Annotated in this window: 48 protein-coding genes, 4 tRNA genes and 2 pseudogenes (2 of these 54 cut by a window edge); 28 read left to right on the plus strand and 26 right to left on the minus strand. The window is 60.0% G+C overall.

Annotated features, from left to right (window positions below):
- The 8 genes from MasN3_RS02625 to MasN3_RS02660 form a co-directional block, all read right to left on the minus strand.
- On the minus strand, positions 1-471 hold the 5' end (the start) of the coding sequence (locus MasN3_RS02625) for a glycosyltransferase (protein WP_281912055.1). Its footprint begins 510 nt before the window's first position; 471 of the gene's 981 nt are visible here — the first part of the coding sequence; its start codon is at positions 469-471; the stop codon falls past the left edge of the window.
- Positions 472-477: 6 nt separating this feature from the next.
- Positions 478-1,506 carry a WavE lipopolysaccharide synthesis family protein gene (locus tag MasN3_RS02630; protein ID WP_281912058.1) on the minus strand — a complete coding sequence of 343 codons (1,029 nt, stop codon included), beginning with the start codon at positions 1,504-1,506 and terminating at the stop codon, positions 478-480.
- Positions 1,503-2,516 carry a hypothetical protein gene (locus MasN3_RS02635; RefSeq protein WP_281912060.1) on the minus strand — a complete coding sequence of 338 codons (1,014 nt, stop codon included), beginning with the start codon at positions 2,514-2,516 and terminating at the stop codon, positions 1,503-1,505. Before MasN3_RS02635 ends, MasN3_RS02630 begins: the two co-directional genes overlap by 4 nt.
- A complete protein-coding gene (locus MasN3_RS02640) occupies positions 2,513-3,256 on the minus strand; it encodes a capsular biosynthesis protein (protein WP_281912061.1) in 744 nt (247 codons plus the stop codon). The genes MasN3_RS02635 and MasN3_RS02640 overlap by 4 nt, the downstream gene beginning before the upstream one ends.
- Complete coding sequence (locus MasN3_RS02645) at positions 3,213-5,018, minus strand: phosphotransferase (protein WP_281912062.1); 1,806 nt, start codon at positions 5,016-5,018, stop codon at positions 3,213-3,215. The genes MasN3_RS02640 and MasN3_RS02645 overlap by 44 nt, the downstream gene beginning before the upstream one ends.
- Entirely contained in the window at positions 5,019-5,399 is a 381-nt protein-coding gene (locus MasN3_RS02650; RefSeq protein WP_281912064.1) for a capsular biosynthesis protein, read from the minus strand.
- Between the two features lie 62 nt (positions 5,400-5,461).
- The gene (locus MasN3_RS02655) at positions 5,462-6,181 is read right to left on the minus strand and encodes an ABC transporter ATP-binding protein (RefSeq protein WP_281912065.1); all 720 of its coding nucleotides are present in this window, start codon (positions 6,179-6,181) and stop codon (positions 5,462-5,464) included.
- 2 nt (positions 6,182-6,183) lie between these two features.
- Positions 6,184-7,014: an ABC transporter permease gene (locus MasN3_RS02660; RefSeq protein WP_281912069.1), complete on the minus strand. Its 831-nt coding sequence runs from the start codon at positions 7,012-7,014 to the stop codon at positions 6,184-6,186.
- Between the two features lie 162 nt (positions 7,015-7,176).
- Here MasN3_RS02660 and MasN3_RS02665 point away from each other — a divergent pair, with 162 nt between their 5' ends.
- Both MasN3_RS02665 and MasN3_RS02670 read left to right on the plus strand, forming a co-directional pair.
- Positions 7,177-7,992 (plus strand): class I SAM-dependent methyltransferase, encoded by an 816-nt coding sequence (locus MasN3_RS02665; RefSeq protein ID WP_281912070.1) that lies wholly within the window; start codon positions 7,177-7,179, stop codon positions 7,990-7,992.
- Entirely contained in the window at positions 7,989-8,861 is an 873-nt protein-coding gene (locus MasN3_RS02670) for a glycosyltransferase (protein ID WP_281912071.1), read from the plus strand. The genes MasN3_RS02665 and MasN3_RS02670 overlap by 4 nt, the downstream gene beginning before the upstream one ends.
- On the opposite strand, the gene MasN3_RS02675 is transcribed toward MasN3_RS02670, so the two are convergent.
- From MasN3_RS02675 to ttcA (MasN3_RS02690), 4 genes are all read right to left on the minus strand, one after another.
- A complete protein-coding gene (locus tag MasN3_RS02675; protein WP_281912074.1) occupies positions 8,858-9,820 on the minus strand; it encodes a GlcNAc-transferase family protein in 963 nt (320 codons plus the stop codon). The two genes, MasN3_RS02670 and MasN3_RS02675, sit on opposite strands and share 4 nt — an antisense overlap.
- Before the next feature lie 5 nt (positions 9,821-9,825).
- Positions 9,826-11,025, minus strand: a complete 1,200-nt coding sequence (locus tag MasN3_RS02680) for a helix-turn-helix transcriptional regulator (protein ID WP_281912077.1) — start codon at positions 11,023-11,025, stop codon at positions 9,826-9,828.
- Between the two features lie 120 nt (positions 11,026-11,145).
- Positions 11,146-11,655, minus strand: coding sequence for a SixA phosphatase family protein (locus MasN3_RS02685; RefSeq protein WP_281912079.1), 510 nt, complete (start codon positions 11,653-11,655; stop codon positions 11,146-11,148).
- A 76-nt stretch (positions 11,656-11,731) separates the two neighbouring features.
- On the minus strand, positions 11,732-12,490 hold the full coding sequence (gene ttcA / locus MasN3_RS02690) for a tRNA 2-thiocytidine(32) synthetase TtcA (protein WP_281912081.1): 759 nt from the start codon (positions 12,488-12,490) through the stop codon (positions 11,732-11,734).
- Between the two features lie 721 nt (positions 12,491-13,211).
- Here ttcA (MasN3_RS02690) and MasN3_RS02695 point away from each other — a divergent pair.
- The 3 genes from MasN3_RS02695 (at position 13,212) to MasN3_RS02705 (ending at position 19,991) form a co-directional block, all read left to right on the plus strand.
- Positions 13,212-15,731, plus strand: a complete 2,520-nt coding sequence (locus tag MasN3_RS02695; protein ID WP_281912084.1) for a DEAD/DEAH box helicase family protein — start codon at positions 13,212-13,214, stop codon at positions 15,729-15,731.
- Positions 15,732-16,074: 343 nt separating this feature from the next.
- Positions 16,075-19,227 carry an N-6 DNA methylase gene (locus MasN3_RS02700; RefSeq protein WP_281912087.1) on the plus strand — a complete coding sequence of 1,051 codons (3,153 nt, stop codon included), beginning with the start codon at positions 16,075-16,077 and terminating at the stop codon, positions 19,225-19,227.
- A complete protein-coding gene (locus tag MasN3_RS02705; protein WP_281912089.1) occupies positions 19,227-19,991 on the plus strand; it encodes a Fis family transcriptional regulator in 765 nt (254 codons plus the stop codon). The genes MasN3_RS02700 and MasN3_RS02705 overlap by 1 nt, the downstream gene beginning before the upstream one ends.
- Positions 19,992-20,083: 92 nt before the next feature.
- Here the strand turns inward: MasN3_RS02705 and MasN3_RS02710 are convergent, their stop codons facing one another.
- The 3 genes from MasN3_RS02710 to MasN3_RS02720 form a co-directional block, all read right to left on the minus strand.
- Entirely contained in the window at positions 20,084-20,887 is an 804-nt protein-coding gene (locus MasN3_RS02710; RefSeq protein ID WP_281912091.1) for an IS5 family transposase, read from the minus strand.
- A gap of 560 nt (positions 20,888-21,447) precedes the next feature.
- Positions 21,448-22,008: a hypothetical protein gene (locus MasN3_RS02715; protein ID WP_281912094.1), complete on the minus strand. Its 561-nt coding sequence runs from the start codon at positions 22,006-22,008 to the stop codon at positions 21,448-21,450.
- 384 nt (positions 22,009-22,392) lie between these two features.
- A complete protein-coding gene (locus MasN3_RS02720; protein WP_281912097.1) occupies positions 22,393-23,328 on the minus strand; it encodes a hypothetical protein in 936 nt (311 codons plus the stop codon).
- A 463-nt stretch (positions 23,329-23,791) separates the two neighbouring features.
- On the opposite strand from MasN3_RS02720, the gene MasN3_RS02725 reads away from it, so the two are divergent.
- The 3 genes from MasN3_RS02725 (at position 23,792) to MasN3_RS02735 (ending at position 26,701) form a co-directional block, all read left to right on the plus strand.
- Complete coding sequence (locus MasN3_RS02725; protein ID WP_281912100.1) at positions 23,792-24,022, plus strand: helix-turn-helix domain-containing protein; 231 nt, start codon at positions 23,792-23,794, stop codon at positions 24,020-24,022.
- A 351-nt stretch (positions 24,023-24,373) separates the two neighbouring features.
- Complete coding sequence (gene ttcA, locus MasN3_RS02730; RefSeq protein WP_281914616.1) at positions 24,374-25,240, plus strand: tRNA 2-thiocytidine(32) synthetase TtcA; 867 nt, start codon at positions 24,374-24,376, stop codon at positions 25,238-25,240.
- Positions 25,241-25,711: 471 nt separating this feature from the next.
- Entirely contained in the window at positions 25,712-26,701 is a 990-nt protein-coding gene (locus tag MasN3_RS02735; protein WP_281912103.1) for a zinc-dependent alcohol dehydrogenase family protein, read from the plus strand.
- Positions 26,702-26,792: 91 nt separating this feature from the next.
- On the opposite strand, the gene MasN3_RS02740 is transcribed toward MasN3_RS02735, so the two are convergent.
- Entirely contained in the window at positions 26,793-27,704 is a 912-nt protein-coding gene (locus MasN3_RS02740; protein ID WP_281912106.1) for a LysR family transcriptional regulator, read from the minus strand.
- Between the two features lie 62 nt (positions 27,705-27,766).
- The gene (locus tag MasN3_RS02745; RefSeq protein ID WP_281912108.1) at positions 27,767-28,177 is read right to left on the minus strand and encodes a winged helix-turn-helix transcriptional regulator; all 411 of its coding nucleotides are present in this window, start codon (positions 28,175-28,177) and stop codon (positions 27,767-27,769) included.
- Between the two features lie 121 nt (positions 28,178-28,298).
- Here MasN3_RS02745 and MasN3_RS02750 point away from each other — a divergent pair, with 121 nt between their 5' ends.
- Both MasN3_RS02750 and MasN3_RS02755 read left to right on the plus strand, forming a co-directional pair.
- Positions 28,299-29,300 (plus strand): zinc-dependent alcohol dehydrogenase family protein, encoded by a 1,002-nt coding sequence (locus MasN3_RS02750; protein WP_281912110.1) that lies wholly within the window; start codon positions 28,299-28,301, stop codon positions 29,298-29,300.
- A 3-nt stretch (positions 29,301-29,303) separates the two neighbouring features.
- Positions 29,304-30,299, plus strand: coding sequence for a zinc-dependent alcohol dehydrogenase family protein (locus MasN3_RS02755; RefSeq protein ID WP_281912113.1), 996 nt, complete (start codon positions 29,304-29,306; stop codon positions 30,297-30,299).
- 92 nt (positions 30,300-30,391) lie between these two features.
- On the opposite strand, the gene MasN3_RS02760 is transcribed toward MasN3_RS02755, so the two are convergent.
- Both MasN3_RS02760 and MasN3_RS25255 read right to left on the minus strand, forming a co-directional pair.
- A complete protein-coding gene (locus MasN3_RS02760; protein WP_281912115.1) occupies positions 30,392-31,399 on the minus strand; it encodes an LLM class oxidoreductase in 1,008 nt (335 codons plus the stop codon).
- Between the two features lie 97 nt (positions 31,400-31,496).
- A pseudogene (locus MasN3_RS25255) lies at positions 31,497-32,731 on the minus strand (zinc-dependent alcohol dehydrogenase family protein).
- Here MasN3_RS25255 and MasN3_RS02775 point away from each other — a divergent pair.
- Together MasN3_RS02775 and MasN3_RS02780 are read left to right on the plus strand one after the other, a co-directional pair.
- Positions 32,619-33,548: a LysR family transcriptional regulator gene (locus MasN3_RS02775; RefSeq protein WP_281912119.1), complete on the plus strand. Its 930-nt coding sequence runs from the start codon at positions 32,619-32,621 to the stop codon at positions 33,546-33,548. The pseudogene MasN3_RS25255 and the gene MasN3_RS02775 overlap by 113 nt on opposite strands.
- A gap of 123 nt (positions 33,549-33,671) precedes the next feature.
- A complete protein-coding gene (locus MasN3_RS02780; RefSeq protein ID WP_281912122.1) occupies positions 33,672-34,667 on the plus strand; it encodes an MBL fold metallo-hydrolase in 996 nt (331 codons plus the stop codon).
- Between the two features lie 248 nt (positions 34,668-34,915).
- On the opposite strand, the gene MasN3_RS02785 is transcribed toward MasN3_RS02780, so the two are convergent.
- From MasN3_RS02785 to MasN3_RS02815, 7 genes and pseudogenes are all read right to left on the minus strand, one after another.
- Entirely contained in the window at positions 34,916-35,335 is a 420-nt protein-coding gene (locus MasN3_RS02785; protein WP_281912125.1) for a hypothetical protein, read from the minus strand.
- 7 nt (positions 35,336-35,342) lie between these two features.
- Positions 35,343-37,805 carry a hypothetical protein gene (locus MasN3_RS02790; RefSeq protein ID WP_281912127.1) on the minus strand — a complete coding sequence of 821 codons (2,463 nt, stop codon included), beginning with the start codon at positions 37,803-37,805 and terminating at the stop codon, positions 35,343-35,345.
- Positions 37,789-39,297, minus strand: a complete 1,509-nt coding sequence (locus MasN3_RS02795) for a hypothetical protein (RefSeq protein ID WP_281912129.1) — start codon at positions 39,295-39,297, stop codon at positions 37,789-37,791. Before MasN3_RS02795 ends, MasN3_RS02790 begins: the two co-directional genes overlap by 17 nt.
- Entirely contained in the window at positions 39,294-40,646 is a 1,353-nt protein-coding gene (locus MasN3_RS02800; protein WP_281912130.1) for a site-specific integrase, read from the minus strand. The genes MasN3_RS02795 and MasN3_RS02800 overlap by 4 nt, the downstream gene beginning before the upstream one ends.
- Positions 40,647-40,751: 105 nt before the next feature.
- Positions 40,752-40,952 (minus strand): annotated as a pseudogene (locus MasN3_RS02805) (tRNA 2-thiocytidine(32) synthetase TtcA); the annotation flags it as partial.
- Complete coding sequence (locus tag MasN3_RS02810) at positions 40,949-41,347, minus strand: dihydroneopterin aldolase (protein ID WP_281912132.1); 399 nt, start codon at positions 41,345-41,347, stop codon at positions 40,949-40,951. The gene MasN3_RS02810 and the pseudogene MasN3_RS02805, both read right to left, overlap by 4 nt.
- A gap of 12 nt (positions 41,348-41,359) precedes the next feature.
- On the minus strand, positions 41,360-42,151 hold the full coding sequence (locus MasN3_RS02815; protein WP_281912134.1) for an SDR family oxidoreductase: 792 nt from the start codon (positions 42,149-42,151) through the stop codon (positions 41,360-41,362).
- 61 nt (positions 42,152-42,212) lie between these two features.
- On the opposite strand from MasN3_RS02815, the gene MasN3_RS02820 reads away from it, so the two are divergent.
- From MasN3_RS02820 to rpoB, 16 genes are all read left to right on the plus strand, one after another.
- The gene (locus tag MasN3_RS02820) at positions 42,213-43,361 is read left to right on the plus strand and encodes a class I SAM-dependent methyltransferase (RefSeq protein ID WP_281912136.1); all 1,149 of its coding nucleotides are present in this window, start codon (positions 42,213-42,215) and stop codon (positions 43,359-43,361) included.
- 110 nt (positions 43,362-43,471) lie between these two features.
- A complete protein-coding gene (locus MasN3_RS02825; RefSeq protein ID WP_281912138.1) occupies positions 43,472-44,473 on the plus strand; it encodes a DnaJ domain-containing protein in 1,002 nt (333 codons plus the stop codon).
- A 143-nt stretch (positions 44,474-44,616) separates the two neighbouring features.
- On the plus strand, positions 44,617-46,296 hold the full coding sequence (locus MasN3_RS02830; protein WP_281912139.1) for a tetratricopeptide repeat protein: 1,680 nt from the start codon (positions 44,617-44,619) through the stop codon (positions 46,294-46,296).
- A gap of 16 nt (positions 46,297-46,312) precedes the next feature.
- Entirely contained in the window at positions 46,313-47,851 is a 1,539-nt protein-coding gene (locus tag MasN3_RS02835; RefSeq protein WP_281912141.1) for an HDOD domain-containing protein, read from the plus strand.
- 276 nt (positions 47,852-48,127) lie between these two features.
- Positions 48,128-48,212 (plus strand) — tRNA-Tyr (locus MasN3_RS02840).
- A 34-nt stretch (positions 48,213-48,246) separates the two neighbouring features.
- A tRNA-Gly gene (locus tag MasN3_RS02845) sits at positions 48,247-48,320 on the plus strand.
- Positions 48,321-48,352: 32 nt separating this feature from the next.
- Positions 48,353-48,427, plus strand: a tRNA-Thr gene (locus MasN3_RS02850).
- An 86-nt stretch (positions 48,428-48,513) separates the two neighbouring features.
- A complete protein-coding gene (gene tuf, locus MasN3_RS02855; protein WP_281912143.1) occupies positions 48,514-49,704 on the plus strand; it encodes an elongation factor Tu in 1,191 nt (396 codons plus the stop codon).
- A 100-nt stretch (positions 49,705-49,804) separates the two neighbouring features.
- Positions 49,805-49,880 (plus strand) — tRNA-Trp (locus MasN3_RS02860).
- Positions 49,881-49,917: 37 nt separating this feature from the next.
- Positions 49,918-50,304 carry a preprotein translocase subunit SecE gene (secE, locus tag MasN3_RS02865; RefSeq protein ID WP_281912145.1) on the plus strand — a complete coding sequence of 129 codons (387 nt, stop codon included), beginning with the start codon at positions 49,918-49,920 and terminating at the stop codon, positions 50,302-50,304.
- A 3-nt stretch (positions 50,305-50,307) separates the two neighbouring features.
- A complete protein-coding gene (nusG, locus tag MasN3_RS02870; protein WP_036209128.1) occupies positions 50,308-50,922 on the plus strand; it encodes a transcription termination/antitermination protein NusG in 615 nt (204 codons plus the stop codon).
- Positions 50,923-51,030: 108 nt separating this feature from the next.
- Positions 51,031-51,462: a 50S ribosomal protein L11 gene (rplK, locus tag MasN3_RS02875; protein WP_281912150.1), complete on the plus strand. Its 432-nt coding sequence runs from the start codon at positions 51,031-51,033 to the stop codon at positions 51,460-51,462.
- Positions 51,462-52,160, plus strand: coding sequence for a 50S ribosomal protein L1 (gene rplA, locus MasN3_RS02880; protein WP_281912152.1), 699 nt, complete (start codon positions 51,462-51,464; stop codon positions 52,158-52,160). The genes rplK and rplA overlap by 1 nt, the downstream gene beginning before the upstream one ends.
- A 306-nt stretch (positions 52,161-52,466) precedes the next feature.
- Positions 52,467-52,991: a 50S ribosomal protein L10 gene (rplJ, locus tag MasN3_RS02885; protein WP_281912155.1), complete on the plus strand. Its 525-nt coding sequence runs from the start codon at positions 52,467-52,469 to the stop codon at positions 52,989-52,991.
- 69 nt (positions 52,992-53,060) lie between these two features.
- Complete coding sequence (gene rplL, locus MasN3_RS02890) at positions 53,061-53,438, plus strand: 50S ribosomal protein L7/L12 (protein WP_027868024.1); 378 nt, start codon at positions 53,061-53,063, stop codon at positions 53,436-53,438.
- Positions 53,439-53,728: 290 nt separating this feature from the next.
- Positions 53,729-57,671, plus strand: the 5' portion of a protein-coding gene (gene rpoB / locus MasN3_RS02895) for a DNA-directed RNA polymerase subunit beta (protein WP_281912159.1). Its footprint extends 167 nt past the window's final position; only the first 3,943 of its 4,110 coding nucleotides appear in the window; its start codon is at positions 53,729-53,731; the stop codon falls past the right edge of the window.

The raw sequence follows: 57,671 nt of genomic DNA on the forward strand, positions 1-57,671 counted from the left end.
GACCGGCACCAGGGCGCGGCAGTAGTCGGCAGGGGCGATCGTGCGTTCGATGCCGCACGACAGCCCGTAACGGCGCCGGTGGGCCAGCGCCAGGCTACCGAACTCGAAGACGGCCGGCGCCACCGCCCCCGGCGCCGCCGTGCCCTCTGCCTGTGCGATTGCCCCGGCCAGCCGTTCCAGCGTGTCGGGGCGCGGCACCGCGTCGTCGTCCAGCAGCCAGATCCAGTCGCAGCCGCCGGCCAGGGCGTGGCGCATGCCGAGGGCGAAGCCGCCGGCGCCGCCCAGGTTGCCGCCGGGGCGCAGCACGTCCAGGCCCTGGCAGCGCGCCAGCACGGCGCCCGTCTCGGGCCCGCCGCCGTTGTCGACCACGACCACGTGGTCGGGCGGGCGCTGCTGCGACTGCAGCGCCGCCAGCACCTGCTGCAGCAGTGGCGGGCGGTCGCGGGTGACGACGACGGTGACGATGCGCATGGCCGGCTACAAGTGGCGCGCGAGCCGGCTCACCATGCGGCGCACCGGTTCGCTGCTGTGCTGCGGATCGAACAGCAGCCCATGCAGCAGGCGGCTGTGGCGGAAGGCGAGGGCGGTCAGGCGCTTGCTGCGCGCCCGCGCGCGGATCAGGCGGCGCAGGCCGGCGGCATCCTGGAATCCGGCCAGCTCGGGGCCCTGCAGCGCGACCCAGTCCAGATGCATCAGGTTGTTCATGCACTGGAAGCGCGAGGCGCCCACCCAGGCATACTTGGGAAAGACCAGGCCGATCTGCCAGGGGTCGAGCAGAATCACTTCGTGGGCCATGAAGCGCGCGTGGTCGCGCAGCACCGCTTCCGACGTGTCGTTCAGCGCCCGTGGACAGGCATAGCCGCGGGCGCCGGCGAACTGCGTGCACAGGTGCTGCTCGACCGCGAAGCGGGCACGGAAGCGGCGCTCGAAGATCGACGCGCCGGGCGGATGCGGACGCTGTTCGTAATGGCGCGCGTCGCGCGCGTCCATCGGCGCGGCCGACCAGTAGGCCCGCAGCAGTTCGGTCGGACCGAAATGGAACCAGTCGCTCAGGTGGTAGGGCAGGCGCTCGAACATGAGCGGGTCGAGGGTGAAGAAGGAGCAGGCCAGCAGCCGTTCGCGTCCGCCGTCGCGGCGGCGCTGCTCGGCGGCGAAGTCGAGGAAACCCGCATGTTCAAGAAAGCAGTCGGTGCGCAGCTTGACGGCATAGGGCGTGCGCACGGCCGTCAGGCCGGCGCGCGTGCTGGCCAGCTGCCGGTTGGCGTTGTTGGCCTTGTCGTCGTCGAGCTTGAGCGGCGCCAGCGGACCCGGGTCCGGGCTGAGCACCACGGTGTCGACCCCCGCGTTGTGCGGCACGTCCGTGCCTTCCCAGGTGGAGAGGACGATGCGCGCGCCCGGCAGCACCTGGCGCGTCATGCGGATATTGCGCACGAAGGCGTCGCGCTCGCGCGTGACGTAAGGCTTGAACGCGCCCTGGAACACGAGGGTGATGTCGGAAGTCTTCATGGCGCGACAGGCGGCTGGTGGGAACCGGGCGCCGGCCGCGGCGCCGGCGCCGGCGCCGGGGCGGTAGCCAGTGCGTCGATGTAGCGGCGCAGCGGGTGGTCCGGACGGCGCGCTACCCGCTTCACGCCGAACAGGCCGTGGCGGTCGAATACGCGCCAGGTGTTGTTGCTGTCGGACATCCATTCGTAGCGCGCCAGCCAGGCGGCATCGCCGGCGCCGATGCGGTCGACCAGGCGCCGCCGGGTCCGGTGGAAGCCGCTGCGGATCATCAGGTACTCGATGAGGCGGCGCGGGAAATGGCGCGGTTCGCCCGGCCGGCCGATCAGCGGATCGGCATAGCGCAGCACGCGCCAGAAGGCCTGGTCGAAACGGTGCACCTCGGACAGCACGTAGGGGCGGCCCCCGATGGGCGCGCGCAGCGCATGGGCCGCGGTGGCCAGCCAGACTTCCTCGCGCGGATAGGCGGCGCTGCCGTCGAGGTGGCGCTCGAGCAGGGGCGCCAGCTCGAACAGCAGCGCCGCCTCGAAGCTGGCGCCCTCGACCTGGGAGCCCACCAGGCTGGTGCTGCCGAGCCGCCGGCACAGGTTGACCAGCTGCCGGTCGGCCAGCGCCGGCGCGGCGAAGCGCCAGCGGCTGCCGGCGCGGATGGGGCGCGTGTGCAGGAAGTTGCCGCCACGTCCCAGCCAGCCGGCCAGGCCGGGACGCACCAGCATGTCGTTCGAGGCATGCAGGCAGATGCGGCTGGCGTCGCCGGCGCGGCGGATCCAGCCGATGTTGGCCAGGTGGGCCTGCAGGATGCCGCCCCAGCGTGTCGCATGGCGTGCGGGATTGAGCACGACGTTGGCGCAGCCGGCGGCGTCCAGCGCCGTTTCCAGTTCGGGCAGGCTGAAGCGGGCGTTGGCCGAGACGTGCAGCACGATGCGCGCCTCGGGGAAGAAGGCGGCGATGTTCCTGGCCTGGCTCGCCACGACCCGTGCCTGGGTGTGCACGGGAAGCGATATGTAGATCAAAACAGGCTCCGTGCGCCGTCGTGCAAGGCGCTGTATTCCTGGGGCGTGCCGGCGAAGTGCACCTCGTGCGCGCTGATCTGGTGGTACATGATGCGCTTGCCGGCCGCGATCAGGTGGTTGTACAGCGGCGCGACGTAGAGTTCGCCCCACTGGCGCAGGTAGCGGCCGCCATCGCCGAGCGCATGTTCGCAGCTGGCGCCGAAATCGGCGGCCCGCGCGAAGTAGTACAGCCCGGTGCTGCACAGCGGCGAGACGCGGCGCTTTTCGGTGGCCTCGGCAACCAGCGGGCACAGCGACGTGGCGGGGCGCACGAAGGACCAGTGCGCGCCTTCGCCGGCGAACACTTCCAGGTAGCCGTCGCTTGCACCCATGGCTTCGGGAAAGCGGTAATGCGGTCGGATGGTGTCGATGTTGAAGATGAGCAGGGCCTCGTTGGCGCCGGCGCTGGCAGCGTCCAGGCCGCGCAGCACGGTTTCGGCCTGGCCGCGCGTGCTCTCGCCCAGGCCCGCCGCCAGGTAGTTGTCCAGGCCCAGCCGGTCGCATTCGCGCGCGATGAAGTCGTCGGCACCGAAGGCGTGGCGGTGGACGAACACGAAGCGCTCGCTGCCGAAGTAGTGTTCGAACGAGCGCAGGCAGCTGGCGAACAGCGTCTGTCCGTCGAGCGGCAGTTCGTACTTGGGCCGGGAGTAGCCGGCGTCAAAGAAGCGGCGGCTCATTTCCGCCATCGGGATCACGATCATGCGCTCTCCATTCGAGGTAAACGCGGATGGCATTGGCCAGCAGGGCGCGTTGGCGTAGCGGGGCGTCCGCGTGCAGCGGCAGCATCGACAGGAACAGCAGCACCATGACGGGATAGCAATCCCATGCGGTGGGCAGGCGGCCGGCGAAGGGCGTGGCCAGGAACAGCGCGCGGATCGGAGCGCTGCGCTGGGCCAGGACCCGGAAGCGTAGCGCGTGGCCGGGAGGCAGTCCAGGCAGCGGATCGTCGCGCAGGCCGTGCAGGGATGAGCCTGCCGGGGAGCGCGGCGGGACGGCCGGCGGCATGCCGCCCTGACGACGCGGGCCCCCCTTGCCATGCCCGTCCAGGTCGCCGCTCAGCTGCAGGTTCCGCTGTTCGCCGAACTGTGCGCTGCCCGCGCTGCTCTTCTGCAGGCCGGGGCGCTCGCCCTGTTCCTCGCCGTGCCGGTCGTCGTCTTCGAGCACGAAGTGGCCGGCCACGATGTGGTCGTACAGCCCGAGCACCGAATGGGCGAGCTTGCCGATGTCGTAGCGCAGGTCGCCGAAGCGCGAAGGGCGGCCGCTGGCATCGGTCCCGCGCGGGTCGATGGTCTTGACGCGGCCGGCGCGGAAGTCGAACAGGATGTTGCTGAAGCAGAAGTCGCCGTGCAGGAAGCTCGGTTCCGCCATGCCGGCATCGACTGCGGCGCTGGCCTGTTCGGCGATGACGCGCAGCGAGGGCGTGCGTACGCCGTTGAGCGCCCAGCCGGCGTCGAGGTCGCACCCGGCCGCGGCGGCATAGGCTGCGAGCCGGGACAGGGTTTTTTCGCGGTAGGCCTGGCGGATGGCATCGAGCGCGGGCGGCTGCTCCAGCGGCACCGCCTGCGCGGTGCGCAGGAAAGCATCGGCGGCGCGGAAGATGCGCGCCCAGACCTGCTCGGGCAGGCGCCCGAAGACGTAGAGCTCGTTCAGGGTGGCCAGGTGCAGGTATTCGAGCTGGTACCCGCAGCCGCAGCCCTCGTCGGTGCGCCCGATGTACGGGGCCAGGAAGGGCTTGACGGAGCGCGGCGCCCGTTCGAACCATTCGGCCTCGGCCACGATCTTGCCGCTGTCGTCCCCCGTCTTGGTGACCACGCCGTCGGACACGCGCAACTGGTTGAAGTGGCGCTGGGTGGTGACGGTGCGCTTGGAATCGAAATAGGTGTGCACGTGGCCAAAATCCAGCCAGCGCGCGACCGGCCAGTGGGCCAGGCCGACCTGGCGCTCGTAGGCGACCACCGAGGCGATGAAATCGCCCTCTTCGGCCAGCAGTTCGCGCAGCCGCGCCGGATCGGAAAAGGCGAACATGCCGGTCCAGATGCCGCCCGGCTGACCATGCCGGGGAACTTCGTGGCACCAGTCGTAGTACTCGTCGGTCTGGCCCACCGCCAGCCAGTCGCTGCCACCGCGCGGCGGGTCGTCGATCAGGGTGTCGCCGTACAGGATTTCGATCGGCCCGCTGACGCCGTGGGAAGAGAGGAAATCGTGCACCGCCCAGCCCAGCGCCGCGCCGGTCTCGGTACGGTAGAGCGTGATGCCGCAGGCCTCGAGGCAGGCGGCGTCGGCCTCGTCGAGCGCGAAGTCGCCCGGCACGGTCATGACCACCTGCGCATGACGGGCGCCATGGCGCCGCGCCTGGTAGCTGAACAGGCGCCGGTTGCCCACCGGAAGAAACGCGGGCGGAATGCGGCCGAACTCGGCGTACAACTCGCTGTCGACATAGGCGCCGGAAGTGATGAGCAGCATTTACGCCTCGCGCCCTTCGTCCGCCAGCAGGGCCGAGATGTCGGCGAGGGAGTAGCGCAGGAATTCAGACGGCCGCACCGCCTTGTCGTCGACATAGAAGCCTTGCGTGCCGCACCAGGGCTTGCCGACGTGGAGCTCGTCGCAGGGCACGCCGTGCCGTGACAGCCATTCGACGATGAGGGGCAGCGTGTGCAGGTTGATCTTGCCGATGTTGCCGCTGTAGGTGCGCACGTTGCGGCTGGTGCTGATGACGATGTCGAAGCCGTCGCGCTGGTAGTCGCGCAGGCGTGCGATCAGGGCCAGGTTGGGAAGCGCATGCGCATAGCCCGCTTCCGTGCAGTAGGCGATGGTGTCGTCGAGGTCGATGATCAGGCGTTTCATGCGACCAGAATAGGCGGGGCCGGAAGCGGATCCATGATCCATGTCTATCGTGCGCACGGTGCTCACAGGAGGTTGGCGTCGACTTCGCACAAGAGCCCGTGTTCGAGCCGGAAGAAGCGGCGGCAGTGGCGCTTGAGGGCCGCGATGTCGTGCGAGGCGAACACGAAGATGCGCACCGAGGAGATCAATGCCTCCATGCGGGTGGCGGCCTTCAGCTGGAACTCGGCGTCGCCGGCGCCGAAGATCTCGTCGACCAGCAGGATGTCCGGACTGGTCGAGGTGGCCACCGCGAACATCAGGCGCGTGGCCATGCCGGCCGAATAGGTGCGCACCGGCAGGTGCAGGAAGGGGCCGAGCTGGGTGAATTCCTCGATGTCGGGCAGGCGCGCGGCGATCTCGCGCTTGCCGATCCCGAGCAGCATCGCCATGCGCCGGATGTTCTCGTAACCGCTCAGTTCGCTTTCCATGCCGGCCCCGAGTTCGAACACGGTCGCCACCCGGCCTTCGCGCAGCACGCTGCCGGCCGAGGGACAGTACACCCCGGCCATGGTGCGCAGCAGGGTGCTCTTGCCGGCGCCGTTGTGGCCGAGCAGCCCGACGCTGTCGCCGTCGCGCAGCCGGAAGCTGGCGTCGCGCAGCGCGGTGACGAGCTGGATGCCGCTTCCCTCGGACTCGATGCGCCCGCCCGTCGATACCCGCATCAGGTGCCGGCGCAGCGACTTGGCGCGCACGTCGTAGACCGGATACTGGACCGTCACGCGGTCGAATTCGAGGCGCGCCATGGTCAGAGCCAGTAGGCGATGCGGTTGCGCTTGGCGTCGAACAGCCACAGGGTGAGGATCCAGCTGCCCAGGCACAGCAGGACATTGGTCAGCACGACGAAGCCGGGCGGCGCCGCGCCCAGCAGCGGATAGCGCATCAGCTCGATCAGGTGGCTGAACGGATTGAGCCAGATGAACTCCGCGCTGAACGGCAGGTAGTTAGGCCGGTAGAACACCGGGCTGAGGAACATCAGCAGCGGCATGGCGGCGCCCAATACGTATTCGAGGTCGCGAAAGCGCGCTCCGAGCATGCTGAGCAGCAGCGCCAGCCACAGCAGGTTGGCCGCCAGCAGCAGCAGGCAGGGCAGGGCCAGCAGGGTATGGCGCGTGACGGGCACGTCGAACATCAGCACGACCGCGAGCAGCACCGGCAGGTTGTGTGCGAAGTTGATCAGGTGCTTGAGCACCATCTGGATGGGCGGCATCGACAGCGGCATGCTGATGTTGCGGATCAGCGCCGCCTGCCGCCAGTAGGTGGTAGTGGATTCGAGAATACAGCCGCTGAGCAGTTGCCACAGGATCAGGCCGCAGGTGAGCGAGGGCACGAAGCTGGCGCGCTCCATGCGCAGCAGCTCGCTCCACACGAGGCCGAGGCCGAGCGTGCCGGCCGCGGTGCCGAGCGTCATCCAGAACGGGCCGAGCACGCTGCGCCGGTAGCGCGCGCGCAGGTCGCTGGCCGCGATGAAGGCGATGACGTGCAGCAGTCCCCAGGCATGGCGCAGGTCGGTCAGGGCGGGCCCGCCCAGCACCTTGCGCACGCTGCCGTTCATGGTGGTCGTGGCGGTGGTTGACATGATGGGCGATTCTGGGCCGCCCTTCCCCCGTGCGCCTGATCTTGCGCAATCGGGCGCGATACCGATGCAACTGCCGATCCTGTCGGGCCGTCTGAATCTCCATCTGGCCGCAGGCCGGTTCCGGAGACGTCGATGGACAATTTTCTCAAGCAGTATGCACGCATGCAAAAGACTTTCTATGACGACTCCCCCGCGGATGTCGAGGAGATCGTCGGCAACTACGACTACCACGAGAACTTCCCCTACGAGACCCACCTGCTGCACCTGTACGGCGACATCCGCAAGCCTGTGCTGGCCGACCCGCAATCGGCGCGCGGCTTCGAGGTCGGTTGCGGCGAAGGCCGCATGGTGCGGCGCATGTCGCGCCTGCTGCGCCAGGTTGACGGCGCCGACATCTCCAAGAAGATGGTGCGGGCGGCGCGCGCCCGCACTCCGAACGCCGAGATCTTCCTGAGCAGCGGCACCGACTGCGGCGAGGCCCCGTCCGGCGCCTACGATTTCGCCTACTGCGCGATCTCGATGCAGCACATCTGCGTGTACGACACCCGCGCCCGCATCCTCGACGACATCGTGCGCATCCTGCGTCCCGACGGCTGCGCCACGCTGCAGTTCTTCTTCTCGCGCTACTACCCGTACTGCCGCACCGCGCCGCCGCCCGCCAACGAGGCCTTCCTGGTCGACATCCACCACATCGACCGCCTGCACGCGCGCTGGACCGAGAACCGCTGGGACGCGGCCGGCACCAACAGCGCCTGCGACGTCGCCTTCGGCACCGACGACATCCCGCGCGTGCTGGAAGACTTCGGCCGCTGGTTCCGCCAGGCCGACGTCTGGTTCCACGACATCTCGCTGGGGCGGCCGGACGCGCGCGGCGGGCGCGAGCGCGTCCTGCCCGAGGTCCATCCCAACTGCCATGGTTGGGACGACGCCTGGTTCACGCACATGGCCTTTTTCCACCTGCGCGGGCCAAAAAAATGACACAGGCGCCGGTCCTGGCCAGCTGCTCGGTGGTGGCCTACGCCAATCCCACGGAGCAGATCGAACGCTTGCTGCGCGGGGTGAGCGGCAGCTGGCCGCGGCTGCTGATCTACCTGATCGAGAATTCGCCCGAGGACCGCCTGCGCAGCCTGGCGCCGCGCTACCAGGCCCTGTACTGGCACCAGCCGGACAATCCGGGCTTCGGCCGTTCGCACAACCGCGCCATGCGCGCCGCGATGGAAGCCGGCAGCCGCTACCACTTCGTGCTCAATCCCGATATCTATTTTTCTGAAGACATTTTTCCCCGCCTGCTGGCCTATATGGAGAGCCAGGCCGACGTGGCGATGCTGTCCCCGCGCATCTGCTTTCCCGATGGCCGCCTGCAGCCGCTGTGCAAGCTCCTGCCCGCGCCGCTCGGCCTGGCGACACGGCGCTTCCTGCCCTGGCTGCACCGGTGCTCAGGCCAGCAGTACGACTACGAAATGCATGCCAGCGGTTACGACCGCATCATGGAGGTGCCGGTCCTGTCCGGATGCTTCATGCTGATCCGCACCGATGCGCTGGCCAGGGCCGGGCTGTTCGACGAACGCTTCTTCCTGTATTTCGAGGACGTCGACCTGTCGCGGCGGCTGGCCCGTATCGGCCGCATCGTGTTCTATCCGCGCGTGACGGTGGTGCACGAATATGGCCGCGGCTCCTACCGCGACTGGCGCCTGCTGTGCCATCACAGCGCTTCGGCGGTGCGCTACTTCAACAAGTGGGGCTGGTGCTTCGACGAGGAGCGCGAACGCGTCAATGCCCGGGCGCTGGGCAGCATCTCGCTCGCGAAAGAAGGGATGGGAATCGACGCCGCCGGCGACGTGCTCTAGCAGAGTTGCCCGCCGAACGGATCGCTGATGGTCTGGGTGGCGTAGTCGATGCCGCTCAGCTCGGCATACTGGGCCATGCTGCGCACCGATCCCAGCCCATACGCGCCGGGCAGGCCGTCGCCCATCAGCAGGCGGTTCAGGCGCAGCCTGGCGCGCTCGGTCAGGTAGCCCGAGCCAAAGGCGCGCCGCCCGTCGAACTCGCCGTGCCAGTGGTGGCTCTCGTAGGGCATGCCCTCGTTCTTGTACAGGTGGTAGACCGGCGTGGTGAGCGGATGGAAGATGTCCCAGCCGCGCGTGAAGGCGCGCACCGCCAGGCTCTGCTCCTCGCCATGGAAGTAGAGGTAAGGCTCGTAGGGCACTTCTTCCACGAAGCTGCCGGCCGCGAACAGGAAGCCGGCGGACACGTGGCAGCCCATGACCGGCTCGCTGGTGAACAGGTGGTGCGCCATGAAGCGCAGCACGGCGTCATCAAGTGTCAGGGGCTTTTCCGGATGCGGGCGCAGCACCAGCGCGGTCCGGCCGTCGCCCGGCGTGTACCGGGGGACGCCGCCGACCATGTCGAAGCGGTAGGGATAGGTGCTGACGATCGGCTTGGCCGAGCGCGCGCCCAGCCTCGCGTGCAGGCTGCGCAGCTGTTCGTCCCAGCCCGGCTCGAACAGGGTGTGCGAATCGACCTGCAGCAGGAAGGCTTCGCCGTCGTACAGCGAAAAGGCGATGCTGCGCGCCCAGCTCACGCCCAGCGTGTCGCGCGGGTCCAGGTGCACGTAGCGCACCCGGCGCGCGAAGGGCAGGGCGGCAATCGCCGCGCGCTGGTGCTCGACGTGCTGGTCGACCACGTCCAGCGACAGCAGCTCCGGGCGGGCAGCTTTCGCCACCGCATCGTTCAAGGTGAAGAACAGCATCGGGTCAAGATAGGATGCGATGCTGATGAAGATCGTCGGGCTGGTCGCTGGCGTCATCGGGCTCAGGTGCTGATTCCCTGGAAGGAGCCGCCGTCGGCTTTGAGCGCGCGCTGCACGGCCGATGCGGGGAGATTCATCAGGAGCCGTACCAGCTCCGGCTGGCGGTTGGTGGCGGTCTTCTGGTAGATCGACATCAGCTGCTTGCGCACCGTGTCGTACTGCACCCCCAGCGTTTCGGCGATGCTCTTGAGCGGCACGCCGTCGGCCAGCAGCGAGGCCACGCGGCATTCGGCATGCGACAGGCCGAACGCTGCGGTGAGCAGGTCCGAATCGATCACCTGGGCCGAGGTCGGATGGTAGAAGAACAGCATCACCAGCGGGCGCAGGCCGAAGCTGCCCAGGGTGCGTTCCGGCACCAGGAGGGTGAAGAAACCGTACAGGACGTCCGGCGCGGCGCCGGGCTCGCTGCTCATGTGCAGCGAACGAAAGGCGGTGTCCGGGGCGGCGCCCGCGGCTGTACGTGCCTGGTGCTCGAGCTGCGCGCACTGGTCGAGGAAGGCGCTGCGGTAGGCCTGCGGCAGCACCAGGCGTTTCTCACGCACCTGCACCAGGCTGGTCGAGCCGAGCAGGCAGCGCGCCGCCTCGTTCGCCAGCACCACTTCACCGCCGGTAGTCAGGAGCATCACCGGCTGGCGCAGCTTGTCGATCAGCGCGTGTCCGACCAGGGCCTGGGCCGAATACACGAACTGGGCCAGGCCGAGGCGCGCCGCGCGCTGCAGGTGCGGGCGCAGGCGGTCGAGAAAGGCCAGGGCATCGGCCGGCATCGGGCCGTCGCCGGGGCGGCGCAGGCAAGCCAGCAGCACGGTCGCTTCGCCGTTCTCGACCAGCTTGCAGGCCGTCAGGTAGCGCGCACCGTGCGGCAGCAGGAATTCCTGGTAGAAGGGATCGGTGGCGACGAAAGCCTCGTCGAAATGCTCATGGCAGTGCAGCCACGCGTCCGCCCATTGGCTGCGCATCAGCTCGACACGTGGATCGATGAACTGGTATTTCTGGATGTATTCCAGGTCGATCTGCGGCGCCATGGCGGCGCCATCGCTGTATGACAGGGCGCCATGGGCGGCATCGAAAGCGAGCATGTGGATGGCGCGCCCGCCGACCGCCTCGTGCAGGCATGCGAGCACGCTGCGCCAGGCAGTCCGGTCGTCCAGCGTGTCGTAGATGAGGTTGACGGCGCGGTCGAACTGCGCCTGGGACAGATCCAAGATGAACTCCAGTCAGTAATTCATGCATCCTAACTGAAGCTTTAATGCATTGGAACTACTGGTTGCTGACAAGCCACGACGATATTTCAAAATCACAACATCAGCAAGGGAGTGGCTGCCTCAAGGCGTGGAGGGGGAGGTCAGCAGGATCGTCCGGACCGCACCGCCTGCCGCCGGCGTCAGCTGATACAGGCGATCGTATTCGTCGTCGCCGATGTCGGCGCCGGGGGCGCCGCCGAACAGCCGCACCAGTTCCGGCAGGGTGTTCGAGTGTCCCACCACCAGTACCGGCCCGGACAGGGTTTTCACCTTGTCGATCAGCGCTTTCGGCGCGCGCGGGTCGTACAGCTGCACCTCGAGCCCGATGCGCTGGGCCAGCGGCTGCGCGGTCTGGCGCGTGCGCTGGGTCGGCGTGCTGAACACGGCAGTGATGCCGCTGCGCGACAGGATGGTGGCGATCGCCCGGGCCCGCGCCTGGCCTTGCGGGGTCAGCTCCGGGTCCTGGCCCACACTGGCCTTTTCGCCATGGCGCACCAGGTAGATCGCGCTCGGCTCGGCCAGCGCCGCGGCGGGGGCGAGGATGGCCAGGCTGAAGGACAGGCAACGGAACAGGCGGGCGGGCAGGCTCATGGAATCCTTTTGTCGATGGGACGAAAAAAAGGCAGGGTAGCACGACCCTGCCTTCCTGTTAAAGCCGGTGGCCGGGCTACAGCTGCGTGAGCGAAATCGTATTCGCCGCCGGCGTCGAGCACGGCTCCTCGTCGAAGGCGATGTCGCCGTTCGGATTCGCCACGCCGTCGGTCTTCAGGTCGACGAAGCCGAACAGGTCACGGTCCTGCAGGTGCGAGGGCACCACGGTGGAGAGCGACGAGAACACGTTCTCGACGCGGCCCGGATGCTTCTTTTCCCAGTCGCGCAGCATGGCCTTGATCTGCTTGCGCTGCAGGTTTTCCTGCGAGCCACACAGGTCGCACGGGATGATCGGGAAGCCTTTCACCTCGGCGTAGCGCTCGGTATCGGCTTCCTTCACGTAGGCCAGCGGGCGGATCACCATGTGCTTGCCGTCGTCCGAGACCAGCTTGGCCGGCATGCCCTTCAGCTTCCCGCCGAAGAACATGTTCAGGAAGAAGGTTTCCAGGATGTCGTCACGGTGGTGGCCCAGGGCGATCTTGTTGCAGCCCAGCTCGTCCGCCACGCGGTACAGGATGCCGCGCCGCAGGCGCGAGCACAGCGAGCAGGTGGTCTTGCCTTCCGGGATCAGACGCTTGACGATGCTGTAGGTGTCCTGGTTCTCGATGTGGTACGGCACACCCAGCTTCTCGAGGTAGGCCGGCAGGATATCGGCCGGGAAGTTCGGCTGCTTCTGGTCAAGGTTGACCGCGACGATGTCGAAATGGATCGGCGCGCGCTCGCGCAGGGTCATCAGGATGTCCAGCAGGGCATAGCTGTCCTTGCTTATGTGCACATAGCAAGGTATTTGTTCGACGAACTCAAGAGGGAGGTTACTAACTCAAACTTTACACATTGAATATTTATGTAATCTTTACACTCCGAAGCCAAACACCGTGTCCTAGAATAAAACTGGTGTTGCATATTGCCTACACATGCATACGCGGGGACGGTTGTCCTCGCTACCGATACACCTACGCCTCATGCTGCTTGTGCTCGAGTCGGTGCATGGCATACTCGCCGACGGATTAGCGGATGGCATCGGCAGCCGGCTTGACGAAGTCTCCAGGCAACAACGAATTTTTGATAGCAGTGCCAGACTCTTGCTCGCGTCTTTGACGGAGGGCGTCCGCGCCGACACGGGAGCTGCGGTTCTTCGCAGTAAGTTTTCTGACCGTGAGTCTCAGCTGTTGGCCAACGTAATCGCCCTCGAGTTTGAACGCCGCGACCGTTCCCGACGCAGGTCGCCTACTTCGTTTTAAGACGCGACGGCCTGTAGTTGGCTTGCTTCAGTTGCAACGAGATAAAGTTGAGCGTCACCAGCGTCGGGCACGGCTCGTCGTCGAAGGCGGTGCCGACGTCTGATTCGCCATGTCGCCGGTCCGCAAATCGACATTAAAGCTCCTTGTTCCATGCGACAAACCTCGTCAACTAGAGGAAGTGACCTGATCTAGACAGGTACTATTGGTTGAGAGAATGTGGCAATATAGGCATCACTTCTCTCAGTAGGGTTTAGAATGGTCAATTTCAGTAAGCGGCTCGCTGGCGGTAAAGCCAAAAAAGTTGTCGATCCAATCGCTCTTTATGAAACTTTGGATCGTGCCACTGACAAGGGGCCACTTCGTCCCGCGCAAATCGCTGTTCTCAAAGCATGGTTCGATGGTCATCAGACCGATCGAGACATTATTGTCAAGTTGCACACTGGACAAGGCAAAACTCTGATCGGCTTACTGATGCTTCAGTCGAGGCTCAACGACGGCAAGGGCCCGGTCGTATATCTTTGTCCCAGCAATTTTCTCGTTGAGCAAACGTGCGACCAAGCAAAACAATTCGGTATCAAGACTTGCATTGCGGCACCCGAACTGCCAGAGGAGTTCTTGCATGGCGACAGCATTCTGGTTACGTCTGTTCAGAAATTGTTCAACGGGTTGACCAAGTTCGGCCTCAACAATCAATCGGTTAGCATCGGCACCCTTTTAATGGATGACGCACACGCGTGCGTTGATGCAATCCGTGCGGCCTGCCGAATCAGGATTCCACGGGACGAACCGGCCTACCATTCTATATTGGAGATGTTTTCCACCGACCTGGAAGAGCAAGGTGTCGGCACGTTCGCTGATATTCAAAATCAGAAACGGGACGCCCTGCTGCCAATTCCTTACTGGGCTTGGACGGCCAAAGAAGCCGAGGTTGCTCGGATTCTTTCTAGTGCAACTGATAGGCAAAGCGTGCGCTATGCCTGGCCGTTGCTCAAGAATATGTTGGATAGATGCCAGTGTGTGATTTCCGGCGACGCGCTGGAGATTGAGCCTTATGTGGCGCCGTTGCAAGCGTTTGGCAGCTATTGGAGAGCGTCGCATCGGATCCTGATGTCAGCAACGGTGACCGATGATTCGTTCCTTGTAAAAGGTCTGCAGCTATCGCCAAAAACCATCGCGTCACCGTTAAAGTATGCTGCCGAGACCTGGTCGGGCGAGAAGATGGTCCTAATTCCTTCATTAATCGACGAAAGCTTGGATCGCTCGGAGATGGTGAATATGTTTGCCAAGCCGAACGACAAACGTAGATCTGGCGTTGTTGCGTTGACAAACAGTTTCGCTACAACCAAGGACTGGGAGGCATATGGGGCGATCGTTGCAGACACGAAGAACATACCTACCGTAGTCGGAAGTCTTAAACGGGGTCAATATGAGTTAACAGTTGTCCTGGCGAACCGCTACGATGGCATTGATCTTCCAGACGATACGTGCAGAATCTTGATTTTCGATGGGAAGCCATTCTCAGAGAGCCTGATTGACCTGCACACCGAGTCGTGCCGCCCGAATAGCGAAGCAACATTAATCAGAGCTGTAAGAAGCGTTGAACAAGGTATGGGACGTAGCGTTCGAGGCGAAAAGGACTATTCGGTTGTCGTCGTAACCGGGACAGATCTAACGCGATTGATACGGGACAGTAAGTCGAGATCGTATTTTTCGCCTCAGGTAGCGCAGCAGGTAAAAATCGGCATTGATGTGGCTGAGATGGCGCGTGAAGAGGTGGGAGATGAAGGGGCGCCTGTCGACGCCTTTGCGAAACTGATATCGCAGTGTCTCAATCGAGACCCGGATTGGAAAGAATATTATGCAGAGCAGATGGATTCGGTCGTTCCAAATGTGACGCGGAAAGAAATTCTTGAGCAGTTCGAAATGGAGCTGCTATCTGAGCATTCATTTGCTTCTGGGAACTATCGCGCTGCTGTTGATCGCGTGCAGGCATATCTTGACAAAAATGTCTCTGACAGTGATGAAAAAGGCTGGTATTTGCAAGAAATGGCTCGATACAGCCATAAGTTCGACCGCCCCTTGTCGGAGCGTTTCCAACTGGCTGCGCATAGCGCAAATCGACTGCTGCTGAAACCGGCAAACGGAGTTCAGATTACTAAGCTTTCGATCGTCAGTCATGGGCGTATGGAACGAATCCAAAGCTGGATTTCGCAGTTTGATGACTATTCACAGTTAAATGTTGCGCTGACGGACATTTTGGCACGGCTCGCCTTCGGCGTAAAAGCTGACAAATTTGAGCAGGCTCTAGATGAGCTCGCGTCGTGCATAGGTTTCGTTGGCGAACGGCCTGACAAAGAGTGGAAAGAAGGTCCAGATAACCTGTGGGCGTTGGACGGAACCCAGTATATCCTTTGGGAATGTAAGGACGAGGTATTGCTGGAACGTAGCGAAATCAATAAGCGTGAATCGGAGCAGATGAACCGGTCTGCTGCATGGTTTGAAAAGCATTATCCAGGGATGAAGGTAAAACGGCTGATGATTCATCCCGCCCAACAGCTTGAGAGCGCCGGCGCGTTCACGCACGAGGTCGAAGTGGTGCGGCCGGCCGAGTTGAAGAGGCTAGTGAAGGCAGTGCGTACATTTTTTAACGCATTCGAGCATGTCAACTTCTCAGACCTGTCGGCACACCATATCCAAAAGCTCGTCGATTCGCATGGGCTAGCACTTAGCGAAGTGGTTGGGAACTACTCCAAAAAGATTCGCGACAATCGGTAACCAATGTGTCAGACGTAAGCACCAAGGGGCTGCTCGGGTCTGTTCGGCCGTCGAGCAGTCCGTCCTTGATGTGGTGGTGCAGCGAAGCCGTGTACGTACGAACATAGAGAAGATCGGACAGTGATTACAAGTTGTTAGGACTCGCTAATTAATTGCCTTTAGAATACAATTTTGCGCTTGAACGGATCATCGACCGTCGTCTTTCTAACATACCCATACGTGAGGTCGACATTATTAGACCTCGCTACCATCGATGTAATAATGTTCTTGAGCGCTCTGTACCGAAAGCATAAGTTAGACTCGGCGTGCAAAGTACGGAAATAAAGCAGTACAAAGGATTAATGTGACGAATACGTCATTACATAATTGGCTCGATAAGCTTGGGTATTCGGCAGAACCTGCGGTTTTGCATTTGCGCGGTGACTCAATCCCTGAGACGCACCCGTACGCTCTTGAGATAGCGAATCTCTTGAAGCCAGATGGAGCGATTCGTGCCCAAGCAGTCTTTGATGTGGAGGGCGTACCAACCGTTGTCTTCTTGGGAGACGATAACAAGCCTTTGACTTCCACGGAACTTGACGAAGCGCGAAAACGTATTTGGAATCAGAATCTTGCGACCGTTGTTATTGAGATTAAGGGCGATCATGCGATCGCGCTTCCAGCTCGAAAGTTAAAGAGTGCGTTCGCTCAACTATCGCTAGCAGATGCGCGTCCTGATGGGGATTTTTCGGCCTTGGATGTCGTCTCGGCTAATCTTTCCCGTCGAGCGCCGAGCTGGTTTGATGTCAAAGCACGGGTAGACCGTAAGCTACTTGACAACCTTAATGTCGTCGTCGCGAAGCTTGTAGAAAGCGGCTTCTCAGGAGGTAAGAATAAGCCACAGCGTAAGCGTTTGGCCGAATTACTTATGGGCCAAGTACTTTTCGTTGCTTATCTTGAGCATCGGGAAATCGTAGGTCAGACGTATAGAGAGCGCCGAAACGTTTCGCAATTACATAGTCTCGTCAAAAGTGGCGATAGGGCCGGAGTGCAGGCCCTTGTAGACCGACTGAGGACTGACTTTAACGGTGATTTTTTAGGCGAGGATCGCCACGACCCCTGGAATGCCTTGGCCGACGACGGGTTTGTCCTGCTTGATCAGTTCCTACGGAGGACCGACATGCGCACTGGACAACAAGATTTTTGGAATTATGACTTCAGCTATATTCCGGTTGAATTGCTTTCTGGCCTATACGAGTCATTTCTGATTCCGGATCAGAAAGCCAAGGACGGAGCGTATTACACGCCACGTAATTTGGCTATGCTTGTGGTCGATCAGGCATTTTCTTCATCACCCGACCCGCTTTCGGAAACGATTTTTGATGGTGCTTGTGGTTCTGGAATTCTGCTGACAACAGCTTATCGTCGCCTTATAGCGTTGGCAGAGCGGCGAGAAAAGCGGCAAATAAGCTTCAGCGAACGTTCAAGAATTTTGGAAACCTGCATATTCGGCGGTGACATTAATTTTATGGCGTGCCGTGTTACTGCCTTCAGCCTCTATTTGTCGTTATTAGAGGGCCTCGCTCCCGCCGACATACTGGAGGCGCAGGAGCAGGAAGGGGCTAGGTTACCTTCGCTGAAAGGAACAAACCTCGCGTACGGTCACAAAACCGCAGATTTTTTCAATAATGCGCATCTGTTTCGCACAAGACAGTTCTCGCTAATCATATCAAATCCGCCATGGGCTGAACCGGCTGGTGAAACTCGTACTTCTGCGGACGATTGGGCCGAACAGGCCGACGCCCCCTTTGTACGGCGCCAAATTGCCGGAGCATACGCCCTGCGCGCGTTAGATTTTTTAACAACAACTGGCCGAGTGTGTTTGGTCCAGCCTATTGGGCAGTTCCTAGGGCCTTCGAGCTCTGGCTTTGTTTCGCACTTACTCGAGAAGTACCGTCCAATACGACTTCTCAATTTCGGGGATCTGCAGGGCCTCCTCTTCCCGACGGCAGAGAACACTTGCCATGTGTTCCTCGGGGAGCGCAGGTCAGTAGAGCCTTGCGGGGGAATATCGTTCGGAGAGATATTTGAGTACTGCGTGCCGAAAGCGGACATGAGCCTCTCATTGGGGCGACTCACGGTGCAGTCCAGTGACCGTCACCTACTTCAAACACGCTCTATAGTAGACGATCCACAGCTTCTCGTTACCTTAATGTGGGGTGACGCTAACGACCTCGCGACTTGGACACGACTAACGGCGCGCGGTACCTTTGCAGATTTTTGGTCGGGTCCACGTGAGTTTCGCCGATGGGTGTACCGCAAGGGCATCCACCTAAATGATAAAAGCCGTGTGGCCGTCAGTGCAGCGCCTTTGAGGCGGACACCTTTTGTGCCAATTGAAGTTCTAAGCGTTGGCTCTCCTGTTTTACATCCAGAACTGCTCACTAAGTGGCCTGCAAGCCAGGATACCGTAGTTGGTCTAAACTCTGCCATATTGGACGTTTTCGACGGCCCACGCGTGCTGTTTCCAGACGGGTTCTCGCGGGGCGAGCAAAACGTCCGGGCCGTGTATTACGACGGGCCGGCCTCGTTTACTCACAGTGTTGGCGTAATCGCAGGAAAGGCCGAGCATGCACTACTTTTGCAATTCGTCGCGGTGTATCTGCGCTCTAGTCTCGCACGATATTTTTTGATGATACGCGGCTGGAAAATGCTTTGTGAGCGAAACGGAGTGCACTTAGCTGACGTCGAAACTTTCCCCTTCTTTATTCCTGAGGATGCACCTGATCCAGTAGCTGCCAAAGCAGCATTGGAGACTGTCTCCGAGTGCATGGCTCAGATATCGGATTTAGCTGAGTGGGAGCAAAAACGGTGCTACGAAGAGTTGCGGTCAACTCTCGACCAAGCAGTCTTCGATTATTTTGGCCTCTCGTCCGAAGAGCAGGCGTTGGTCAGTGAATCGGTGGACGTTTTAATGCCATCAATCCGTCCTCGTAGTTTCAAAAGCCTAGACACGCCAGCACAGCGATCCGCAAGTCCAGCAAACGTCGAACGATACGCGACTGCATTAGCTGAATCGCTTACCTCTTGGCGGAAACGAACCGGGGGAGAGGGACGCTTTAGTGTCAACGTGACAGTGAGTGATCCAAATCGAGCGGGCCCGTCGGGGATCGTTCGCATAAAATTTGCTCCACAACCTACGTCGAGTCCCGAAATAGAGACCGAGGTTGATAGTGAGCTAGTCCTCGAGACCTTGGCCCTGCTTCGTGATGCCGGTTTTCGTGCTATCCCTTCTGGAAATTATCTAACTTTGGTTCCCGATATTCATTTATGGATGGAGGGGGCACTTTACCTAGTGCGCCCCCTTGCTCTGCGCAGTTGGACAATCCGCCAAGCTCTGCGTGATGCGGAGCACGTCGTCCGAACGGTTCAGTTGGGCGCAGTCCGAACGGTCCAGTTCAGTACGGTCCGAACGGTTCAGGTAGGCGCAATGCGCGAGAAGCAGGAGACGGCCTGATGACAATCCCAACGAGTTGGTTTGCCGCGTTCCCTATTGTGCCAGCAACAGAAGCAGTCGAGGTTCTTCGGGAAGCCTGGACTTATCTAGCCAGCCGTCCTCGGGCTGACTTTAATCCAGAAACGCATGAGGGGCCCTTAACCAAGCGACTGAAGGTGTACGTGGAGAACTACACCGCCCGGGAACGAGGGTTACTCGGAATGTGGGCAGCTGAAGACATTATCGGAGATATATGCCCGACGAGCGGCTCACTAGTCGAGGAGCGCCGAACTGACATCGTCTATGGCTGGAATGACGATGTCCGAGATATGAAGTTAGTGTTTGAATTCAAGCGGTTGGGTAAGCAGAAAAGTCACAGGGACCATTATTTACTCGATCAAGGGCTAGGGCGTTTCGTTACTGGCATTTACAGCCGTCGACAAGCTGTCGCGGCGATGGTGGGTGTCCTTCTTGATCCAGAGCCAGAGATCGTACCTCCAATCAGGGCAGCACTTTCTGATCCTGCGCTTGCGACCTCCCTGCGACTTCGCCCCAACGGTGCAGGACAACCTTTCACGAAACCATCAAACCTGTTTGCGAACGCCGATTTCGACACGGAGCACGACCGGGACCCTTCATTAGCCCCGAGTCACGGGCACATTTGCGTGTCACATTTCTTTTTTTCCTTCGGATATCCAACAAGTTCCAGCAAACCAAGAAAGGCCTCCGCACGCCAAGGAGGAACTGCAAAACCGAAAGTGTCCCACAATCCCAAATCCACTTAGCATTTAATGCGGCTTCCGACTGTAACTACTGACCGAGCGTTCAATGTACGCCTGCGGTAACTACTGATGAGCCTTGTCAGGACTTAGAACGCCTAACAAAACCGCTCGACGTACCGCCAGCAGATGAGCGAGCAGGCAAGCGAAAGGAACGCCTGGTGCACGTCTGCTCGCCGCTCATGTCGGATGCGCAATCTACGGAAGCGGTGTAGCCAACCCAAGGTGCGTTCGACGACCCAACGCCACCGGCCAAGCCTTTCGCGTGACTCTACGCCGTAACGCGCGATCCGAGCTGCAATGCCCCGACTGCGCAGCCAGGCCCGATGGGCTCTTGAAGCGTACGCTCGATCGGCATGCAGCTTACCAGGACGTTTACGCGCACGGCCTGCCAGCCCCTTAACTGCGGGGATTGACTCTACCAGCGGGATGAGGAAACGCGAGTCGTGTACCTGCGCGCCTGAGATCTGAGCTACTAACGGAAGCCCACGCTCATCCACCAGCAGATGATGTTTGCTTCCGAGTTTGCCGCGATCGGTTGGGTTTCGGCCCGTGTGCTCGCCTCCGGCAGGTGCCGGTACGCTTGCAGCATCAACGCAAGCTCGATCCCACATGATCTGGTCATGCTCTCGGAGCCTTCGCAAAATCGCCTCGTGTATACGCTGCCAAACGCCAGCAAGCATCCATTCGTGCAGGCGACGCCAGCATGTCATGCCGCTGCCGCAGCCGAGTTCGCGCGGCAGGTACTCCCACGGTATTCCAGTCTTGAGGACAAACAGGATCCCGGTCAGGGCCGCGCGATCATCGATACGCGGGCGTCCGCCTTTCGGCGATCGGTGATGGGCCGGAAGATGAGCTGCTATAAGCGACCACAGGTCTTCAGGAAGTAGTGCTCGGGCCATGGCATCAGTCCGTCTACGAACACGGACACTATGTTAGTGCCCGGACTGAGCCTGCGTAGGTCTGCTTCCGACCCAAAGCAGTCATTGAAACACGACGTTATCGCGAGCCTGCACGTCGTTTTTGCTTAACAGCTTTCCATATCTGCCATACATTTCTGATCATGGGCGCTGCATACGCGACAACGAAAACGATTGGCACGGATGAGAGAAAAATTGCAAGGTCGGTGCGTGCTGGACTCCTGTTAAAAAAGTAGATCAGCCCTCCGGTTGCAACCCCGAAAACAAATCCAGATCCTACGAACTTGAGCACAGCGATGATCGATTCGCGCATAGCTCTTTCTAATGAGTCTGTCATGCTGCTTTCTTGAAGCTTAGGGATTATTGTCGGTTTGTGGGGGGATTACCGAAGGACCGCTTGTGGCCGAAAGCGGACGGTCGGTATGGCTCAGTGTACGAGCATGTTGCCGTCAGAGCAAGTAACAGGTTTTGTTAGGCGTTCTAAGGCCTTCTAAGCGCAAATTTGCGAGCATCTGGAAACATGTTGCGCGCGATCTTGATTGTCATGGGACATAGGCGATAGCAGTGAATGGGGAGTTGCAGCGCATGGCCACGCCTCGATCGTCCTCTTGTAGCATTATTGCCCGGCCGAATTCCTCGGGCTGGGCAAGGCACTCACGCCACTTCCACGCGTAGTTTGCGCATAGGTTCCTTTTCTCCCACAGCTCGATCTGCTTCAAGGCCTCCCGCTTAATCCAGGTGCCGGGCTGGCCTGATTGATACAGCAGATCGGCCACAGCGCAATGAAACGCGAGCTGCCGGCGCTCCTGCTCTTTTTTCTCTGCCAAGACCTTGCGACGGTGTTCGAGCTTCTGCTCGCGCGTCAGGTTGTCTCGGTTGTTCCATTCCTCGGCGGATGGTAGTACGCGCTCCAACCCGGCCAAGTCTGCGGCGCGGTTCGCCTCAAGCAGATCGTGTAAGGCCTGCAGCTGGCAGCGCGCCGGCGCGTAGGCCGGACGAAGCCCGGCCGCATCTGATTCGGCCACGGCTTGATTCACACCCTTGCTGATCCCTGCCATGAGCTCGGCGCTGAAGATAATGCTCTGCAAATCTTTCGTCGCCATCACGATTTCCCTTTCCGTATCACTACTCTTTTGTCATGCCATGGTACGTCTCGAGCCAACGTCAACTCAAGAAATATTGTTTCGACGCCGCCGGAGGCGGCCTGTATGCTCAAGTCGACAGAGACTGTGGCGGTGCTGCTCAAGGCTGTGGCTGATTCCAGAGACATCTTTGAACGCGGAAGCGTCGTATCGGACAAGATCAGCGATGCGGCTGCAAATCTGCTGCACTCCTCGCACGTCTCGCGCGGCAATAGCGCAAGGTCTCGATCGTTAGTGTGACAAGCGGCCGGTAGACCGTGTCGCAGGATGGACTGAGCGATCGATAACCTCGGGGGAGTACTTCGGTTGTTTCTTCATAGCTCAAGTTTTTTAAAAATAGAGCATCTACAAAAACCGGGGAAATTCACTATGAAAGAAATCGCTTATATTTCTTGCCGTCACGGTTTCGAAAGCGAAGTTACCTTTTCCTAGAACTTTGTCGAAAAGGATTCCTGTGATGATGGGTTCTTTATCCGCGCGCAGTCGGTTCCAAGGTCGGATAGGGGAATTATTGGCTAGCCGACGGTCGATGTCGCGACGGAGATTGCCGGCAACCATATTGTAGACATGAGGGCGTAAATATCTACCTTCTTGAATCAGGGCGGCGGTCTCCCGCATCGTGTACCAGAGAACATTCCAGACCTGAGCGAGTGATACCCGCTCCAGGCAATATCGGATCGATTCAGCAACCTTTGGGGAGAAAATAGCCTCCTTGGAAAAACGGTAGCGCTCGCATAGTTCGCCAAAATAGCGTTCGCATTCTGCCTCGGCAACCATGGACCAAAGCTCAGCAACCGACACAAGATCACGCTGGTCAAGCACCATTTCCAGCGAACCCAGAATACTTTCGATGGGCGCCCCATCCTTGGGGAGGGCTAACGTCCAGTTGACCTCTTGAGGTGGAAAGTTAAATGTGCCTGATACATCGTCGACGATGATGTATGCCTTCGAGCTCCACGAGGGCGCCGGGGCAATAATCCCTTCCTTATATAGGTGCAGATAGATAGCTGTCGCCATCTCCTCTGTCGGAGCAAAGTTCCCTGCTTGTGTCCCTAAGGACATGATCTGCCGCCCTTGCCAACACTCTCCAGCGGCCCTAAGTAAAGAATAGAGAAGGAATGCCTCAGTGTATCCAAAAGCACTATAGTCAATTGGATCCAGAGGTGCACCAAGCGCTGTAAGCATATTTGCAACTTGAGCCTTCTTGCGCTCATCTTCTGCTACCGCTTCAGCTACGCGTTTATGTTCGGCCGCTTGTGTGCACTTCTGACAGCGGTGCACATGGCCTTTCCTGACGAATGACCTAGCCGCATCAACAAACTGCTGTCGCGAAGTAATCTCTGGCGCGGTCCCGCAATCGTGGCATCTGATCCCCTTAATGTATGATCGACATGAAGCACCGATCAGCGCGAGTAAGTCCCGCTGTGCCCATCCGCTTCGCTGTTGCAGGGCCGTTACTTTTTCACTCCAAGTTCCATTGTTCTCTAGGGACCAATATCGCAAGCAGAGATCGAGTGTTTGTTCGTTGTCGGTGAGGAAACAGAGGATAGGGGTAGGTTTACAGATCATTGCAATTGAACATCAAGCCTTGAGATGCATGATTCCGAGCCCCTAATGTAATAGGTGACGTAGGAACCAGCGGATGTGCTGTGGGAGGAGCAGTGGGGTAGGTCAAAATGCAGAGTATACTCCGAAGACTTAATCATACCGCAAGGACATGATTTCTCCTAAATAGGGAGGAATCTTGGATCCAGGGCTGGCCTTTGCGAAGGTCTTACGAAAAGTTCGAAAGCAGGCAGGGTTGACGCAAGAGCAACTAGCAAATAATGCAGGTGTTGACCGGACTTTTATCAGCCTTGTGGAACGAGGTATCAACCAGCCATCCGTGCGAGTCCTTTTCAGGCTTGCCGCAGCGCTCGGTGTCTCACCAACGGAGCTGATCAATATGACAGAACATCAGTCCAGCCAGGACTGACCAAGCGCTTGCTGCCTCCGAGCCGCCCCAAACGTGACTGCTTTGCTCAGATGGCGGGTTGTCTCAGCTTCCGCCGGCATTGAGGCTTCTGCAATGACGCCGGCGCAAATTTGCCGTCCACGACGGTGCCAGTACCATCGGCAAGGCGGTAGGGTTGACGAACGACCAATTCCGTTAGAAAGCCCCGCATGAGACAATATGTGCTTTGCCCCAGCGGGCACGTACAACTCATCCACGACCGGCAGAACTATTTGCCAAGGCACAGAGCAGGCAATGAACGTTATAGAACATAAATTCAACGAAGACGAGAGCAGTGGAGAAGTTGTGCCCGATGAGCTCTCGAGCAGCACTATGTCTAGAACATCCCGGCGCTTTGAGATGCTGGAAAAGACGATCCGAAGGTCCACAGGCAAAGCGATCATGGAGTTCAACATGATCGAAGAGGGGGACTTGGTCATGGTGTGTCTTTCCGGAGGCGCCGACAGCTACACGATGCTGGAAACCTTGCGTCACCTCCAGCGCATCGCCCCCGTAAATTTTGAGCTGATCGCAGTCAACTTGGACCAGAAGCAGCCAGGCTTCCCGGAACATGTTCTGCCAACATACCTTGATAGCATCGGTGTTCGCTATCAAATCGTTGAGCAAGACACTTACAGCATCGTCAAGGAAAAAATTGCGCCTGGGAAGACTACATGTTCGTTGTGCTCTCGGTTGCGCCGCGGCATCTTGTATCGCACCGCTAAAGAACTCGGAGCCACAAAAATCGCCCTTGGGCACCACCGCGACGATATCCTGCATACGTTCATGCTGAACATGTTTTACGGCGGATCGATCAAGAGCATGCCACCGAAACTTCTTGCGGATGACGGCGAGAACGTCGTTATTCGGCCTTTGGCATACTGCAGAGAGGGAGATATCAAGAAGTATGCGGCGGCAATGGGCTTCCCCATCATTCCATGCAACCTGTGTGGATCTCAACCTAACCTGCAGCGTCAGGCGATGCGCGAGATGCTGAACCAATGGGAAAAGACTAACCCACTCTGGATTCGGAGCATGGTGACGGCAATGCAGAATGTTGTTCCGTCACATATGATGGATCGCTCACTCTTCAACTTTAATTCATTCAAGGTCGAGACTGAGCGGAATATCGAAGGCGATACACTTTTTGACTCGCAGGATAAAGTCAACAACGAGCAAAACGTGGTCAAGTTCGTTTAAGAGTATCTAACAAAAATCGCTGGTGTACGGCCGGCAGATGAGTGCGCAGGCGAGCGGAAGATGACCTTGGAAAACATCCACTCGTCGCACGTGCCGGATCAGTGGTTTATGCTGCAATAGTACGCGCACGTAATCAAACACGATACGCTCGGCAGGTTCTCCTTGCAGGTTCTCAGAATATTTCACAATGTCTCAGAAAAATTCGCAGTGACTTCGCAGTAGTTTTCCCTAGTCCGCAGTGGTTTTGCTTCAGTCCGGCAAAGCCACTACAAAGCGCGATCATTGATGACGATAGTTATCAATTTTCGAAACAATCAGTTGCCACCAGCCGATCTTCTCGACGATCGGGCTCCTCCTTATAGTTTGCCTGTGTCCAGCTCACCTCGCCGTTCTTCAACGCCGACGTGAGCGGACCGGTCAATCACCCATTCAACGTCGCCTTGATGGCGCATCGAAAGCAGGAGAAGAGTTATGGCACGTCATGTTCGTTTTCACAAAACCGGTGGTCCTGAAGTTCTGCAAATCGACGAGGTTCCTACTCCGGAGCCGAAGGCTGGCGAAGTACGCATCAGCGTCCGCGCGTTGGGTCTGAACCGCGCCGAGAGCATGTACCGCACCGGTCGCTACGTGATCGAGCCTACCTTCCCGGCCACCATGGGATATGAGGCATCGGGTGTGATCGACGCCGTCGGCGCGGGAGTAGACGGTCTGGCGGTCGGCGATTCGGTCGCCGTCATCCCGGCCTTCATGTTCGACCAGTACGGCCTGTATGGCGATCTCGTGATCGCCCCGTCCCGCGCCGTGGTCAAGAATCCGGCTGGCGTGAGCTGGGAAGCCGCGGCAGCCACCTGGATGCCGTTCACGACAGCCTGGGGCGCCCTGATCGACCTGGCTGGCCTGGGCAAAGGCGAATTCGTAGTCCTGTCGGCAGCGTCGAGCAGTGTCGGCCTGGCCGCGATGCAGATCGCCGAGTCGGTCGGTGCTACCCCGATCGCCATTACCCGCAAAGGCGAAAAGGTCGACGAACTGAAGCAGGCAGGCTTTACCCACGTCCTGCAGACCGGCCTGGACGACATCACTGCAGAGATCATGCGCATCACCGGCGGCGCCGGCGCACGCGTGGTCTTCGATCCGGTCGGCGGCCCCGACTTCGAAAACATCGTCAAGGCGACGAGCAAGGATGCGATCGTGTTCATCTATGGTGCACTGAGCCACGACGTAACCCCGGTGCCGGTGCTGCACGTGCTCGGCAAGCACACGACGATTCGCGGCTACGAATTCATCGAAGTCACCACTGATGACGAGAAGCTCGCCCGCGCGAAGGCATTCATCACCGAAGGCCTGAGCGCTGGAAAGTTTAGCCCGCAGATCGCCAAAGTGTTCCCGTTCGAAGAGATCGTCGAAGCGACCCGCTTCCTCGAGTCCAACGCGCAGTTCGGCAAGATCGTGGTCAAGCTGTAAAAGCCACACTGGCGTAATTATGCGTCCGGAAGCCCCGCGTGCTGCGGGGCTTTTGTCGTACAGGATTCGACGCTACGTGCTTATTTCCCGATTACTCAAGCCAGGTGCGGTCGATGGCGAGAAAGTGCTGCTGAAGCCAGTCCGAGAATGCACGCAGCGGCGGGGGAACATGCGACCGGCTGGGATAAACCAGCGAGACGGGGCGCGGGGCGGGACGAAATTCCGTCAGGACCTCCACCAGCGTCCCATCGCGAAGGTACCGATCCACCAGAATTCCCGGTACTTGAATCAAACCGAAGCCTGAGCGGGCGCACTGGACATAGGCCGATGCATCGTTCACCAGCATCGAGCTGTCGGGCAGCAGCGAGCTGCTGATCCCATCCTGGAGGAAGTGCCATGGCAGCGTGCGTTTGCTGATCCCGGACAGGAAATTGACGCATGCATGTTGCGCGAGACAGTCCGGTTGATCGAGCGAGGCCGCTTTCTCGAGATAGGCCGGCGCTGCGCAGGTGATCATCACGAGCGCACCCAGGCGGCGGGCCACCAGGCTTGAACTCGGCAGTTCGCCGATGCGCAGCACGCAATCCACTCCTTCGGCGATGAGGTCGACCGAGCGATCGCTCACTCCCAACGTGATCGATAACTTGGGATATGCATTGCGGAACTGGCTGAGCGAAGCCATGAAGCCCTCTACGGCAAACGCCGAAGGAATATCGATCCGGAGCCGTCCGCTTACGGCGTCCCCCGGAGCCTGAAACATTGCCACGGCTTCCTCGACGCCGCCAAGAATCTCTTCAACCTTGGCCAGGAACGCCTTGCCCTCGGCAGTCAGGCTGACCTTGCGTGTCGTTCTCTGAAACAGTCGTACTTCCAGCGATGCTTCTAGCTGGTTGATGGCCAACGTGACTTGCGGCCGGCCGATCTGCAGGGACTCGGCGGCCTTGGTGAAGCTTTGCAGCTGTGCGACCTTTGAGAACAGACGCATTGATTGAAAGAGCTCCATCGGCACCTCTACTTAATTGCTTGCATTGCCAGAGCGATGCGGCCGACACAGAAAGCGCGGCATCAGTCTTCGTCCGGAGGCGATATCGCGTCTCCGGACGCGGCCCTGTTACGTTCAACCGCGTCCAGTAGCGCAGCGTTTGCTTCCGCCCAATCGTAAAGCGTCAGCAAGGGTTCGACGAATTTCTGTCCCAGCTCCGTCAGCGAATACTCGACCGCCGGCGGCACGACCTGGTGCACCTTGCGCGCGACGAGCTGGTCTCCCTCCAGTTCCCGCAGGGTCTGAGTGAGCATCTTTTTGGAGATCCCCGGCATGCTGCGCTGTAGCTGTCCAGTGCGCAGCGGGCCGAAACTGAGCACGTAGATCACCATTGACGTCCACTTCGGCGTGAGCAGCATGTGGATACGCCGCGGCAGACACGTTTCGCTGACGACAAGCGGGTCGAGCGGTCGGCGGACGGTAGGAGTGATCATGGTTACCTTTTGGTGCCTATGGTTCGGAAAAGTGCCTAATTTACTTGTGGAGCCTTATGGATCAATATTACTCCACAACTCGTTTTATTCCCAAGAACCGTTTGTTAAAGGAAGTCCAACAATGACCACCCAAACCATGCGCGCGCTCGTACTGAACGATTACGCCGACGGACAATTCAGCGACACGCAGGTACTACGCCCCGCTCCCGGCGCGGGCGAAGTCCTGGTGCAGATCTTCGCCAGCGGCGTCAATCCGATCGACTACAAGATCCGGACGGGTGCAGCCCCGTACGCAGAGCCGGAGCTGCCGGCCATCCTCGGCACCGACCTTGCCGGCGTCGTCGCCGAAGTCGGCGCCGGTGTCACCGACTTCAAGGTCGGTGACGAGGTATACGGCTTGACCGGCGGTGTACGCGGCATCCCGGGCACCCTCGCCGAGTTCGCGGCGGTGGACGCACGCCTGCTGGCGCCAAAGCCGAAGAACCTCAGCATGCGCGAGGCTGCAGCACTGCCTCTCGTGTTCCTGACAGCGTGGGAAGGCCTGGTCGATCGGGCGCACGTGCGCGCTGGCCAGCGTGTGCTGATCCAGGGAGGCGCCGGCGGCGTCGGCCACGTAGCGGTCCAGATCGCGCGCGCGTTTGACGCCGATGTCTACGCCACCGCCTCAAGCGGCAAGCACGACGTCATCCGGGGCTACGGCGCTACGCCCATCGACTACCGCACGGCCAAGGTGGCCGACTACGTCGCGCAGCATGCGGACGGTGTTGGCTTCGACGTCGTCTACGATACGGTTGGTGGACAGACGCTCGACGACTCGCTCGTCGCCGCCAAGCCCTACGGTCACGTGCTCAGCTGCTACGCGTTCGGCGAAACCAATCTCGCTCCAGGTTCGCTGCGCTGCGTGACGCTGTCGGGCATCTTCGTGCTGCTGCCGATGCTCAGTGGAGAAGGCCGTGCCCATCATGGCGAGATCTTGCGCGAAGCAACCCGTCTGGCTGAAGAAGGCAAGCTCAAGCCGCTGGTCGACGAAAAGCGCTACACGCTGTCGGATGCCCACGCCGCCCACGATGCACAAGAAGCGGGCAAGGCACTGGGTAAGATCGTCATCGACGTCGCATCCTGAATCATGGTCACGCTTTCGCAAGTTGTCCGGTTTCATGAGCTGGGCGGCCCGTCCGTTCTACTACTCGAGCAGCGCGCCGTCCCCGTCCAAGCAGAGGACGAAGTGCTCATCAAGGTTATGGCGATCGGACTGAACCGCGCTGACAAGATGTTCCGCACTGGGCAGTACCTGGAAAAGGCCCGGCTTCCCTCGATGCTTGGCTTTGAGGCGGTTGGTACTGTAGTGGCCTGCGGCGCGTCGGTCACGGGTTTTGCGGCTGGCGACATGGTGGGCGTCGTGCCAGGGTTCGAAGTGGGGAGATATGGAACGTACGCCGAGCACGCACTGATTCCCGCGTCGCACGTACTGCCCCAACCTGCAGGGCTGTCGCCCACGGAGGCGGCAGGCCTGTGGATGGCCTACCTGACTGCTTACGGCGGCCTGGTCGAGGCAGGTCGAACGGGAAGCGGCGACTGGGTTGCAATCACTGCTGCTTCAAGCAGCGTCGGCCTGGCGGCGATACAAATTGCTCGCCGGGTCGGGGCACGGCCGATCGCCATTACCTTGACGAGCGCAAAGCGCGAAGCCCTGCTGGCGGCGGGCGCCGAAGCGGTGATCAGTACGACAGAGGAATCCTTGGATGAGCGACTCCGCGCACTGGCACCGGATGGCCTCCAGTGCGTATTCGACGCCGTCGGTGGCCCGCAGGTCGCTGTTCTTGCGGATGCCATGGCGCGCCGCGGTACCATCGTCGTTCATGGGGCACTCAGCCCGGAGCCGACGCCGTTCCCATTGAAGCTGGCGTTAAAGCGCAGCCTGTCGCTACGCGGGTTCGTCTACACGGAAGTCACTGAGGATCCGGATGCTTTGCAGCGGGCCCGAGCCTTCATCAAGCTTGGCATCGAAACAGGATTTCTACGGCCTCACATCGACAAGGTGTTCCCGCTGCGCGACGTCGTCGCCGCGCATGAGTACCTCGAATCGAACCAGCAGTTCGGCAAGATCGTGATGACGGTGTGATGGAAATCGGGCGTATTGCCCGAATGTAGATCTGTATGAAAATCGCTCCACCGGGCAGTATCGGCCGGGTGGAGCGATGTTTATGCAGTTATTCAGTTCGAAGGAAATTCCGGCAGGACGTATTCCGACAGCTCCTGCAGCACTTCGCGCGCAGGCCGGCGCGAGACCTTCAGGTTCAGCGCAACGTGGTTCACGCCAAGAGCCTGCAGCCAGTACAGGTACTCGATCAAGCTGTTACGCCCGACGCGCAAGCCTGAATGGATGCGCTGCACCGGATGATCCGGATTCTCTGACAGGTCGAAGAACATCCCTTGTGCAAAGGGCTTGAACACATCGGATTGCGTTTCACGCTTGACTACGTCGCGCCAGGTCGACACCAGTGGCGCTAAGTGCTCCGGGTTGACGAAGTAGTACAGCCAGCCGTCTGCGTTCCGTGCGATCCACTCCAGGTCCTGGCGACTTCGTCCTGTAACGATAGTCGGGATTTTGCTATGGGCCGGTTTCGGCAGCAGGTCCAGCGAGCCGTCGAGAGAGCCGAATCGTTTAGACCGATGTACGGCGAACGTTTCCTCCAGGCTGGCCTTGAACATGCCGAGCGCTTCACGGAAACGCTCACCCCGCGACTCGAAATCGCTTTCGATACCAAAAGCAGGATACTCACTCGGCCGATCTCCCGACGAAATCCCTAATACCATGCGTCCGCCTGAGAGCTGGTCGACGGAAGCAGCCTGCTTTGCCAGCAGAAGCGGGTGCCGAAGCGTGACCACCGCGCTGCCGGTTGCCAAGGCCAGGCGCTGCGTGATCGCCGCCATGAAACCCAGATAAGTGAAGGGCTCATACAGTTGACCGGTGTCGCCAAACATAGGGTCGTACATCGGCACGTCACGCGCCCAGACGCCGGCAAAGCCTGCCTCGTCGGCGTAGCGGGCAACGGCGGCATGGTCGTGCATGGTAGGCGCTGGCGAGTTCGGGTAGCCCTCCAGTGGGAGGATGAAACCGATCGTCAGCCCGCCTGGCTTGAACATGCGCGAAAAGCCAGCATGGGTCGAGAGTTGAGGCGGTAGCAATTGTGTTTGTGCTGTTGGTGTGTCTGCTGCCATTGCTTGCTCCTTCTTCGCTGGTAGCTGCGGCCCAGGCGCGGTCGATGTAATCGACGAACTTACTTTCGATACGGGTGGGACCACAGCTGCGTTAGCCTTAGTCTTCGGCGACCTTGATCACAATTTTCCCGAACGCGCCGCGTGACAGATGTTCATAGGCTTGTACCGCGTCTTCGAAGGCATACACCTTGTCGATGACCGGCTTGATTCGGTGTTGATTGAGGAATGGGTTCATCCGGTCGAACGAGGTACGCGGCGCGACCGCGATGCCACGTATCGTCGTCTGGCGGAAGATCACCGGCATGAGCTGCAACTGCGTGGTTTGGCCAGTCAGGAAGCCCACCTGCGCGATCACGCCGGCTGCCTTGGTGGCCTGAACCGACTTGTTCAGGCCATCGCCGCCGGCGACGTCGATGGTGACGTCGACACCTTTGCCACCAGTGAGCTCCAGGACCTTTTGCTCCCAGTCCGGATGCTTACGGTATTGATGCCGTCGCTGACCCCCAGTGCCTTGACCTTCTCCAGGTTTTCGTCGCTGCTCGACGTCGCGATGACGCGTGCGCCGTGAGCCACAGCGATCTGGGCTGCGAAAATCGAGACGCCGCCGGTTCCTTGGACCAGCACGACCTGCCCCGGCTGCAGGTTGCCGACGTCCATCAGCGAGTACCAGGCTGTCAGGGCTGCGATCGGCAAGGTCGACGCTTCCTCGTTACTCATCGTATCGGGTGCTTTGACCGCGCCGTTCTCGTGCAGGATCATGTATTCCGCCAGGCCGCCCGGCAGCGGTGACCCGAGGCAGTATTCAGGTTCGTCGGATGCTGGGGCACCGTCGAGCCAGCGCGAATACAGGTGAGAGTTCACGCGATCGCCGAGCTTGAATCGAGTGACGCCTTCACCGACGGCGACAATGCGGCCGACAGCATCGGATACGGGGATCAGGGGTTTCGGCACCTTGTGCGGTTCATAGAACCCATCCACGATCGCCTTATCACGGAAGTTCAGCGAAACAGCCCCCACTCGTATCAGAATTTCGCCAGGCCCTGGCGTTGGCAATGGTGCTTCGCCGAGCACGAGATTGTTGAGACCAAAATCGTTGAGAAGCCATGCCTTCATATCATTTCCTCGGTGTGTGTTTGGTCTGGAAAGTCTAGTTGATCCCGGCAGGCAGAAAAAGCCGCTAAAATTCCAGACTTCCCATCCTCCCAGTCCATAATCAGCCATGGAAGATCGTTTCGTAGGCATCCGTGAATTTGTTCTGACCGTTGAGAAGGGAAGCCTGACAGCAGCTGCGGCGCAGCTTGGCGTGACCGGTTCTGCAGTCGGCAAAAGCATCTCGAAGCTTGAGGCGCGCCTGGGCGTGCAGCTACTGCACCGTACGACGCGCCGGATCGATCTGACCAGCGAAGGAGAGGCCTATTTGCTGAGCTGCCGGCGCATCTTCGAAGAGCTCGATCAAACCGAATCTTTCCTTGCGACCGGTCACCAGCACCCGATAGGCCGCCTGCGCGTGGACCTGCCGACGACCTTTGGACGCCGCCACATCGTTCCGACCTTGCTGGACCTCGCGGAGCGCCACGATAAACTCGACCTTAATGTCACCTTGCGTGATCAGCCAGTCGACATGGTCGCGCAAGGGATCGACTTGGCCGTTCGTATCGGCGTATTGGGTGACCACCCCGATCTCATCGCGCGCCGGCTGGGAGACCAGCATCTGATGACTTGCGCTTCGCCTGAATACCTGGCGCGCAAGGGCGTGCCATTGTCCTATGCCGATTTGTTCCAGCACGATTGTCTGACCGGATGGCGACGTGGCGCCAAGCCTGCCTGGCTGCTAAAGGACGAGCAAGGGAAGTTTGAACGCTACGAGGTATCGGCACGGCATGAGCTGACGGACGGCGACGCGCTTCTCGAGGCGTGTATCCGCGGCGCTGGACTGGCACAGCTCCCCGTCTGGTTAGCCGGTAAGGCTATCCAGTCCGGGGCCTTGGTGCCAGTGCTTCCCGAAATTTCCGGGGCGGCTATGCCAATCCACGTCATCTGGCAGAAAACGTGGCACATGCAACCCAAGGTGAAGGTAACTGTCGACGCGCTGACCCAGTTGGCCGCCTCGTGCCCTGATATTTTCAACGCGAAGTGCGATACATTATAGAATCTTAGGATGAAGTCTTCATCCATAGATGTACTTACTGGAATACAGAGACAGATTTAGACTGCTATCAACGTTGTTGCTGAATGCAACGACGGTCGATCAATCGTTTATGAAAGCAGAACCATGAGTAAGAACTTTGGAATCCGTGCGCGCAATTTGCTCTCCAACCTGGTGATTTCCTCGCTGATCGGTGCCGCGGCCGCCCATGCCGCCGCACCTGTACAAAGCGAACAGGCCCCAGGTTTTTACCGACAACAGGTCGGTGACGCCGTCGTCACGGCAGTCTACGACGGCTATCTCGACCTGGATCCCAAGACCCTGTCGGGGATGACCCAGCAGCAGATCCAGGTCCACATCGCCAAGCTATTCCAGGCAAAGGACTCCACGGTGCAGACCGCGGTGAACGCCTATCTCGTTCATACCAAGAATAACCTGGTCCTGATCGACTCCGGCTCGTCGGACTGCTTCGGCCCGACGGTGGGGCGCCTGGTCGACAACATCAAGCTGGCCGGCTACGATCCTGCAGACGTCGATACCGTGCTGCTGACCCACCTGCACCCGGATCACGCTTGCGGCATCACGACGCCGGATGGCAAACCGGCGTTTCCGAATGCGACCGTCTGGGCCGATCGCAAGGATGCCGACTTCTGGCTCAACCAGTCATCGGCATCCCGTCTGCCGGAAAGTCAGCATGTGTTCCTCAAAATGGCGCAGGCCGCTGTCGCACCGTATGCCGCGCAAGGCCGATTCAAGACGTTCACCGGCAGCGACACGATTGTGCCGGGCATCACCGTCGTTCCTTCCAACGGACATACGCCGGGCCACTCGTCGTACCTCGTGAAGTCCGGTGCGGAGAAGCTCCTGGTATGGGGTGACATCGTGCATTTCCATGCAGTCCAGCTGCCACACCCGGAAGTGACGATCGAAGTCGATGTCACATCGAAGGAAGCGATCGCCTCGCGCCGGAAGATTCTGGCAGAAACCGCGCAGCGGAAATGGCTCGTGGCTGCCGCCCATCATCCGTTCCCCGGGTTTGGCCATGTGCGCAAAGAGGTGACCGGGTATTCCTGGGTGCCCGTCGAGTACGCGGAGTTGAAGACTGCCGCTAAAGGCAAATGATTCGGTGAGCTGATCTGGCCCTGTTAGGACCACAAGCGGTCCTGACAGGTTAGGATATTCGTTTTCCGCTACAAAGGCATCGCCGTTCTATAGGTGCAACACCGTATTCGCTCAGGCCAGCGGGCTCTATAAACTGCGAAATTTTATGAGCAAAAGTACTGCAAAATACTCAAGAGACACGTGCGAATGAACAGGAAGCTACTGCAGAGTATCGTGGGTTCCTGCACTGTGAGTTCCTACACTCCTTATCATCCTTGTTGACTTTTTGTGTTGTCAGGCAGAGGATCAAGCAAGTTACTACCTCCCTCAAGTAGGGAGGCGTTGTACACCAACTGTGTGTGACGTAACAGTAAGCGATCGTACTTCAGCTGTAGTTCACTTACCTTGGACTTCAGATCAGAAATTTCCTGTGCAGCATCAGCTTCGTTCATTACAGCCGGAGCAGCTGGTTCTTCCTTAAGTCTTCTTTTTGCCACTAAGAAGGCGTCGTAGATGTCCTTGTTGTCTGACAGGGATTGTCGTGACCAGACTTCGTCAAGAGATGCCTCAACGGTCTTCGCAATGGCTTCGCGAAGACTTTCCCATGTTAGCCGATCGTGCTTTGGCCATCGTCGCAGGACAGCGACGATGTCATTTTTGTCTTTCTCAGACATCTTTTTCATACCCATAGTCGATCTACTCCTTCTCTTTCGTTGCCGACAAATTTTCTGCACGCAGCCGCAACGTTAAGTCGGAACTGCTCATCGCACGGGGTGGGGCGGAAAACGTCACTAGAGTCCCGATTTCAATATCGTCGTTGTCCTCGGCCGCCAGGATTGCATCATAACGCGCTAGATCATCTTTAAACTGCTGGTAGTGTAGTAACAGAGGGCGCGGCGGATCCTCGTGTAACTTGATCTTGCTTTCCGCTTTATTAATCATCTCGATGGTGTAGCTTCGACGAATTTGTATCTCTGGCAAACGCTTTTTATCCCCTTTGCGCCAAATTTGTTGGTCGCAACGAGTACAGTCTCCATACTGCTTGCACGGGTCGAGTGACCAATCCGTTGAGCAGCCTCCAATATCCGTAACATGTTTAGGTGCGGCATTCTCAAACAAAAATGTTTGGCGATCTACCAACTTTACTTTCCGGGCTTGGTCAGCGACAGGTCCTACTACGTCAAAATCAACATCAGGATCGAAAGTGTCTATCGATTGGACCAGAATTTCATGCGGACTACGTAAGTCGTAGTGGTCGGATTGCGTCCCGGTCTTTCTTCCTGCAAGCTCGTCAATAAAAACCTCATGGGCTCCAGCTAGCAATGCTTCCGTATGGTGATATTTTCGCGTGTCGTGCAATGTTAGCGATGGGTATGTGCCGTCACGTAGTCTAATATCAGTTTTGCGAAACAATAGTGGCTCGCCATCGGACGAAGCATCTCCGCTAAGCCATCTATTAATTAAGTCAGCCTTCACTGGCCCAGGCATCCACCAGCGACCCTTATTCTCGCCGATTCCAACCTTGTCATTCTCAAGTTCGAAGCAGACAAGCAGTGCATTATCTACACGCATGGTGTTGTCTTTATCGATGAATGGCCAGTGGGGAAAGCTGCTACTCGATTGGAATTGTTTCAAAAGCCAGTCCTTGAGGTCGTCACTCTTGATGCGTTTGTGGGCCAGTTGACCTTCTTTGAAAAGGTCGGAAAATAAGACGCCTTTTGTCCTTGGCTCCTTAACGTATCGCAAGGCGCAACCTTTTCCAATGTAACAGTCTTTTCTAATCCCGATCGGAAAGCGTGTTTCAATGTTTAGCTTCGCACAGGCTGTCTCGACAGCGGAAATAGTTAGCATACGCTCTAGACGTGAGCTGTTATGCGGCTCTAGTTCGGATATGTCCCCTGGAGTATTCACAAAATCTAACACATCGATCTGGTTCCTAAAGCGCTGGGGAAAGACGGAATAGCCCGTCGAAGGTAAAGAAATTTCAAAGATATCACAGACTTCTTGGACTGTAAGATAGGGTTTGTCAAACTCGGCTTTAAGACGTTCAGGGATATACAACTCGTTGATAGAACCAAAATCCGATCCAAACTTCTCTATATAGAACTTTAATGCCTTATTAGCCCCGTCTGTATGTGAAAGTAGTCGCTGGAACAGCTCATCTGCCAAGTCGCTTAACTTTACTGGAATCGGCAAGTCCTGATGAATGCCGACTTTCGGCCTGCTGATCCTGATCCTGCAGCGTTCTGATGCACTATCAGACCTATAGACTGCGTCTCTGCTGAGTACCAGAGCATCAGACATGCGCATGGATACGGTCGTAAGGCTGAATCCCGCGATCGAGGCAAAGAAATTTGCCAAGCTATCCGGGCCAAACAAAGCAATCGTTTTCCGATAGGCCAATCCCACGGCCGCAACATGCTCGCTAGTAAGTCTGGGAGGTGCTTGGGTAAGATCTTCAGAGTTGAGAGAAATGGCTCTTTTTCGCTGCTTGTTAGGGATGTGGGATGAAAAATTAATAGGCGCTGTGATGAGGCGAAATCCCTTGTCCTGGAAGCGGAACGTCTTGCTTTTGTAACCGTCCTGCAGCATTCCGGCGAACATCTCAAGCTCTTTGCCTATATCATACTTTCTGCCTGCATGATGCGACGAATTGCTAACTGCTGCGAGAGCTCGATCCAATACTTTTCTGCTTATTTTCGCAGGTGATGAATCGCCAGAGTTTATATCTCGCAAAGCTTTCTCAATGTAACTCATGGCATAAACGGTCGCTCTTGCAGGCGATCGCAAAGCCTTATAGTAGGAGATCACGTTCACGTAAGCCTTGGCAAAAGCAAGGAATGCTTCGGAGGAAATTAACGCATCAGGATTGAATATTTTCGGAGCGGCGCCTTTGCGGGCGCGTTGGAAAGCAGATCGTGCTTCTCCGGCATACTCTTGCTTTATGAACCACGAGCGGGTGTTCTGATCGCCGTGTGCGAATACTTTAGACGACCAGGCAAAATATGGGATGTGAGGGTCGTAGTTTTCGGAGTGATAATCGTTGATCCCCGCCGTTCCACCTGGACTTGCCCACTCAACGAATTTTTGAATTCGCGCTTCCACTCCGTCAGACGAGCTTGGGGTGGGGAATGTATATACGCTAACTGATACTTGCATTCTTTTCTATTTCGCTTATTACGAACTTGACGGCTGCGATCAGGTGCGCGTCGCGTTTTGTGGATTCCGCAGATAGATTAAGTTTTTGTGCGGCCGCCGTTTTTCTTTCTAAAAACTTAAGGACTGAAGAATGAGCGCCATCAGTGAAAGCTTCAAAGCGGGGGCAAACGTAACAACCTATAGGGGCGAAAACGTCACATGGATCGCCTGCACAGTCACCGAGGGAATCGTCGAGGTCCGGACTCAAAATCGCATGGTGGGGGTCATGGTTTGTGGCTTCGGTAGGCTCGACAATACGACCTCTGAAGGCGTTGTGCACCTCTTGGTTGTGGCCGTCGAGGCGGTCCTCGTAATCCATATACGCTTCCTCATCCAGATTGACATAATGTCTTAAGGAAATGGTAGAGGTCTGATAGCCAGCCCTTGCAAGTACTGGAAGAGGTGCTCCAAGTACCGCTAGATGTGTTAGTTTTGTATGCTTGAAGCGGCGCGTGAAAAGGTCTGTATCTTCAACGGTTGGCAATGCTTCTGCAATGCGTCTTCTGGTAATCTTGATTTTATTGGGAATTCGAATTGCCGTGTCTTTGGCTGCTCGACCCCCAAAGCCTCGCTGGATTATCGAGAAAAGTGGTTGAGTTGGCTGGGGGGGATGCCCAAGCGTCAATTCAAGGAACGCTAAATGCTGTTGAAGCGCAGCAGTTACTGCTTCCGACATCCGGTATTCCATCATGTACGATCTAGCTGGCGTTGCGTGTTGTTTTACGATTGGTATATTGAGAAAGGCGTGAACCTTTTTTGTCCCTTCCTCAATTTCGTACCTGACATCACCAGTCCTCAGGAGTTCAAGTTGTGTGGGTCGCAATCCCAGTGACACAATCAATCTCCAGAGCAGATTGTCTTGAGGATCGAACACTCCTGAAATATATAATTCGTCGACTTGGGCCAGAATTGCTCGAACCTCTCCGATTGGCAGCGGCCTTTCGTGCGGCTCAGTAATCTGTATCTCGGACGTATGCTTGGGTTTTGGCGATTTTGAGAGTGTGAGATAATCGGAGAGATCGCTCGATATTCCTGGAATCTTCCTCTTTGACCAATACAGGAGCGCTGAGCGGAGGAGTTTCTGCTGAGATGCGCCTTTTGCTGCGGCGTATTGGTTGAACATTTTTAGGGTGATGACATGTATAGGCGGGTCGGATTTTCTATAAACCGACCTTATAAATAGGTGGAGTTCATTCACCCATTTCTGTAGGGTACTTACTTTGCGCTTACCGTTGAGCGCGTGTAGGATGGCAAAATGAAGTGCTGTTGATGTTTCTGCGCTAAGATGTTCGGAAACGTTTTTCAATCGTAGTGTCCAGTTCCCAATGTCACCAGTGATGAGCATTTCATCCAGATTCACTAAGACGAATTTTCCGGTGTCAACGATTTTAACTTTCGCCGGCAGTTCGATATCTGAAACGGTTTTACGCGCCGAATGGATTTCGTAGTTCATGTTTTTCTTTGATTAGACTCTAGCTGCCGATCTCTTTCTTCAACGAGCTCTGCTTCACGTTTCTCTGTGAAGCGTCTGGTATAGTGGTTTGGAGTTTCTGAGTTGGGGGACCAGTGGCCACGATTTCGTAAGACTGCCTTGGTGTCTTTTTCGCTCTTTCCAGATTTTTCGCATGTTTCTGCAAATTCGGTAAAGTGTGTATGCCTCAAGACATGTGGGGAAATGGTGGCAGATGTGTCGGGAATGGAGTTAAGCTTAGCGACAATTCTATTCAGATTGCGCTGTGAGATTGGCTTGCCGCGTTGCTTCCCCTGATGGCAGACGAAAAGGTAGGGTGTTTCTCGAGAGCTGGTACAGGCGTCAACGGCGGCTCGTCGGTCGCCTCTGGTATATTCGATCAAATCGGATGCTAGACTTCTGCTGACGATAATTGGACCAGGGAGCGTTTTCACGGCTGGCTCTATAACTCTTTCGTCATCAGGATCGTTAGGCCGTCGAATGACCTTGATGACGCCAACCGTTCTTCCTTCAAGAACATAGTTGTCATCAATGTCCCCACATTGGAGTTTTAGGAGTTCACCTGCTCGAAGACCAGTAGCAAGTAGGAGTCGGTTAATTAAGCGATCTCTTCTTCCTTCAGCAGTATTCGGGAGGAAGTTTGTTGATGCGAGGTTTTGCCTGACCGCCGTCGCGTGAGCTTTATCTAAGGAGCGGTAAGGCGCAGCCTTGTTCTCCGCACTCATGTGCGAGGTGAAAGCTTCTTGTAATGATTCTTGGAGGTAGACACTACGCGCGATGGCCCCGTCTTCAAGAAGAAGAGTACCTTCGACCATTTCCTTGGTTAGCCAAACCAAATAGGCAGAAATATTTTCAAGGCGGCTGTTGGTTGTGCCGCTTTCAACCGCCCGTGCTGATGCAAGGACTCGAATATTGTCGGTTTCGCGTTGTCGAGCACGAACAAGATCCAGAGCGGTGGACTGGCACCGTCCACTGAGATCAGTTATTTCTCGTTCTGAGAGAGCTGGGCGGCCAGCACGTAGCCGAGCCTCCGGTCTTTGCCAAACGGCGACACCGGGCGTCTTGGCACGCGCCGCTTCGTTGCGGTCGGTTTTTAATTTGACCCATTCTATGTAGAAAGCAAGATCGTAAAGAACGGTAATCTGCGTACGTAACGCCTTCTGCCCGTACTTGCGCAGTATATAGATGGTCGGGAGCTCGTGGAGTAGTCCGCTAGCTTTGTCGACCAGGAGGGCGCGCCGGACTGATCGACGGTTCTTGCCTTGACCAAGCTCGTCACGGATGACGCGGACACCTGCGGACAGCGAGGGTTTGGTTTTGGAGGTCTTCAAACGATGCTGGCTCAAAATCAGCCAGCATATGCAGCCCTGTCGATCCTGTAAAGCAAGATCGCCGGTTGAGTCCTAGTAGTTAGCGATCTGATAGGTCAATCTTTACACTGGCAAGAGTGTGCGCATACCCTTGCCGCCCGACAGGCAGACCATCACCTTGTCGCCGTCCTCGATCATGTTGAAATCGCCGATCGCCTGGCCCACCAGGCGACACAGGCGCTTGTGCAGCTTGTTGTTCTCGAACGCCACCTTTTCCGCTTTTTTAGCGGCATCGGCGCTCAGTTGATCGAGATCCGCTTCGCTCATGCTTCTTCCTTCAGTTGGAACACTTCCACGCCCACGCCCTCGCAGTCGGGGTAGACGTCCGGCTTCATGGTCGACACGCGCGCGGCGCGCACCCGCGGGTGCGTCAACATCGCCTTGACCACGTCGTCGCACAGTGTTTCCTGCAGGTGGATGTGGCCTTTCGAGATGCGCCTGGCGATGGTCTCGCGCATGAAATCGTAGTCGACCACTTCCGACAGCTGGTCGGCCTTCGGGGTGGACTGCTCGAGCGGGATGTACAGGTCGACGTTGATCAGGACACGCTGTTCCGCCCGCTTCTCGAAGTCGTGCACGCCGATGTTGATCATGACTTCGTAGTTGCGCAGGAACAGCCGGCGGCAGTCGCGCAAGCTCGGGTGGATCAGGGCGGATAACATGGTAAAGCCTTATTAGGAATATTGATTGTTTTCAGTCAGGAACATCACGTCCCGTGATAATGGTGCCAGGTGCTGGCCGCCGTCGACCAGCAGGGTGGTGCCGGTCACGGCGCGCGCCCCGGCGGCATACACCACTGCATCGGCGATGTCCTGCGGGGTCGAGGAACGGCCCAGCGGCGTCATGCGGTGCGCGCGCGCGAAGCCTTCCTCGCTCTGCTCGCCCGACACCATCGTGATGCCCGGCGCCACGCCGACCACGCGCACCGCGGGCGCCAGCGCCTGCGCCAGCATCGTGGTGGCCGCGTGCAGCGCCGCCTTCGACAGCGTGTACGACAGAAAATCCGGGTTGAGATTGTACAGTTTCTGGTCCAGCAGGTTGATCACCACCGACTGCGAATCTGCCGGGGTGGCGGCGTGCAGGGCCTGCGCCAGCAGCAGCGGCGCGGTCAGGTTCGCGCCCATGTGAGTGGCGAGCAGGGCCGGAGAAAAGCTGGTGGCACTGTCGTATTCGAACAACGATGCATTGTTCACCACACAGGTGATCAGCCCCAGTTCCGCCGCCACCCGGCCGGGCAGGGCGCGTACCGCGGCTTCATCGAGCAGGTCGCACTGGAACAGGGCGGCGCGCCGGCCGAGGCCCCGGATGGCTTGCGCCGTCTCGATGGCCTCGTGCTCGGAATGGCGGTAGTGCACGGCGACATCCCAGCCGGCGGCAGCCAGGCCGAGCGCGATCGCACGCCCCAGGCGGCGGCCGGCGCCGGTCACGAGCGCGACCCTCGAAGCGGTGTGGACGGATTCGGTCATGCCTTGATGTGTGCTGAGGTTGAAAGATGCTGCTTGTTTGCCGTTTCGCTACAATGCCGGCATGTCCCTGCCCGCACCTACTCCCGACGCCCTTGCCGCGTCCCACTCCCTGCAACAACTGATCGCCGCCGAGATCGAACAGCTCGGCGGAGCGATGGCGTTTTCACGGTTCATGGAACTGGCGCTGTACGCACCCAGACTCGGGTACTACAGCGGCGGCGCGTCCAAACTGGGGGCTAGCGGCGATTTTACGACCGCGCCCGAGATCTCGTCCCTGTTCGGGGCAGCGTTGGCGCGCGCGGCAGCCGCTATTATCGCCCAAAGCGCGCCCGACATCATCGAATTCGGCGCCGGCACCGGCAAGCTGGCGCGCGACGTGCTCACCGCCCTCGGGAAGATGGGCGTGCAGGTGCGCTCGTACACCATCATCGAACTCTCGGGCGAGCTGCGCGCGCGCCAGCAGGAAGCGCTGAAGGACTTGCCGCAGGTCCGCTGGCTGGACGGCATGCCCGCCAGCTTCAGCGGGGTGGTGCTGGCCAACGAGGTGCTCGATGCGATGCCGGTCGAACTCGTCATCCGCAAGGACGGCCGCTGGCAGCGCCAGATGGTCACCGTCGACCAGGGCGCCTTCGCCTTCGTGCAGCAGGCGCTGCCGGAGGATCTGGCGCGCCACGTGGCACGCCAGATCCCCGACGCCGAGCACCTGCCGGACGGCTACGTCACCGAGATCCACCCGGTGGCCGAAGGCTTCATGGGCTCGCTGGCGAGCATGATGAAGGGGGGACGCGGCGCCGCCTTCCTGTTCGACTACGGCTTCCCGGCGCACGAGTACTACCTCGACCAGCGCATGGGCGGCACCCTGATGTGCCACTACCGCCACCATGCGCATCCGGACCCCTTCTACCTGCCCGGCCTGCAGGACATCACCGCCCACGTGGACTTCACCGCGATGGCGCTGGCATCCCAGAAAGCCGGCCTGCCGGTGCTGGCCTACATGAACCAGGCCTCCTTCCTGCTCGGCTGCGGCATCGGCGAGCTGCTGATGGAAACCGACCCGCAGGATGCGCTGCGCTTCCTGCCGCAGTCGAAGGCGGTGCAGAAACTGGTGTCGCCGGCCGAGATGGGCGAGCTGTTCAAGGTGCTGGTGGTGGGGCAGGACGTGGACTTGCTTGACGCTATCGTGCGGGCGGACCGCGCCCACCGCCTGTAGAATTTTTGACATCTTGCGCTCCGGACACAAATCCGGCTAAGCTGTACAACCCGGAGCGTTCGCGGATCGTCAACGGAACCGCGCCCACGGAACCGCGCACCTGAAAGATTATGGCCAAGATCCATACCCACTATGACAACCTGAAGGTCGCGCGCGGCGCGCCGGCGGAAGTCATTCGTGCGGCATACAAGGCCCTCAGCCAGAAATACCATCCCGACAAGAATCCGGGCGACGAAAAAGCCGCCCGCATCATGGCGATCGTCAATACCGCCTACAACACCCTGTCCGACCCGGTGCGCCGCAAGGAGCACGACGAATGGATCGCGTCGGAAGAGTGGGAAGTCGAATGGCTGGAAAGCACCGGCGCCGAAGAGGGCTCGGGGCAGGGGGGACGCCAGCCGCGGCCCGACGCCTGGGAGCCGCGCGTGCCCGACACGGCGGTGCGCCCGCGTCCGCGCCTGATGCGCGACCCGCGTTGGTGGCTGGGCCTGGCCACCTGCTTCCTGGCCGGCGCGGCCGCCGCCGTCTACCTGATGGAGCCGCCGCAGGGCAAATTGCCGCCGGCGCTGGCCTGGGCCGGCAAGCCCGATGCGAGCGCGGGCGCGGCCGCAAGCATGCCCAGTGACCGTCCCGACGAGCTCGGCACCGACGCCAGCTCCGAAGGCTGGGCGCGCCGTTTCGGAGGCGACGGCAAGGCGCCGCCGCCCGAGATCCGGGCGCTCGCCGTGACCCAGCTGGTGGTGCCGGCGCAGGCGCCCGACTGCGGCACCGACCTGCAGACCCTGACCGCCCCCAGCGGCGACCCCTGGCCGGCCGAGTCCGGCTACCTGCCCGGCTACCCGGTGGGCAACAGCGGCAGCGAGATGCAGTTCATGATCGACAACAGCGCGAATGCCTCGCCGATCTTCGTCAAGCTCTACGACCTCGACCGCCGTTCGAACGTGCGCCACGCCTACGTGCAGGCGCGTGCGACTTTCCTGATCGACAAGCTCAGCGCCGGGAAGTACGAAGTGCGCTACCAGAACATCGTCGTCGGCGACGGCAAGACCGAGTGCCTGAATGGCCGCCGCGTGCCGCTGCGCCAGGCCGCGGCCTTCGCCCCGGGCGGTTGAGGCCTGTCGTTTTTTCGCGCAATAAGCAATCGTTGCGCTGCATCTTTACCCAATTTACCTGATTTGTTCCAGAGCCGTAATATACTGCCCTGATGCAACGCCAATGCAGCGTTGCCGCACGCCCAACGCAGGCTTACGGACACATGAACGAACTGGAAGGCCTCACGGCCCTGATCATCGAGCCCCACGCGGGCATGCGCGCCAACATCCACAGCATGCTCAACATGTGTGGCCTGACACGCATCGAGCACGCCAGTTCGTCCAACCTGGCGGTCAAGCACCTTGGCCTGCGCAGCTTCGACATGATCCTGTGCGAATACGACCTCGAGGGCGGCCAGGATGGCCAGCAACTGCTCGAGGACGTGCGCCACCACAAGCTGATGCCCCTGTCAACCATGTTCTTCATGGTGACCGCCGAGGGCAACCACAGCAAGGTGGTCAGCGCCGCCGAGCTGGCGCCCACCGACTACATCCTGAAACCCTTCACCGCCGACCGCCTGCTCGACCGCATCGCGCGCGCCCTCGACCGCCGCGGCGCCTTCATGCCGGTGTATACCCTGATGGAAGCGGGCGACCAGCGCGAAGCGATCGAGGCCTGCGCCGAAGGCGAGCGCCGGCACCCGCGCTACGCGGTCGACTTCATGCGCCTGCGCGCCGAACTGCACGTGTTCCTGGGCGAGCCGGACCAGGCCGAGCCGATCTACCGCAAGCTCATCGACCTCAAGGCGATCGCTTGGGCCCGGCTGGGCCTGGCCAAGACCCTGTTCCTGCGCAAGCAATTCGACGAAGCCAAGGGCATGCTGCAAGAGCTGGTCGATACCAACCGCAATTTTGTCGACGCCTACGACTGGCTGGCGCGCACCCATGCGGCGGTGGGCGAGCTGGACAAGTCCCAGGCCGTGCTGGTCGACGCGGTGGCGGTGTCGCCGCATGCGGTGCGGCGCCTGCGCACGCTGGGCGAGACCGCCTTCGAGGCCGGCGACACGGCGGCGGCCGAAAAGGCGCTCAAGCAGGTGGTGGCCAAGGCCAGGTATTCCGAATTCCGCGACCCCGAAGACCACGTCAAGCTGGTGCGCACCTTGGTGAAGAAGGGCGACCCGGTGGCGGCGGCCTCGGTCATCCGCGACCTCGACCGCTCGATGGGCGGCCGTCCCGCCACCGCGCTGTGCAGCGCGATCTCCTCGGCCCTGCTGCACGAGTACACCGGCAACGAAGCCCGCCTGAACGACTCCCTGGCGGCCGCCCTGGCGGCCTGCGCCGACGTGCCGGGATTGTCGTCCGACCTGAAGCTGGAGCTGGCGCGCACCTGCCTCGAGAACGGCATGGAAGAAGGCGGCGCCGACCTGGTGCGCGAGGTCATGCGCAATGCCTCGAGCGACGCCGCCATGCTGCGCGCGATGAGCGTGCTGGAAGGGGCGGGCTTCCCCGACCTGGCGCGCACGCTGGCACAGGAAAGCCGCCAGCACGTGGTCGACCTGGTGGCCGACGGCGCGGCGCGCGCCCGCAGCGGCGACTACAAGGGCGCGGTGGGCATGATGCTGGAAGCGGCGGCCAAGCTGCCGAACAACCCGGCGGTGGCCTTCAACGCCGCGCTGGCGACCCTGCGCTGCCTCGAGCACGACGGCTGGGAAGACAAGCTCGGCCAGCAGGCCGTCAGCCTGATCGGCAACGTGCGCAAGCTCGACCCAGGCAACCCGAAGCTGGGCGCGCTGTCGGCCCTGCATCACCAGGTACTGAGGAAATACGAACGCAATGCGCAGGGGCGCCCGGTCAGGCCGGCCGCCCCTGCGCCGGCAGCCGCCCCCGCGGGGAAAGCAGCATAAGGAAAGATGAGCCGCGATGGCAGCCATGTTTGATTCGACGTCGCCGGAAGGCGCGACCCGGCGCGTGCGCGCCGCCCTGATGCACAAGGTGTGCGGCGACGAAGAGATGTTCGCCCTCGGCGCCTCGATCGCCCGCGTGGTGGAGATGGCTTCGAGCGAGGACCAGGGCACCCACGACCTGGCCTATTACGTGGTCTCGGACCCGGCCCTTACCCAGCGCATCCTGCGCCTGTCCAACACCATCCAGTACCGCACCCCGGGCGGCATCCCGGTGACGACGATCTCGCGCGCCATCTCGCTGCTCGGCTTCGACAACGTCAAGACCACGGCCCTGGCCATGCTGCTGGTCGATGCGCTCGACAGCTCGGAGCACGCCGGCAGCGTGCGCATGGAACTGGAAGCGGCCCTGTGCGCCAGCCTGGTGGGGCGCGAGATGGCGCGCCACAGCTTCTACCAGGGCGCCGAGGAAGCGGCGATCTGCGCGCTGTTCAAGAACCTGGCCCCGCTGCTGGTGGCCAGCCACGAACACGAGCGCTACCGCGAGATCGCCGCCCTGGTCGCGGGCGGCAAGCATACCGTGGGGCAGGCCTCGCAAATGATTCTCGGGGCAAGCTACGACGCGCTGTCGCAGGCGGTGCTGGCCGAGTGGAAGATCCCGGACGTGATCGTGCGCGCCCAGGCCGCGCTGCCGCCCGCCGCCCTGCGGGTGGCGGCCAACCGCGGCGAATGGATGCGCCAGGTGGCGGCCTTCGGCCTGGACGTGGCGCGCCTGCTGGCCAGGACCCACGAACCGGCCGGTTCGAACGAGGCGCTGGCGTTGCTGGGGCGCTACGGCGAGGCCCTCGACCTGGACCGCGCCCGCATGGATGAACTGATGAGTACGGTGCAGGACGGCATGCGCGGCCTGCTGGAGAGCATGAACATGCAGCCCACGCCGCGCAGCGAAGCGCAGGCGGGCGGCGGCCTGCCGAACGTGCTGCTGCTGGCCACGCTCGACGCCGGCGAGGACGAGCAGGCCGGCACGCATCCGAGCGGCAAGCCGAAGAATGCACGCGACCTGCTGCTGGCCGGCGTGCAGGACGTGACCCAGATGCGCGCCTCGGGCGGCAAGGTCAACGACGTGGTGCTGGCGGTGCTGGAGACCCTGTACGGCGCGCTGGGCTACCGCTTCGCGGCCGTGTGCCTGAAGGACGCCAGGAGCGGCCAGTACCGGGCGCGCCTGGCGCTGGGCGAGGACAGCGCGCGCATGCAGGCCGGCTTTGCCTTCCAGGTCGCGCCCAGCCGCGACCTGTTCCACCTGGCGATGGAGAACGACGCCGACCTGATGATCTCGGACGCCACCAGCCCCAAGATCCGCGCCCTGCTGCCGGAGTGGCACCGCAGGCTGCTGCCGGATGCGCGCTGCTTCATCGTCTTGCCGCTGGTGGTGGGCAAGGTGCAGCTGGGGCTGTTCTATGCGGACCGCACGCTGGCGGCGCCGGAGGGCGTGCCGCCGGATGAGACGGCCCTGATCAAGGCGCTCAAGGGGCAGGTGCTGGCGGCGCTGGCACCGTAGGGTGCACGGCTCCGCCGTACGCGCGTTCAACTCCGACATGCACTGTGGCGCGGCTGTTCTTGCGCCGGCTGAACGCGCGGTCGGCGCAGCCGACCACCCTACGAAATTCCCTCATTTTTCGATTCCCTGCAATTCCCGCAAAATCACCCTTGTGGTTTTGCATCCCGCCCGTTACAATCACGCCCCGAAGCAACGCTGCTATGCGAAGCCAGACAAAGTCTGATGAAACATAGTTGACACTACGTTGAGCTTGCTTCATACTCTGCGGTTCTTCGCGGTGGGGTGGCCGAGTGGTTAAAGGCAGCAGACTGTAAATCTGCCCTCTCTGAGTACGCTGGTTCGAATCCAGCCCCCACCACCAAAAAGAAGAGTCGAAGGAATTGAATTTGTACCTCGCGGGTGTAGCTCAATGGTAGAGCAGAAGCCTTCCAAGCTTACGACGAGGGTTCGATTCCCTTCACCCGCTCCAGTTAGTGCGGTGTTTCTAACCGCAAAAAATAAGCCCTTGTAGCTCAGTGGTAGAGCACTCCCTTGGTAAGGGAGAGGCCACGTGTTCAATCCACGTCAAGGGCACCAGAATTTTGTACGGCAGTCGCGTTGCACTCGTCCGTCAGGTGTGCCTGGTAATTCTCAAAAAAATCGTTAGATCTTAGGAGTCTGAAATGGCAAAGGAAAAATTCGAACGGACCAAGCCGCACGTCAACGTCGGCACCATCGGTCACGTTGACCACGGCAAAACCACCCTGACGGCTGCAATCGCAACCGTTCTGTCGAAGAAGTTCGGCGGCGAAGCCAAGGCCTACGACCAGATCGACGCGGCTCCGGAAGAGAAGGCACGCGGCATCACCATCAACACCGCGCACGTCGAATACGAAACCGCAAACCGTCACTACGCCCACGTCGACTGCCCGGGCCACGCCGACTACATCAAGAACATGATTACCGGTGCTGCGCAGATGGACGGCGCGATCCTGGTGTGCTCGGCCGCTGACGGCCCGATGCCGCAGACCCGCGAGCACATCCTGCTGGCGCGTCAGGTTGGCGTTCCGTACATCATCGTGTTCCTGAACAAGTGCGACCTGGTCGACGACGCAGAACTGCTGGAACTGGTCGAAATGGAAGTGCGCGAGCTGCTGTCGAAGTACGAGTTCCCGGGCGACGACCTGCCGATCATCAAGGGTTCGGCACGTATGGCCCTGGAAGGCCAGGCTGGTCCGCTGGGTGAAGACGCCATCCTGCAACTGGCTGAAGCACTGGATTCGTACATCCCGACCCCGGAACGTGCCGTTGACGGCGCCTTCCTGATGCCGGTGGAAGACGTGTTCTCGATCTCGGGCCGCGGTACCGTGGTGACCGGTCGTGTCGAGCGCGGCATCATCAAGGTCGGCGAAGAAATCGAAATCGTCGGTATCGTTGACACCGTCAAGACCACCTGCACCGGCGTGGAAATGTTCCGCAAGCTGCTGGACCAGGGTCAAGCTGGCGACAACGTCGGCCTGCTGCTGCGCGGTACCAAGCGTGAAGACGTCCAGCGTGGCCAGGTTCTGGCCAAGCCGGGCTCGATCAAGCCGCACACCGACTTCACCGGCGAAGTGTACGTCCTGTCGAAAGACGAAGGCGGCCGTCACACCCCGTTCTTCAACAACTACCGTCCGCAGTTCTACTTCCGTACGACTGACGTGACCGGTTCGATCGTGCTGCCGGCCGACAAAGAAATGGTCATGCCAGGCGACAACGTGTCGATCACCGTCAAGCTGATCGCTCCGATCGCGATGGAAGAAGGTCTGCGCTTCGCAATCCGCGAAGGCGGCCGTACCGTCGGCGCCGGCGTGGTTGCCAAGATCATCGCCTAATCAGCGATGGTAGAGGGAGGCAGAACAACGCCTCCCTCGACCAGCATTGCGTGGTACGCGCGTACCATGTATAATGCTGGATTCAGCGAGAAGTTTTCGTAGGGGTGTAGCTCAATTGGCAGAGCGTCGGTCTCCAAAACCGAAGGTCGCGGGTTCGATTCCCTCCGCCCCTGCCACCGAATTCTGGTGCGTAAGCACCGAAAGTAAAGAAGAATGTCCAATCAATCCGTGCAAACTGTCAGCACCTCGAATGACAAGTTCAAGGTCGCCCTGGCGGTAGTTGCCACGATTGCAGGCGTTGTCGGGTTCTTTTACCTGAAAGGCCAAAACAAACCAGCCTTGGTCGCCGCCGGCGCCCTCGTGGCTGGTTTAGTTTTTGCTGTCCTGCTTTTGTGGACTTCGACCACCGGCCGTGATTTCCTGAGCTTCGCCAAGGAGTCGGTGCGCGAGACCAAGAAAGTTGTTTGGCCGACCCGTCGGGAAGCTACCCAGATCACCGGCATCGTGTTTGCCTTCGTGGTCGTCACTGCGATCTTCCTGTGGGGCACGGATAAGGTTCTGGAATTCCTGTTGTACGACCTGGTCCTGGGATGGAAATAACTGATGAGCGATAACGTGCAAGACAACGCGCCGGGCCAAGACCCGGCGCAAGACGCTGGTGCGGCTCCCGTGAGTGTCCCGGTCAGCAACAAGCGCTGGTACGTCGTACATGTCTACTCGGGCATGGAAAAGAGCGTCATGCGCGCCCTAACCGAGCGCATCGAGCGCGCGGGCATGCAGGAGCAGTTCGGTCGCATCCTGGTGCCGACGGAAGAAGTCGTCGAGATGCGCAACGGCACCAAGGCTGTTTCCGAGCGTCGTTTCTTCCCGGGCTATGTCCTGGTTGAGATGGAAATGACGGACGAGACCTGGCACCTGGTCAAGAACACCAGCAAGGTCACCGGTTTCATCGGTGGCAAGTCGAACAAGCCGACGCCGATCCCGGCGCGCGAGATCGACAAGATCATGCAGCAGGTCCAGGAAGGCGTCGAAAAGCCGCGTCCAAAAGTCCTGTACGAAGTGGGCGAGCAGGTCCGGATCAAGGAAGGCCCGTTCACCGACTTCAACGGCAACGTCGAGGAAGTCAACTACGAAAAATCGAAGGTGCGTGTGTCTGTCACCATCTTCGGTCGCGCAACTCCGGTGGAGCTGGAGTTCGGGCAGGTAGAAAAGGTTTAAAGCGCTTAAATCGGAGCGTCGCAGCAGCAAGGCGGAATCCGGTAAGAGGAGCCCCGCCGGAGTGGTAGTGGTGGGGCGCTACTACTCAAAACCAATCAAGGAGCCATCATGGCCAAGAAGATTATTGGTTTTATCAAGCTGCAAGTCGCAGCTGGTAAAGCAAACCCGTCCCCACCGATCGGCCCGGCACTGGGCCAGCGCGGCCTGAACATCATGGAATTCTGCAAGGCGTTCAACGCTCAGACCCAGGGTTTCGAGCCGGGCATGCCGATTCCTGTCGTGATCACCGCGTTCGCCGACAAGTCCTTCACCTTCGTGATGAAGACCCCGCCGGCAACCTACCTGATCAAGAAAGCCGCTGGCATCACCAAAGGTTCGCCGAAGCCACATACCGACAAGGTTGGCTCGCTGACCCGTGCCCAGGCTGAAGAAATCGCAAAAACCAAGCAGCCGGACCTGACCGCCGCCGACATGGACGCCGCAGTGCGTATCATCGCTGGCTCGGCACGTTCGATGGGCATCACGGTGGAGGGTGTGTAATGGCTAAGCTGTCCAAGCGCGTCAAAGAAATGAAAGCAAAAGTGGACCGTAACAAGGTCTACGCGTTCGACAACGCTGTGTCGATCGTCAAGGAATTCGCCACCGCCAAGTTCAACGAGTCGATCGACGTCGCCGTGCAACTGGGCGTGGACCCGAAGAAGTCGGACCAGGTGGTTCGCGGTTCGGTCGTCCTGCCAGCAGGCACCGGCAAGACCGTGCGCGTCGCCGTGTTCGCATCGGGCGACAAGGCTGAAGCTGCCAAGGCAGCCGGCGCCGACATCGTCGGCATGGAAGACCTGGCAGAGATGGTCAAGGCGGGCAACATGCCGTTCGACATCGTGATCGCTTCGCCGGACACCATGCGTATCGTCGGTACCCTGGGCCAGATCCTGGGCCCGCGCGGCCTGATGCCGAACCCGAAGGTCGGCACCGTGACCCCGGACGTGGCTGGCGCCGTCAAGAACGCCAAGGCCGGTCAGGTCCAGTACCGTACCGACAAGGCTGGTATCGTGCACGCCACCATCGGCCGCAAGTCCTTCTCGGACGAGCAGCTGAAGACCAACCTGGCAGCGCTGCTGGAAGCCCTGAACAAGGCCAAGCCGGCAACCTCGAAGGGCGTCTACCTGCGCAAGGTCGCGATCTCGTCGACCATGGGTGCAGGCGTGCGCGTCGACCACGCGTCGATCGCCGCTCAGTAATAGCAGAATCAAGTCCTCGCAAAACATCGCGGGGCGCATCTTTGGGCTGTCGGGGCAAATCGCCGCTCCGGCAGGCAATCAAAGACCGTTGGGCCGACGTCGTCAACAAGGGGAAAGACCGCGAAGCGCTCTGTTCCCTCTGATTGTGGCGGAGGTTAATAGACCACCCAACGCAGATGGTGTACCCGAACAAGTTTTGTAGTCCACGCTGCGTGAGTTCATCCGCGTTAGATTGACTTCTTAACTTCGGACGCCGTGTTCGAACCGATGTGAACATGTTGTTCGCATCATTTAAGGAGATTGACCGTGGGTCTTAATCTGAATGACAAAAAGGCCGTCGTCGAAGAGGTAAGCGCTAAAGTTGCAACCGCGCAAACCATCGTCGTGGCTGAGTACCGTGGCATCCAGGTTGCTCACTTGACCAAACTCCGTGCAACCGCACGTGCCCAGGGCGTCTACCTGCGTGTTCTGAAGAACACGCTGGCTCGTCGCTCGGTTGAGGGTACGCAGTTTGCCCCGCTGGCTGATGCCATGACCGGTCCGCTGATCTACTCGATCTCGGACGACGCCGTTGCTGCCGCTAAAGTCATCGCTGACTTCGCGAAAACCAATGACAAGCTGGTCGTGAAAGCCGGTAACTACGCTGGTAAGCCGCTCGACGTGGCTGGCGTTACCGCGTTGGCAAGCATCCCGAGCCGTGAAGTCCTCATCGCCCAGCTGCTGGGCGTCATGCAGGCACCGGTGTCGGGCTTCGCACGAGTTCTGGCTGCAGTTGCAGCACAAAAAGGCGAAGGCGCCGCTGCTCCGGCAGCGGAAGCCGCCGAAGCGTAATCGCTTCGCGTCTTTCTGTTCAAGTAGAACCAAACCTGTACTACACACACACAATATTTGGAGTTTCAAATGGCAATTAGCAAAGAAGAGTTCCTGGACGCAGTTGGCGCAATGTCGGTCATGGAACTGAACGACCTGGTCAAGGCTTTCGAAGAGAAGTTCGGCGTGTCGGCAGCTGCAATGGCAGCACCGGCAGCTGGCGGTGCCGCTGGCGGCGCAGCTGCTGCTGAAGAGCAGACCGAGTTCAACGTTGTCCTGACCGAAGTCGGCGCGAACAAAGTCGGCGTCATCAAGGCAGTCCGCGAAATCACCGGCCTGGGCCTGAAGGAAGCCAAAGACGTCGTCGACGGCGCACCGAAGACCGTGAAAGAAGCCCTGCCGAAAGCTGACGCTGAAGCCGCCAAGAAGAAGCTGGAAGAAGCTGGCGCCAAGGCCGAGCTGAAGTAATACATATGCATTGGGCGCTCATCGAGGGTGCCCAGCGCGGGAGTCAAAGCTTGCGGAACCTGCCGAAAGGGAGGGGATGCGGCTTTGGCTCTTTTGTCGTCCCTGCATCAAACACAAGCGACACCCGTTTTTCGCAGCACCAGCATCACCGGCTTCAGAAATATCGTAACACAGCAGTACGGCTGTCTTAATCACCTGGCGGGAAAGCAGAGGCTTCAGGCCTTGCGTGTGGTGCGACCACCACTGGCAATTCCTGAATTCTCATCCTTTCTGTCACTCACGGAGTGTCCATGCACTACTCATTTACTGAGAAGAAGCGCATTCGCAAGTCGTTCGCGAAGCGCGCCAACGTTCACAACGTTCCTTATCTTCTGGCTACCCAGCTCGAATCCTACGAGAATTTCTTGCAGGCCGACGCCGCTCCGTCCGTCCGCAAGAACGAAGGCCTGCAGTCCGCCTTCAGCTCCATCTTCCCGATCGTGTCGCACAATGGTTTTGCGCGCCTCGAGTTCCTGTCCTATGTGCTGGGCGACCCTGCGTTTGACGTGAAAGAGTGCCAGCAGCGTGGCCTGACCTTCGCTTCGCCGCTGCGCGCCAAGGTGCGTCTGGTGATCCTGGACAAGGAATCGCCGACCAAGCCGGTCGTGAAGGAAATGAAAGAGCAGGAAGTGTACATGGGCGAACTGCCGCTGATGACCACGAACGGTTCGTTCGTCATCAACGGTACCGAGCGCGTCATCGTCTCGCAGCTGCACCGCTCGCCGGGCGTGTTCTTCGAACACGACCGCGGCAAGACCCACTCGTCGGGCAAGCTGCTGTTCTCGGCCCGTATCATTCCTTACCGCGGCTCCTGGCTGGACTTCGAGTTCGATCCGAAGGACATCCTGTTCTTCCGCGTCGACCGTCGCCGCAAGATGCCGGTCACGATCCTGCTGAAGGCCATCGGCATGACGCCGGAGCAGATCCTGGCGAACTTCTTCGTCTTCGACAATTTCACCCTCCGCAATGAAGGCGGCGAGCTGGAGTTCGTGTCCGAACGCCTGCGCGGCGAAGTCGCGCGCTTCGACATCGTCGATCCGAAGTCGGGCAAGACCATCGTCACCAAGGACAAGCGTATCAACGCCAAGCACGTCCGTGACATCGAAGCCGCCGGCATCAAGTCGATCTCGGTGCCGGAAGACTACCTGCTGGGCCGCGTGCTGGCCAAGAACATCGTCGACCAGGACACCGGCGAAGTCATCGCCGTCGCCAACGACGAGCTGACCGAAGAACTGCTGGGCAAGCTGCGCGACGCCGGCGTGACCGACATCCAGACGCTGTACACCAACGACCTGGACCAGGGCGCCTACATCTCGCAGACCCTGCGCACCGACGACACCGCCGACCAGACCGCCGCACGCGTGGCGATCTACCGCATGATGCGTCCTGGCGAACCGCCGACCGAAGAATCGGTGGAAGCGCTGTTCAACGGCCTGTTCTACATGCCGGAACGCTACGACCTGTCGGCTGTCGGCCGCATGAAGTTCAACCGCCGCATCGGCCGTGACGAACTCGTGGGCGACATGACCCTGTCGAACGAAGACATCCTGGCCGTGATCAAGATCCTGGTCGAGCTGCGCAATGGCCGCGGCGAAGTCGACGACATCGATCACCTGGGCAACCGCCGCGTGCGTTGCGTCGGCGAACTGGCTGAGAACCAGTTCCGTGCCGGCCTGGTGCGCGTGGAACGCGCCGTCAAGGAACGCCTCGGCCAGGCCGAAGCGGACAACCTGATGCCGCACGACCTGATCAACAGCAAGCCGATCTCGGCAGCTATCCGTGAGTTCTTCGGTTCGTCGCAGCTGTCGCAGTTCATGGACCAGACCAACCCGCTGTCGGAAGTCACCCACAAGCGCCGCGTCTCGGCCCTGGGCCCGGGCGGCCTGACCCGCGAACGCGCCGGCTTCGAGGTGCGCGACGTGCACCCGACCCACTACGGCCGCGTGTGCCCGATCGAAACGCCTGAAGGCCCGAACATCGGCCTGATCAACTCGCTGGCACTGTACGCCCGCCTGAACGAATACGGCTTCCTGGAAACCCCGTACCGCAAGGTCGACGGTTCGAAGGTCACCGACAAGATCGAATACCTGTCGGCGATCGAAGAAGGCCGCTACATCATTGCGCAGGCGAACGCCGCGATCAATGAAGAAGGCCAACTGGTCGACGAGCTGGTGTCGGCGCGTGAAGCCGGCGAAACCATCCTCGTTTCCCCAGAGCGCATCCAGTACATGGACGTGGCCCCGGGCCAGATCGTGTCGGTGGCGGCTTCCCTGATTCCGTTCCTCGAGCACGATGACGCGAACCGTGCACTGATGGGCGCCAACATGCAGCGCCAGGCCGTGCCTTGCCTGCGTCCGGAAAAGGCCGTCGTCGGTACCGGCATCGAGCGCACCGTGGCGGTCGACTCGGGCACCACCGTGCAGGCCCTGCGCGGCGGCGTGGTGGACTACATCGACGCGGGCCGCGTGGTCATCCGCGTCAACGACGACGAGGCGCAAGCCGGCGAAGTCGGTGTGGACATCTACAACCTGATCAAGTACACCCGTTCGAACCAGAACACCAACATCAACCAGCGTCCGATCGTGCAAGTGGGCGACCGCGTGGTCCGTGGCGACGTCATCGCCGACGGCGCCTCGACCGACCTGGGCGAACTGGCACTGGGCCAGAACATGCTGGTGGCGTTCATGCCGTGGAACGGCCTGAACTTCGAAGACTCGATCCTGATCTCGGAAAACGTGGTCAAGGACGACCGCTACACCTCGATCCACATCGAGGAACTGAGCGTGGTCGCCCGCGACACCAAGCTGGGCGCGGAAGAAATCACCCGCGACATCTCGAACCTGGCCGAGAACCAGCTGGCACGCCTGGACGAATCGGGCATCGTGTACATCGGCGCCGAAGTGCAAGCCGGCGACGTGCTGGTCGGTAAGGTCACCCCGAAGGGTGAGACCCAGCTGACCCCGGAAGAGAAGCTGCTGCGCGCGATCTTCGGCGAAAAGGCCTCGGACGTGAAGGACACCTCGCTGCGCGTGCCGTCGGGCATGGTCGGCACCGTCATCGACGTGCAGGTGTTCACCCGCGAAGGCATCCAGCGCGACAAGCGCGCCCAGCAGATCATCGACGACGAGCTGAAGCGCTACCGCCTGGACCTGAACGACCAGATGCGTATCGTGGAAGGCGACGCCTTCCAGCGTCTGGAGCGCATGCTGATCGGTAAAGTGGTCAACGGCGGTCCGAAGAAGCTGGCCAAGGGTGCCGCGATCACCGCCGAATACCTGGCCGACCTGGACAAGTTCCACTGGTTCGATATCCGTCCGGCCGACGACGAGACCGCCAACGCACTGGAAGCGATCAAGGAGTCGATCAACGAGAAGCGCCACCAGTTCGACCTGGCCTTCGAAGAGAAGCGCAAGAAGCTGACCCAGGGCGACGAACTGCAGCCTGGCGTGCAGAAGATGGTCAAGGTCTACCTGGCCGTCAAGCGCCGCCTGCAGTCGGGCGACAAGATGGCGGGCCGCCACGGTAACAAGGGTGTGGTCTCGCGTATCGTGCCGGTCGAAGACATGCCGTTCATGGCCGATGGCCGTCCGGCAGACGTCGTGCTGAACCCGCTGGGCGTTCCGTCGCGTATGAACGTCGGCCAGATCCTGGAAACCCACCTCGGTTGGGCGGCCAAGGGCCTGGGCTGGCGCATCGGCGAAATGCTGCAGGCGCAAGCGAAGGCAGCGGACCTGCGCGTCTTCCTGGGCAAGATCTATAACGAAACCGGCCGCAAGGAAGACCTGGACAGCTTCAGCGATGAAGAGATCCTGAGCCTGGCGCACAACCTCAAGAACGGCGTGCCGTTCGCGACCCCGGTGTTCGACGGCGCCCACGAGGACGACATCCGCCGCATGCTGGACCTGGCGTTCCCGGACGACATCGCTGCCCACCTGGGCATGACCCCGTCGAAGAACCAGGTCACGATGTTCGACGGCCGCACCGGCGAAGCATTCGAGCGCAAGGTCACCGTCGGCTTCATGCACATGCTGAAGCTGCACCACCTGGTCGACGACAAGATGCACGCCCGTTCGACCGGCCCGTACTCGCTGGTGACGCAGCAGCCGCTGGGCGGTAAGGCCCAGTTCGGTGGCCAGCGCTTCGGTGAGATGGAGGTGTGGGCACTGGAAGCCTACGGCGCGTCCTACGTGCTGC

The sequence above is a fragment of the Massilia varians genome (assembly GCF_027923905.1).
Taxonomy (GTDB): Bacteria; Pseudomonadota; Gammaproteobacteria; order Burkholderiales; family Burkholderiaceae_D; genus Telluria; species Telluria varians_B.

Excerpts from the sequence above, each read along its gene's own strand:
- MasN3_RS02835 (WP_281912141.1), top strand. The coding sequence starts at position 46,313 with ATGGCAGCCATGTTTGATTCGACGTCGCCGGAAGGCGCGACCCGGCGC.
- secE (WP_281912145.1), top strand. The coding sequence starts at position 49,918 with ATGTCCAATCAATCCGTGCAAACTGTCAGCACCTCGAATGACAAGTTC.
- MasN3_RS02795 (WP_281912129.1), bottom strand. The coding sequence starts at position 39,297 with ATGAACTACGAAATCCATTCGGCGCGTAAAACCGTTTCAGATATCGAA.
- MasN3_RS02815 (WP_281912134.1), bottom strand. The coding sequence starts at position 42,151 with ATGACCGAATCCGTCCACACCGCTTCGAGGGTCGCGCTCGTGACCGGC.
- ttcA (WP_281914616.1), top strand. The coding sequence starts at position 24,374 with ATGTCTAGAACATCCCGGCGCTTTGAGATGCTGGAAAAGACGATCCGA.
- MasN3_RS02755 (WP_281912113.1), top strand. The coding sequence starts at position 29,304 with ATGGTCACGCTTTCGCAAGTTGTCCGGTTTCATGAGCTGGGCGGCCCG.
- MasN3_RS02710 (WP_281912091.1), bottom strand. The coding sequence starts at position 20,887 with ATGGCCCGAGCACTACTTCCTGAAGACCTGTGGTCGCTTATAGCAGCT.
- MasN3_RS02740 (WP_281912106.1), bottom strand. The coding sequence starts at position 27,704 with ATGGAGCTCTTTCAATCAATGCGTCTGTTCTCAAAGGTCGCACAGCTG.
- MasN3_RS02670 (WP_281912071.1), top strand. The coding sequence starts at position 7,989 with ATGACACAGGCGCCGGTCCTGGCCAGCTGCTCGGTGGTGGCCTACGCC.
- MasN3_RS02750 (WP_281912110.1), top strand. The coding sequence starts at position 28,299 with ATGACCACCCAAACCATGCGCGCGCTCGTACTGAACGATTACGCCGAC.
- MasN3_RS02675 (WP_281912074.1), bottom strand. The coding sequence starts at position 9,820 with ATGACGCCAGCGACCAGCCCGACGATCTTCATCAGCATCGCATCCTAT.
- MasN3_RS02715 (WP_281912094.1), bottom strand. The coding sequence starts at position 22,008 with ATGGCGACGAAAGATTTGCAGAGCATTATCTTCAGCGCCGAGCTCATG.
- MasN3_RS02780 (WP_281912122.1), top strand. The coding sequence starts at position 33,672 with ATGAGTAAGAACTTTGGAATCCGTGCGCGCAATTTGCTCTCCAACCTG.
- nusG (WP_036209128.1), top strand. The coding sequence starts at position 50,308 with ATGAGCGATAACGTGCAAGACAACGCGCCGGGCCAAGACCCGGCGCAA.
- tuf (WP_281912143.1), top strand. The coding sequence starts at position 48,514 with ATGGCAAAGGAAAAATTCGAACGGACCAAGCCGCACGTCAACGTCGGC.
- MasN3_RS02640 (WP_281912061.1), bottom strand. The coding sequence starts at position 3,256 with ATGATCGTGATCCCGATGGCGGAAATGAGCCGCCGCTTCTTTGACGCC.
- MasN3_RS02660 (WP_281912069.1), bottom strand. The coding sequence starts at position 7,014 with ATGTCAACCACCGCCACGACCACCATGAACGGCAGCGTGCGCAAGGTG.
- MasN3_RS02735 (WP_281912103.1), top strand. The coding sequence starts at position 25,712 with ATGGCACGTCATGTTCGTTTTCACAAAACCGGTGGTCCTGAAGTTCTG.
- MasN3_RS02645 (WP_281912062.1), bottom strand. The coding sequence starts at position 5,018 with ATGCTGCTCATCACTTCCGGCGCCTATGTCGACAGCGAGTTGTACGCC.
- rplA (WP_281912152.1), top strand. The coding sequence starts at position 51,462 with ATGGCTAAGCTGTCCAAGCGCGTCAAAGAAATGAAAGCAAAAGTGGAC.
- MasN3_RS02695 (WP_281912084.1), top strand. The coding sequence starts at position 13,212 with ATGGTCAATTTCAGTAAGCGGCTCGCTGGCGGTAAAGCCAAAAAAGTT.
- MasN3_RS02650 (WP_281912064.1), bottom strand. The coding sequence starts at position 5,399 with ATGAAACGCCTGATCATCGACCTCGACGACACCATCGCCTACTGCACG.
- MasN3_RS02810 (WP_281912132.1), bottom strand. The coding sequence starts at position 41,347 with ATGTTATCCGCCCTGATCCACCCGAGCTTGCGCGACTGCCGCCGGCTG.
- MasN3_RS02665 (WP_281912070.1), top strand. The coding sequence starts at position 7,177 with ATGCAAAAGACTTTCTATGACGACTCCCCCGCGGATGTCGAGGAGATC.
- MasN3_RS02820 (WP_281912136.1), top strand. The coding sequence starts at position 42,213 with ATGTCCCTGCCCGCACCTACTCCCGACGCCCTTGCCGCGTCCCACTCC.
- rplK (WP_281912150.1), top strand. The coding sequence starts at position 51,031 with ATGGCCAAGAAGATTATTGGTTTTATCAAGCTGCAAGTCGCAGCTGGT.
- MasN3_RS02685 (WP_281912079.1), bottom strand. The coding sequence starts at position 11,655 with ATGAGCCTGCCCGCCCGCCTGTTCCGTTGCCTGTCCTTCAGCCTGGCC.
- MasN3_RS02630 (WP_281912058.1), bottom strand. The coding sequence starts at position 1,506 with ATGAAGACTTCCGACATCACCCTCGTGTTCCAGGGCGCGTTCAAGCCT.
- MasN3_RS02825 (WP_281912138.1), top strand. The coding sequence starts at position 43,472 with ATGGCCAAGATCCATACCCACTATGACAACCTGAAGGTCGCGCGCGGC.
- MasN3_RS02790 (WP_281912127.1), bottom strand. The coding sequence starts at position 37,805 with ATGCAAGTATCAGTTAGCGTATATACATTCCCCACCCCAAGCTCGTCT.
- MasN3_RS02785 (WP_281912125.1), bottom strand. The coding sequence starts at position 35,335 with ATGGGTATGAAAAAGATGTCTGAGAAAGACAAAAATGACATCGTCGCT.
- MasN3_RS02775 (WP_281912119.1), top strand. The coding sequence starts at position 32,619 with ATGGAAGATCGTTTCGTAGGCATCCGTGAATTTGTTCTGACCGTTGAG.
- MasN3_RS02655 (WP_281912065.1), bottom strand. The coding sequence starts at position 6,181 with ATGGCGCGCCTCGAATTCGACCGCGTGACGGTCCAGTATCCGGTCTAC.
- MasN3_RS02830 (WP_281912139.1), top strand. The coding sequence starts at position 44,617 with ATGAACGAACTGGAAGGCCTCACGGCCCTGATCATCGAGCCCCACGCG.
- MasN3_RS02745 (WP_281912108.1), bottom strand. The coding sequence starts at position 28,177 with ATGATCACTCCTACCGTCCGCCGACCGCTCGACCCGCTTGTCGTCAGC.
- rplL (WP_027868024.1), top strand. The coding sequence starts at position 53,061 with ATGGCAATTAGCAAAGAAGAGTTCCTGGACGCAGTTGGCGCAATGTCG.
- MasN3_RS02760 (WP_281912115.1), bottom strand. The coding sequence starts at position 31,399 with ATGGCAGCAGACACACCAACAGCACAAACACAATTGCTACCGCCTCAA.
- MasN3_RS02705 (WP_281912089.1), top strand. The coding sequence starts at position 19,227 with ATGACAATCCCAACGAGTTGGTTTGCCGCGTTCCCTATTGTGCCAGCA.